The following is a 57671-nucleotide window of genomic DNA, read 5'->3' as shown; positions in this document are numbered from 1 at the left end:
TTTGAAGGAAGGCGAGTAAATGCGTGATATAAAGTTTAGAGCATGGGATAAAGTAAGCAAAACAATGTATACAGATGCAATTAATAATTGCGTGGATTCATTCGATTTGATTTTGAAATACCCACAAGTTTATGAGGTGATGGAGTATACGGGGCTAAAAGATAAGAATGGTGTAGAGATATATGAGGGAGATATTGTTGAAGGAGGATATTTAAATCCTTTAACAGGTAAATTTGTTAGTAAAAAATATGAAGTAGAATACAGAGACAGTGGTTTCTATGGGAAATTAATAGGACATAGCCCTTATGGTGACACGTGGTTACATTTTATAAAGGGTGAGATTATTGGAAATATATACAGGAATAAAGACTTACTGGAGGATAATCGAAATGTGTAGATACTGTGATTTTAGATTAAGAAGAGAACCTTTTGGCAAAAGAAAAATATTAAGAGGTGATTTTTTATTTGATGATAGAGATGATTGTGCTATTTGTATCTATATCGGCAAAATAGATTGTAGCAAATATGACAATAGATATAATGCTAAATTTTATATAAATTGTACAGTTCATGATGATTATAATAGTGATGGTTCAGTAGAAATTAAATATTGTCCCATGTGTGGAAGAAGGTTGGAGAAAATAAATGGATAAATATTTGTATGTGGAGTTTATAAATAATTGGGACTGTTATATTTGTCAGTATACAGGAGAAGATATACCAGTAACAAGGAGAATTGCGAAAATAAAGTTGACTGAAGAACAAATTAAACAATTAGAACCTAAAATTGTAGGTACAAGTAATAATAAAAATATATATGAGGATAGAAGATTAATATGTATTCAGGAAGAAGGAGATAAAGGTAATAATAAGAATTGAAAAACCTGATTCTACTGAGTATATGATATCTGATAAGGGTTTTAAAATACTTAAGGAAGATGAGAAAGGAAATATCAAGTTTTTTAGGAATCTTGATACCGGAAAAAATATAGCGTTTAAAAATTTATTAAGAGGAGAAATAAAATGAATAGATTTTTAGTAAAAGTCAAATCTGGAGAAGATAATAAATTAAGAATGTTTTGTAAGATAATATTTAAAAGTGATTTAATGAATTTATACATTGTAGAAACTAAAAATTCTATAGACTTTATGAGAAATTTATCTTGTATACAATCTATTACGTATGATTATAACGGGACGATAGAAGTTTGATTTTATATAAAATTAATAAATGAAAGGAATGATAAAATGAAATTCTTATATTTAATCAAAGTTGAGCCAAATGCAAATAATAATAAATTTTATAGAATGATTCAAACAAATGAAGATAATTTTGAAGCTCAATATGGAAGAATAGGAAATACTAATTTTCAAACTAGGACTTATTCATTATATCAATGGGATAAAAAATTTAAAGAAAAGATAAGGAAAGGATACGTGGATAAGACTGAATTAGTTGCAGAGCCAAAAGTAAAAGAAAAAGTAAAATATAAAGAAATTGAGGATTTAGATATTAGGTTAATAGTTCATAGATTACAGGCTATGGCAAGACAAGCTATAAAAGATAATTATACTATATCCTCTAATAAAGTAACACAAGTTATGATAGATGAAGCACAGAATTTAATTGATATTCTATTACAAGAAAATAATATTAATAAATTTAATAAATATTTAGTCGATTTATTTGAAGTGATTCCTAGAAAAATGAGTAAAGTTGCAAATTATTTAGCTAAAGATTCAAAAGACTTAGCAGGTATTTTACAAAGAGAACAAGATTTATTGGATGTTATGAAAGGGCAAGTAATTCAGAAAAGTATATCTAATACAGGTATTAATAAAGAAACTATAAATGATAAGACTATATTAGAAGTAATGGGATTAGAATTTACGAAAGTTACTGATCAAGATATAATTTTGATAAAAAAGCAATTAGGTTCAATTAGTGATAAGTTTTATCAAGCGTGGAAAGTTATTAATCTTAAAACACAAAAGCAATTTGACAATTTTATAGAAAAGAATAAAATTAAAAATAAAAAATTATTATGGCATGGCAGTAGGAATGAAAATTTTTGGAGTATATTAAATACAGGATTAGTATTAAGACCTAATGCAGCTATTACAGGCAAGATGTTTGGATATGGAATTTATTTCGCTCCAAAAGCAAGGAAATCATTTGGATATACTTCATACAATGGTTCTTATTGGGCAGGAGGTAATTCAAAAAGTGCTTTTATGGGATTATTTGATATAGCATATGGTAATCCATACAATGTATATGATTTTAATAGTAAATATTATGATTTGAATTATGATAAATTACAAAAACAATGTCCAGGAGCAAACTGTTTACATGCTCATTCAGATAAAGACATGTTAAGGAATGATGAAATTGTTGTTTATAGAGAAGATCAATTAACAATTAAATATTTAGTAGAATTAAGATAAAAATTAAAATACATAAAATAAATAATAAATATAAAGGGGAAATGATATTATGTCAAATAAAATTAATCAAGAAGAAGTAAAAGTTATTAATTATGAGAAAGTGTATCAACCATTTGTAACAATTTATAAGGATTCTGATGAAAAGAAAAGTGATGGATTTTATATTAAGTCTAAATCAGAAAAAATTATACATAGTGATAATAGAACAATAGTAATATTAAATGATGGTAGTAAAGGTATAGCAAAATGTAATCCTGATGACGAATATAATAAAACTAAAGGAATAAAAATAGCATATATTAGAGCAAAAATAAAATCTTTAAATAAAGAATTAAAAAATTTAGTAAAATAATAAAAGAATCAGAATCTAAAGTTATGGAGAAAAATATAAATGAGAATGTGTAGTAAATATAAACAATATATAATAGAGAAATATAAAGAATACAAAAAGTTATTTATAGTTGATTTATTTCTATATTTTGTTTGTATGATGCTTGTTCAAGGTAATGTGGTATTCCCGCATTATATTCTATATATAATGACCTCTGTAGTATTTGGGATAGTTATGAAGGAGCATATTAGAATTCTATTAATGTATAGAAAAGAATATAAGAAAGTGAGATGAAGTAAAAATGGGGAAGGTTTTAGATGATCCACAATCTTATTTTGACAATTTAAGTGATGAAGATTTTGAGGAATTATTAAATAAATTTGGTTTTAAATATACGAAAGTGAAACCAGGTGAAGGTGGAGTATTTATAAAAGGTAAAAAACTTAAAAATGAAGATTTTGAAATAACAAATAAAGATAAAAAATAGAATGAAGATCAAATAAGTATTTTATTTAATAAGGAGGATTCACTAGTATGGGTAAAGGAAAGCCAAGACATGATCCAAATAAGTCACAGAATCAATTGGGAAAAGTATGTTCATATTATGAATGTATTTGTGGAAGTCCTTGTTGTGAAAATTCTTTTGTAGCAGATGTTTCTATTTGTAAAGGAAATCCACATAATTGTGTCAAAATAAAATATAAAAAATTAGCTTGTAGAAGTAATAGACAAAAGAATAATAGTTAAAAAATATAAAATTAATAAAAGGAGAATATATATGAAAATATTAAAGAATATAAAAGTACCTACAGGGAATATACTTATTGTTCAAGGAGATAAAGGAAAACTAGAATGTTTGTCATTAGGTGATTATGGTAAAGATGTTAATTTAAAAGCTGATTTTATGGGATTGTCAAGAGAATTAAAAGAAGTACATCATACTAAATTAATGCCTTTATCAAAAAAATGGGTAGTAACCATATCAACTCAATATGGTTGCTCTATGAACTGTCGATTCTGCGATGTACCAAAAGTAGGTAAAGGTATTAACGCTACATATGATGATTTAAAAAATCAAGTTCTTAATAGTTTATTATTACATCCTGAAGTTACTACAACAAAAAGATTGAATATACATTATGCGAGAATGGGAGAACCCACATGGAATGAGAATGTACTTGAATTTACAAAGAGTGTAAGGGGAGAATTATATCCTCGTCTAAAATATAGCTTAATACATCCTGTGGTTTCAACAATGTTGCCTAAAAATAATAAGAATTTAATTAAATATCTTAGTGATTGGATGGAAATTAAAAACTATTCTTTTGACGGAGATGCAGGATTACAATTCTCAATAAATTCAACTTCTGATGAAGAAAGAGACTATATGTTTAGTCATAATTCATTAAGCTTAGATGAAATATCAAGGATAGGTAAAGATTTAGATTTCCCGAAGGGAAGGAAGATAACTTTAAATTTTGCTGTGGCAGGATATGAAATTAATGCTAAAAAATTAAGAGATTTATTCGATCCTAAAAAATTTATAATTAAATTGACTCCTATGCACAAAACTCATACTGCTTTAGAAAATGATATTAAAACCATAGGAGACTATACAGCATATTATCCATATGAGCAGCATGAGAAAGAATTAAAGGAAGTTGGGTTTGATGTATTAGTATTCATAGCAAGCGAATATGAAGATTTGGGTAGGATTACGTGTGGGAATGCTATATTGAGTGGTACAATGCCAGAATGTCCTTATACTGAAGTAAAATAATAAAAATTAAGGAGGGACAATAGTTGAAAATCGGAGTAACAGAACGTGGAGATGCTGGTTTGGATTTTTCTTGGGTAGACAAATTATTTCAAGCTAATATAATAATATCTAAGAATTTAAACAATAAACTAATAGACAATTTAATTAAATATAAGGATAAAATAATATTTCATATGACTTGTACTGGGTATGGAAGAACTATATTAGAGCCTAATGTACCTAGTTTAACATTTACTTGTGAGCAAATCGAAAAATTAATAAAAAAAGGATTCCCAGCAAGACAAATAGTTCTAAGAATAGATCCAATTATATCAACGAATAAGGGAATATTTAGGGTAGAAATTATATTAAATGTATTTAAAAATATAGGTATTAAAAGAGTGAGATTCTCATTTTTAGATTTATATCCTAATGTCCAAAGAAGGTTTTTATCAAAAGGGATAAAACCGCCTTACAACAGCTTTACTGCTCCATTACATATGAGAGAAGATGCTTTAAATATGTTGGACAAGTGGAAAGATGTTTATGAATTAGAAAGTTGTACTGAAGATACTCCATATCAATTAGGATGTATAAGTCAAAAGGATATTGATATCTTGGGTATAGATAAAAAATTAGAAATAGGCGGATATCAAAGAAAAGGATGTTTATGTGCTCAAGGAAAAACAGAGTTATTAAATAATAAGTTCAGGTGTCCACATCAATGTTTGTATTGTTATTGGAAAGATAAGTAGGAGGTACAATAATATGATCAATGTAGAAAAGTTTTTATCAAAAAATAATATAAATTATACATATGCATTAGTAAAATATAATAATAAAATAGAGCCAATATATTTTACTAAATACACTAATGAAGATAATAGTATTTGGTTTTTAGAATCACCCTGTGAATTAAATAAGATAATGAAAGTAAGTAAACCTATAGACAAATTTTGTAGGGAATATGTTGAGCAATGTATAGAATTAGGAAGTGATGAAAATGAAGAATATTTTATTAATCAATTCATTAAACCGATGATTATTAATGATTGGTTATATGAAATAGAAAATTTTCAATGTGAACCATTTTTGCCTATTGACGTAGATGATATTAAATTAATTTCTGAGAGAGAATGTTTGAAATATATGTTGAATATAAAAAGTCAATAAATTTAGATTTTTATATAAAATTAATAAAATTGAATGGAGGCTAAAAAATGGATGGAACGCAAATAGTAAATACGTTAGGTAAAGCAATAGATATGTTAGCAAAGAAAATGAGTATACCGGCAAATAAGTTATATGAAGTAATGCAGGGACAATTAAAATTTGATATATATAAAATGTCAGAACACTTAATCATTTTTATAGTACTGCTAATATTAGACATTGTATTAACTAGAAAAATTATTAAAAGTTTAAGGACAGAAGATGGATATTTTTATGAAGATCAAAAATTCGAAGATGGAATAATAACATCTTTTAGTTTTGTAGGGATAGTAATATTAGCAATTATATGTATAGTAGGAATTTTTATGGATATAAATACAATAGTCCAAATAAATGTAAGTCCAGGATATTATATATTTAAAGAATATATACAACCATTAATACAGTAATAAATGTTTGATTCATAAAAATAAATAAGAATAGAGGATGATAAAAATGAGAATTGAAAATGTAAAAGTATATGATTTAGAGGAAAGTATTAAAGCAGCTAAATATCCAATGTCTGTCAATACAAGTAAGTGTACTTCAGAAATAACAAAAATGACTAAAAAATTAGCTCAATCACCTAAAGGAGAGGCTCATGATCAATTTTTATCTGGGATACGAGTTGCTTTTGACTTAACTTGTACTAATAAGATGTGGGTGGAGTTGGAACGTTATCGATTTATAACATTTGTATCTAGTCAATCCACAATGCATAGAATAGCTAAATTTGATTTACATGCACAATTTAATCAATATGTTGATCCACGTATTATAGCTACAATGGAGGAATTAAAGGGGATATATAATAAGACTCATGATGCAGAGGATTATTTGAGACTTTTGTATTCTAATCCGGCAGGATTTGAACTTACTGCAAGACTTACTACTAATTATAGATGCTTGAAAGGTGTCTTCTGCCAAAGAAAAGATCATAGATTACCAGAGTGGCGAGAGTTCTGTCAGTGGATTAAGACTTTACCTTGTGCCACAGAATTAATTGTAGGAGAAAAATAATAATACAATTTCAAGTAGGACAATAAAAAAAATTGTCCTACTTCCTAAAAGGAGGATATAACTATGAGTGTGTATGTAACGGGCGATATTCATGGTAGTATAGATATTTCAAAATTAAATACTAAAAATTTTCTAGAACAAAAGAATCTATCTAAAAAAGATTATTTAATTATTTGCGGAGATTTCGGTCTTGTATGGAACAATTCTAAAGAAGAAATTTACTGGAGAAAATGGCTTAATGATAAGAATTGTACTGTTCTTTTCTGTGATGGTAATCATGAAGGATTTGACTTATTAAATAAATATCCTGTTGAAAATTGGCATGGTGGAAAGATACATAGAATAGAAGATAGTGTTATTCATTTAATGCGGGGTCAAGTATTTAATATAAATGGATATAAATTCTTTGTTATGGGTGGAGCTATGTCAGTAGATAAGATATTTAGAAAAGAATATATATCATGGTGGAAAGAAGAAATGCCTAGTTTTAATGAGATGAATGAAGGGTTAGATAATCTCAGAAAATATAATAATAAAGTGGATTATATTATTTCACATACTTGTAGTTTTAATACTTTAAAAATCATTAGTAGTTTATGGGGATTCACTCCAAAACCCGAAGATGCTTTAAATAAATTTTTCGATATAATTGAACAAGAAGTAGAATATAAACATTGGTATTTTGGGCATTTTCATGAGGATTGTATGATTAAGAGCAATCAGACTTTATTATATAATAAAATTAGAAAAATAATATAAAAGAGTGGTGTAGAGAAAATGAGTATATCAAAAAACTATTTATTGGAACAAATTAATAGAAGTCGAACAAGTATAGCAGATGAAAATAGATTATATGATTTAGATACTAATAATAATCATTTATGTGATGTTTGCCATAACAGAGGTCATTTATTTGTGCTTGATGAGTTGGAGGATTTTATTAAAAATAATAATTATAATAAAAAGACATTAAGAAATATGTTAAAGAAATTATATTTAGTTGCTGATAATTTATCAAAGGAAATAGAAGTTAAATATGAAAATGATATTGATAATAGCAGATTAGAATTATCTAAAAACAGGAAGGATTATATTGAATTATTCTTATATTATGGAATAGCATGCGAAGCTAATTGTTTTAAAGAAATCATAAATGGTAATTATTATGTGGATAAATCGGCGTATACCCCTACAGATTGGGAAGGCTGGATTAGCAATAAATAATGATTTAAAAATTAATAAAAATAGTTGACAAATTCGGTTCATAATATTATAATAAAATTAATAAAAGAAAAAGGGGAGATTATTATGGATCGAGTTTGTAAATTTTTAGAGTATTTAAAATTTAATTTGAATAGAGCCGATGGGACAATAAAACAATACAAAATAGATTTAAGTATGTTTATGGAATATATAAAAAGCATAAAAGATATTAATGAAATTAATGATGATGTAATAAAAAATATAACTGATACAGATTTAGATAATTTTGTAGTGTATTTAAATAAGGATAGAAAGATGTCTCCTAGTACTATAAGTAGAAAAGTAGTTGTATTAAAAGAATTTTTTAAATATTTATATAATAAGTGCAAGTTATTTGATAAAAATATTGCAAGTGATTTGCAGAAGCCCAAATGTCCTAAAAGATTATTGCAGCCATTAAAGATATCAGAGGATAAAAATTTATTATCAATTATTCAAAATGAATATAATAATAGTAGAGAAGGAATAAGAGATTATACTATTATAACTATATTTTTAAATTGTGGTATTAGAAAACAAGAATTATGTAATTTAAATATCCAGGATGTAGATCTAATAAATAATTCTTTAAGTGTTATTGGAAAAGGAGATAAACAGAGAATTATTTATTTTTCTGAAGATGTGGCGAATATTATAAAAAAGTATTTAGTTATACGTGAAAGATATTATGATCAATCAAAGATAAAAGATGAAGATGCATTATTTATTAGTAGAAAGAATAATAGGATATCAAAAGATGCAGTATATAAGATGGTAAAAAAATATATGAAGAAAGCCAATATAAATACGAATGTTTTCCATGTTCACTCATTAAGACATAGTTTTGCTGTTAATAGTTTAAGAGCAGGTACTAATCTTAGATTAATCCAAATGGCATTGGGGCATTCTTCTTTAAAAACAACAGAAAGATATTTAGATGTGTCAAATGAAGATATGAAGGAAGTTGCAAACAATATAAGTAGTATATATCGATAATTTTTAATAAATTAATAAAATTTCTCTATTTTTTGTAAAAAACATTAATAAAAGTATTGATTATTGGATATAATAGTTATATAATTAATATAAAAGATACGATAGGTATGTATTTTCGTATAAATAATAAGTAGAGGGTGAGAAATATGAAAGATAGAGAAGTGCGACAGCCTTTTGAAGAGAAGCTATCTGCATTAATAAAAAAATTTAATGCAGATACAGAGATAAAAGAAAAAATAATTAATGAATTGGAAAACAAAATAAGTAGAGGAGATATTGCTAGAATTTGGTCGGGTAATCTGCAACTTATACGTTTAAATGATTTAGAGTTATTATTATTCTCAGATGCTTTTTATAAAGCACTAAATGGATCAAAATTAGCAGAAGAAATAAATCCTCACAATATATTTACTGATAATGAGTTTAATGAAGCTTTGCATATATCGTTACCTCAAGAAACGAAAAAGAATTTTATGACATTTAATAATGTTATAAGAGTATATCAAGAAAAAATAGGGTGGATTTATCATATACCTATTGTTACTCCAGAACAAATTGTGGAAATGAGTAATAATAGAATAACTAATTATAATTTTAAAGCCCAAAGAGGAGCAATAAAGAAGAAAATATTTGGAGTAGAAGTTAAAATACCACAGATTTTTCCAGAAAAAGTTGATACTATTGCAGAAAATATAGTATCCGGTAAATATTTTCCTGTTGATACAATAGTAATTAATGTTTTGAAAAATGGATGTGAAAAATTAGTTTTTACTCCTACATTAAATGAAAATATAGGTAATTTAACTTTATATAAAGTAGAGGGTAGTTCTAATGATGAGATTGATGGTGCTAATAGAATTCAGGCTATAAACAAGGCTTATACTATGGCTAAAGAGCAGGGAAAAACCTTAGATATTAGATTTAAAATGGATATAATAAATGTTGATTTATTAACATCTAATGATTGTATTATACAGATTGATAGTCAAACTCCAATAGGAAATGAAAGAAGAGAATTTTTAGATACTTCTAAATTTACAAAGATAGCAAAAGATATTAATATTTATGAAAATGAAGAGACTAATATTTTATATCAAAGAATAGCTGAAGATACAAAAGATTATAACCTTTTTAATAAAATAAGTACAATTCAAGTGTTTTCTGAAGGGTTAGAAGATCATTATAATAAATTGTTAAAACAAAACAATCCTTCGTTATATACGAACATATTAGATTATATAGTAGATTTCTTTAATCAGTTTTTAGGTAATTATTTTGATTATGTACAGAACATTATAGATACAAGGAAAAAAACAGTATTCTTCGATATTAATATGTTTTATTTATATATTGACATATCAAAAAGGTTGTTTAGTTTATATCAGCAAGATGAAAAGGACTGGAGAAAAAAAGTAAAAGAAATAGCTAATTTTTTTGATTTTGATAAAAAAAATAAAGAATGGAAAGATATTAGGACTACTGGGAGATTAACTCCTACCGCAAAAAACATATTTAAAGAATACTGTGATAAAAAAATGAATAAGTTATTTGGAAAAGAGGTGAAGTAAGATGCAATTAAAGAAGCATTATGGTAAATTACAACAAGATGTTGAGCTGAAAGAACAATTTTTAGAGAACATGAAAAAAATAGATAAAAATTCAGACGGGTATATTTTGAATTCACGTTCAAATTTAAAGAAAATAGGAGAATATGAAAAGAGACTAAATAAAGATGTATATGATTTTAGTCTGGTAGAATTAAATGATATGCTATATGAAATGGAATTTGGTACATGGGGAGCAGCAAGAGAACTAACAAATACTTTAAAAAAATATTTGATTTATGCAAGAAGCAAAAATTTAGGAAATATGTCTTTAGATATCACAGATTTTTTTAGAAGTGATTTGTTAAAAAAATATGTGTCTAAAAACAAGTTAAAAGGAAAATTTATTAATGAAAAAGATTTAAAAAAAATTATAAATACTCCAGCAATTAATAATCCTAGAGATAAATTATTCCTTTGGCTATTACGATTAGGAATTAGAGGGAAAAGATTTAGTGAGTTAAGTATGTTGAAGAATACTGATGTTGATATAGAGGGTAGATTTATTACTACTAATCAAGAAATAGTAAAAAACTTACCTAATGAGGTTATTATTTTAATTAAACAAACAATAAATACCAATGAATATTATAATATAAATAAAGATAGACAAGGTCAAAGAATTGAGAAAGCTTTATTTTTAAAAAAAAATAATTATTTGTTTAGACCTGTAGATAGAATTGGACACGTATCGAAAAATATGACAGCAACAGATTTCACACAACTGTTTAATAAATTAAAAAAATATTTTGAGGAATATCCATATGTTACTGCAATGACAATATATACTAGTGGAATGTTGTGGAGTTTTCGTAAATATTTACAGCAATATGGATATACGAATGATGATTTAAATGATACTTATAAAACAAATAAAATATTTGAGGAATTTAGACAAAAACATTATCCTGATGCAACAGGATCATATTCTTATGATTTTGTTGCTTTATATAAAAACATCATGGATTAAAAGTATGCAACTACAAATGTAGTTGCTTGTTATCAAAAAAATATAAATAATAAAAATCAAAAGTTAGGTATATTTATGATATACTTGCTTAAAAATTCTTTACGTGGTAAAATAATGATATACAAAAATGGAACATCCGTTCGATAACTTTGTGAAAAAAGAATATAGATACTATATTTTAATCTATATTCTTTAAAAATATCTATCATTAACCAATAGATATTATATATCAAATTTGAAGGTAATTTGACCACATTCTTATGAGTTAGGGTAAGATAAATAGGGTAGGAAGTATCCGAATAAAGAGGTCTGTGGACATAGTAGGTTACGAGGTGGATGAAGCAGAAAAATCTAAGAGTGATCTTAGAAGCACGTGACTTTAGTCATGTGAACTTCACGATCAGTAAATATAATTATAAAGGGGAGCGTTATATATGGATGAAGAAGTATTTGAAAAAGAATTAAATAAATATAATAAGGATATGAATGTATTAATTAAATCTAAAAAATGGACAAATTTATCTGAAATTAAATTACAAGAACATTTGACTAATATTATTAAGTTACGTAACCCACCAGAAGAAAAATATTATCTTGATTCTAGTTATATATCTGATTTGCTTAATAAAAATAAATATATGGAAATCTATAATGAGTTGCAAAGGTTATTTAAGAGCTTTATCCCTTTTATTACAATAAGGCGATTTATACATAGTGCTGAAAATATAGGAATTAAACAAACTTGCGATTTAGTAAATAAATATAAAAGCATTGGATATCATTATAGTAAAACAATGGACTATATTATATAATAATTTTTCTATAAAACAAGGTGGTTAAAAGAAGAACGGCGGGAATCATCTAAGTCTTTAGCTTAGATGATGAATAGCGATAAAAATAAGGAAATTTAAATAATGAATAATTATAGAAGTAAAAATCATAGGAAATATAAAATAATTTATCATATTATATTTGTCGTAAAATATAGACAAAAATTATTGTATCTAGAATACCACAGGTTTTACCTGTGGTTCCGAAAAGCTTATAGCTATGAGTAGAAAAAAGAAAAACTCCAATATAAAATAGAAGTGGGTTTGCCAACCACAACTAAAATATATTGGAGGTGTGTCCGAAATGGACAATAATAGTTTAGCACACAGCAAATGGAATTGTAAATATCACATAGTTTTTGCACCAAAGTATAGAGGACAGATAATATATGGAAAGATAAAGTCAGATATAGGAGTAATACTAAGAAAATTGTGTGAACATAAGGATGTAGAAATTATTGAAGCAAATGCATGTAAGGATCATATACATATGCTTGTAAGTATACCGCCTAAATTAAGTGTATCACAGTTTATGGGATATCTTAAAGGTAAAAGTTCATTAATGATTTTTGATAGACATGCAAATTTAAAATATAGATATGGCAATAGGCAATTTTGGTGTAAAGGGTACTACGTTGATACTGTAGGAAGGAATAAAAAAATTATAGAAGAATATATAAAAAATCAAATACAAGAAGATTTAGCATACGAACAAATGAGTTTAAAAGAATATATTGACCCATTTACCTTAAGCTTAGCAGAAAGCCCACGTCTTTCAAGCGTGGGATGAATGCTTAAAGAATTTATAATAAAGGTTTTGAAGCGAGCCTTATACTATCGTTAATGGATACAGTGGTATCTTTGATAGTGAAAGTCTTATAGAAATAAATCAGTGATATTAGCTTTTGAGTTAATATAGAAATTTATGTATATAAGAACCCCTTGCCTTTAGGCTTGGGAGTTTCAGAATACTAGAAATGGAAGTAGATAAAGACCATACTCATTTTATGATTGATTCTGAACCTAAATCATCTCCTTTAATGATAGTTAGAGTTCTTAAACAGCAATCAACAAAAATGATATGAGATCAATATCCTAGAAGTATGAGGAACATTTCTGGCATGAAATTACTTTTTGGACGGATGGATATTTTTGTTCTAGTATTGGAGAAGTTAGTCAACAATCTTTAAAGAATTATATTGAAAATCAAGAATAAATTTATATATAAAATTAATAAAATGAATTAAAAAATAATATTAATAATAGTATAATTAAATTATAGAAAAGGAGGTGAATGTCTATGAATGTAATTTTAAATAGAGGTTATAAATATAAAATAAAACCAAATAAAAAGCAAAAACAATTTTTACTTAAATCTTTTGGTTGTGCTAGAAAAATATATAATTATTATGTTGATTCTTTATATAAACAATTAGAACAACAAGAATATGAAAATGGATTAATAAAAAATATAAAATATGATACTCCTGCAAATATAAAGAAACAATTTATATATATGAAAGAAATAGATTCTTTAGCTTTATGTAATGCTCAAATAGATTTTAAAAACGCTATTAAAAAATTTAATAAAGAATATGACAAAAAGTCTTATTCTAAAAGAAGTAAGAAAAGACAAAAGACGTTAGGAATAATACCTACATTTAAAGATTTGAAAGGTATGCCTAAATTTAAAAGTATAAAGAATAATGACTTTTCGTATAAAACAAATAATCAGAGTCGTGGTGGTAAATGGTCTGATATTCAATTAAAAGATAAATTATTATATATTCCTAAACTTAAAACCTCTATTAAAGTTGTAAAACATAGAGATTTACCTCAGAATTGTATTATTAAAAATGCAACTATTTCAATGGATTATAAAAGTATATTTTATGTAAGTTTATGTGTAGAATATACTAAAAATATAGAACAAAAGAAAAGCGAAAAAGTTCTAGGATTAGATTATTCACAGCATGATTTTTATGTAAGTAGTGAGGGTATGATAGCCAATTATCCTAAATACTATAGAATTATGCAGAATAAATTAAAACTAGAACAACAAAGACTTTCAAGAAAAATTCTTAAATCTAATAATTGGTATAAACAAAAGAAAGTAATATCTAAAATACAGACTAAGATAGTAAATCAAAGAAAAGATTGGTTGCATAAGGAATCTACTAGATTGTGTGATAAATTTGATGCAATAATATTTGAAGATATAGATTTAAGAGGAATGGGACAATGCTTACATCTTGGTAAAAATTTATCTGATAATGGATTTGGTATGTTTAGAATATATTGTAAATATAAATTAGAAGAAAGAGGGAAGCAATATATAAAGATAGATAAATGGTATCCAAGCAGTAAGAGATGTAATAATTGTGGATATATATATGATAAATTGCAATTATCAGAAAGAGAATGGACATGCCCAAGTTGTAGAAGTATAATTAAAAGAGATTATAATGCAGCATTAAATATAAAAGAGGTAGGGCAGACCTTGTTAGCTTGGTAATGAAATACTCGATAGAGTATAATCCCAAGAAGCCATGAAGTCTTTAGCTTCGTGGAGTGTCACGATATGTTTTCTTAGCTATCTTATTTTATAGAAAATATAATTAATAAAAATAATATTGACAAATTAAGAAAAAAGATCATATTAATAAAATAGCAATTTTAACGATTTTTTATGCTTGAAAATTAAAGTAAAAACAAGTATGAATGAGAATGGGAAAGATTAATTGATAATAAAATTTATAGGAGGAAATAAAAATGAGTAATTCGGTATTTTTTAATAATGAAGATATAGTTGAGAGCAGTGATTATAAAGATGCTGTTGATATAGGAGCATTTCTACAAAAAATAGAGAATTTATGCTCTTATGAACAAGATTATACTTATAACCAAGTTGTCGATTTAGAGAAAGCAGAAGAAATATTATGTGCAATAAGATTAATAATGAAAAAATAATTTGAAGCGAGGTAATAAATAAATGAGAGATTCCAAAAGAATTAAGCCTTTTTTACAAGAACTAGAAAAATATTGGATGAAATATCCAGATTTGAGATTTGGACAGATGATAATTAATTTTAGTAAAGAGATTTGTAAAGACGAAGTTTATAGGGATTCAGATGTTTTTAATATAGAAGATAATGATTATTTAATGTATATAAAGGATGCAATAGGAAGGGAGAAATAAGAAAAATGAAATTAGAGGTAAAACATACAAAAAGTTCGGAAGAATATTTAAAAAAAGTATTTACAAAATATAAAGAAGTAGATAAATATTGCAATTTGATTACTGTAAATGGTAGATGTGTTATTCATCTTTATGCAAAAGAAGATACTAGACATGACAATAGTAATGTCTTCACTGGTTATGGAGATGCATATAATTGTGAAGTATATGTTTTTGATGAGGAGAAAAAATTATATTATAAAACAAAATATCATGATCAAGTAGAAATAGATAGGGATGTAAATGCTTGTATTAGAATATTTAAGGATTTAAGTACAGTCATAATAATTCCTTTGCCTTGTAAAGTGTTATTGGGACAATCAATATTAGTTGTAAGTCAAAAAGATAGAAAATAGAAGAAAAATTAATAAATGAACTGTTTTAAGGTGATTGGAGGGGATATTGCAATGAAAAGAATAAAAATACATAATTGCACAGATTGTCCGTATTCTGAATTTTATACAAGTGGTGATCCTGATCTGAAACCAATTTTTAAAGATGATAATATAAGTTATCACAGTAAAATGAGAATAGTAAAGAAATTTGTTTGTACTCATCACGATCTAAAGGAGAATGAGAGAAATATTAATAGTGAGAATATACCAGACTGGTGTCCATTGGAGTCTGATAACTCATTTGATAATATGCTTGAAGCTGGTCAAGAATTTAAAAAGAAATTAGGATTAACAGATAAAGAGATTGATAAGTTATTAAAAATATTAAAGAGAGAAGAGGACAAACAATGAAAAAGAATGTAGACGAAAATGAACTAGTGCAATATTATGTTGTAAATAAAGATCTAAATATGTCAATTGGGAAAACTTCAGCTCAGGTCGCTCATGTAGCTACTATTATTGCTATAGAAGAAGGAACTAGTATAAAGCCGGAAATATATACAAAATTTGATGAATGGTATGCAGATAATCAAACTAAAATTATTTTAGGTGCTCATCAAAAGGATTTAGAGAAATTAGTTTCTGAAGGATTTTACTATATTAGGGATAATGGGAAAACTGAAATAGAACCAAATAGTTTGACTGTAGTAGGGTTAGGTGTAATGACCAGGAAAGAAGCAAAGTTATATATTAAGAGGTTTCAATTATTATAAAGAGAGTTTAAGGTGATATAAAATGTATTATGGGAATAAATCAATAAAAGAATTAGATGATTATTATAAGATAGATACAGAACCATTTATCAAATATCCATGGTGGAAACATAAGCAATGTGAAAAAATTCAATCTGCTTTTAACAATCATGGAATTATGTTGACACTAGCAGAGTGTAAAATGATGTATGAAATATATTCAGATGAGGCACTTTGTGCAGGTTGGGAAAATGGATTAGAAGATATGTCAAAAAAACAGATATTTAAATTATTACTACCTTGGTTAAAAAATATATTAAATGATAGAGAGGGAAGAATACATAGATTAGTCGAGCAATTAGAATTGAACGGATATTTGGAAGATTAATATAATCAATAAAACTACTCTTTTATCTTGATTGGAAGTAAAAAATGACAATATCAATACCATATATTTTATACTGTATAGTAACATTTTTTGCTGGTTATGGCATTGCTGCTCTTGTTGATGATATAAGATATAAATAATGGCGATAGAGGTGAATTATATGTATAAAGATAGTTATAATAGAATAAAGGCTATTAAAAATTCATTCAATGATTTGATAGATAATATAAAAGAAATAAAAGATCAATTAGAAGATGTATACATTAATACATATCGTGAAGTTAGAGAAGAAATTACACAAAAGCAAGAAGAGTATGTACATGAGTCAGAAGAAACTAAAAGAATCTATAATCAATTAGATTTTGATATATGTAGTAAATTAATAAAGAAAATACTACCATTAAGAGTGAGGTTATTCAATAAAATTCATTGTTGTGGAACAAACATAGAAAATGGGAATACAATACAAGTGGCTTTTTATTTTAATGATAAAAATGAATATATATATTATTATAGCTTTGCTCCATATCAAATACGATTATTTCTTCATATAAAATAAATAACTATTGAAAATTAATAAAAATAGATTTATAATAAAAGTAAGAGGTGATGATATGTTTAAAATAGGAGATAAGGTAAAAATAGATTTTGCATCTGATTATTTACTGAATGAAATAGACAAAGAAATCTTAAAAAATATGAAGAAATGGGATAAAGAATATAATGGCATACATAAAATAACAGATATATTTACATCTGGATTATGGACGGATCATGAGATGAAAAGATATGAGCTTGATTCATACTATATATTCTTTTCAAATGAAATTAATAAAATTGATAAAGAAAAGTAATCTCAAATATTTATATATATTATAAATTATGAGATAGAGGGATTAGGTTTAATCCCATTAGTTATAAGTAAAATTTAACTATAAATGACTTCATAAAGAGTCAATAAATTAAACTTTTTATCTTAAAATTGGAGGTTAGAAATTATTGAAAATTTTTGTTGTTAGTCATGTGGATTCCGACTTTGATTGTATAGAAAATACACTATGTACTACGAATTTTGATTTAGCTGTGCATCATGCATTTAACTATTGCAAAGAAAATAAACATACTATAATTAGCGGAATTGAAATATGGGAAGATGATAAATTACTTTTTGACTATGGGCATATGAATTATGATGTTATTAATAATATAGATATAAATAATGAAGAACTCAATTATGAAGATATAAAAAAGGATATAATTAAGCAACTTAAGAAGGGCAAAGGAGGTATTAAGTTGAATGGATAAATGTTGTAGAAATTGCAAATGGTATTTTGAAAGTCAATGTAATTGTCCTGATTTAATAAGTAATATTCTCTTAGAGAATAATTATAATGGTACTACATATGTTGAAGATGGTTTGTTGTCTAAGGCTATAGAAGAAGAAGTTAATTTTTCCGATATAAAGGACTTGATAGTAGATAAATTATATGAAGAAGGATATATAAAGAAAAATAGGAACATTAATAAGTTCGATATTGAAGATATAGAAAATGGGCTTATAGAAATAATAGATGAGGGATTAAGTAGGAGTATAATGAATTATTTCGACAATAGAATTAATAATAGTAGTGTTAATTTCAACAATATAGATGAATATCATTGTTGTTATTGGGAATAAAATTAATAAATTATAAAGGAGAATGATATATGGAGTTTAAAAAATATCAACACATAGAAAGATTTGGTACAGATGAAGTAGAGGATATAGAATTTGGTCATTGTTTTGTATTTTTTAAAATAGATGGCACAAATGGTCAAGTATATTTAAATGATGAAGGCAATATTGAAACTGGTAGTAGAAATAGGATATTGAGTATAGATAAAGATAATGCAGGTTTTTGTGATTATATATTACATAATAATAAAATAAAATCATATTTAGATAAACATCCTAGTCATAGATTATATGGAGAGTTTTTAGTTCCGCATAGTATTAGAACTTATAGAGATGATGCTTGGAGAAGATTCTATATATTTGATGTATGTATAGATAAAGAAGATGGTGGAATAGAATATATCCCTTATAATATATATAAACCATTGTTAGAAGAATTTGAATTAGATTACATACCTCCATTAGCAGAAGGAAACAACCTTACATATGATTCTTTAGTAAAATTATTGGACAAGACAGGTCAATTTTTAGTTAAAGATGGAGAGGGTAATGGTGAAGGAATAGTTATTAAAAATTATGATTTTTATAATAGATATGGTAGACAAACATGGGCAAAGATAGTATGTAATGAATTTAAAGAGAAATTTCATAAAGTAATGGGTGCAGATCAACTAACAGTAAAAGTATCTACCGAAGAGAAAATTTTAAATGATTTTTGTACAGCTGCTTTTATAGAAAAGGAATATGCAAAAATAGTAAATGAAAAAGATGGTTGGAAAAGTCAATATATACCTATGTTATTAGGTAGAGTTTATTCAGAATTAATAAAAGAAGAATCATGGAATATAATAAAAAAATACAAGCAACCAAAAATAAACTTTAAAACTTTAAATGCGTTAGTTACTCAAAAAATCAAACAAGTAAAATCAGAAATATTTGCTTAATATGGAGGTGTAAAATATTGAAGCCAAAATTTATTATGATGATTGGAATTGTAGCCTCCGGTAAATCAACTTATGCTAAGTTATTGGCATCAAAAGAAAATGCAATACTATTGTCTTCAGATCAATTAAGAGTTGAATTATACAATGATATTAATAATATAGAGCATAATAATGTCATATTTGAAACAATACATAAAAGGGCTAAAGAGTATTTAAGGCAAGGGAAAAATGTAATAATAGATGCAACTAATTTATCTTATAAAAGAAGGAAAGCATTTTTAGATGAATTGAAAAAGATAAATTGTATAAAAGAATGTTATTTAATGGCTACCCCTTATGAATTATGCTTACAACAAAACAAATTAAGAGATAGGCATGTTCCTGAAGATGTAATAAAAAATATGTATAAATCAATATATATTCCCCAGCTATATGAGGGATGGGATAATATACACATAATTTATAATACAAAAGATATGAAGTTTAACTTCTTTAAATTATTTAGTGATTTAGACTGCATAAACCAAGATAATCCACATCATACACTTACAATTGGACAGCATTGCAATAAGTGTAGAGACATATTAATAGATATTTTAAGAGGTAATAATATTAGTGCATATAGTAGAGAAGGAATTAATTTATTAATGGCTGCACAGTTGCATGATATAGGAAAACAATTTACTAAACAATTTAAAAATAGTAAAGGAGAAGATACAGATGTAGCACATTATTATAACCATCAGTTAGTATCAGCATATAATAGTCTTTTTTATTTTAAAGAATTAAAATATGAGCAAGAAGATATATTGAATATAGTTAAATACATAACTTTTCATATGCAGCCATATTTTATAAAAACAGAAAAATCAAAGAATAAATTTATCAAATTAGTAGGGCAAAATTTTTATGATAAATTAATGTTATTAAATCAAGCTGATAAAATAGCAAAATAAAATTAGTAAAAAGGGAGAAATGATATTATGGAACTTAGAGATTTAATAGGAAATCATATTTTAACAGGAGTAGATTATGGTACAGAAAAAATCTTAAATGATTTTGATGAAGAGTATGATGGGGCATATGTAATATTTAAATTGGATGGGATTGAATATTTAGCAAGTGAAGATCCAGAAGATGGATATAGAAGCTGCTGTAATGAATTAAAAATAGTAAAAAATAAAATCAAAAATATTTTTCAGCCAATAGAAGTGCTTTGTAAAATGCGAAGTGATGGCGATTGGGGAATAAATGATGTTTTAGAAATTTATGATGCAATAAATGGTAAATTAATATTAGCTATAGGGACAATGAACACTGATGATTATTATCCTTGGTTTGAGTATGAATACAATCCTGAGAATATGAGTATTAATCAAAAATAGAATAGAATTGTTCTTTTATGTGAAATTAATAAAAGTATAAAAATATTATTAGACAAAATTAATAAAAAAGTATATAATAATATTATAGAGGTGAGTAAATGTTTGAGAATGTAAAAACTGGATTTGTATATAATAAACTAATAAAATTGGGTTATTATATACAAGAATTTAATAAAGGTAAATATGGTGATTCAATATCTTATATTATTCCGAATATACAAGAAAGCATCAATACATATAGATCTTATTTTTCGGGTACTGAGGAATATAAACAATATGTTTTTTGTATAGGAAATATAACTTATGGTGTTGAACTAGATAAAAATTTTGTTTTTATAAAAGTAGAAGATATTGTAATATTCCATAATAGAGATAATCACACTGATAGTGGACATTTTGAAGATGTATATCGAGGTTGGAATCATACTACGCCCAAGGCTATGTTAAATAAAATAAAAGAGGATAGTAAGATCATTGACAAATATAATAAATTAATAAAAGGATATATGAAATCTCATAGTACAATAGAAAAGACTGAATGGATGCAAGAACAAGAAAAATTAAATGAGATATTTAAATAAGGGGATGAAACTTATGAAATTATTAGAAAAGAAAGTAAATCTGTTTGATTTAGATAACAAATATTATTTAGCTCATTGTATTAGTGCTGATGCTGGAATAGATAATAGAGCAATGGGATTAGGGATAGTTATTCAATTTAATAAAAAGTTTCATATGAAAGCTAAAATAAAGAAATATGCTGAATTAAATGATATTAAAGTTGGTAATGCGATATTAATAGATAGAGTATTTAATCTTATAACGAAATCTAAATATTATGGTAAGCCTACTTATGATTCTCTTAGAACATCTTTAGAAGCCATGAAAGAGCAAATACTAAATAATGATATACATTATTTAGCTGTACCAAAGCTTGGATGTGGATTAGATAAATTACAATGGGGTAGAGTAAGATCCATTATACAAGATGTTTTTACTGGATTAGATTTAGAAATTTTAGTATGTAAATTATAGATATATTTAGGAGGTATTATAATGAGCAATGAAGAAAATCGGAAGAAAACAATATATAAAAAAGACCAAATGGATGCAAGAACAAGAAGAATTAAATAAGATATTTAAATAAGGAGGCAAAAAAAATGGAATGTTTAACTGAAGTTAAAAAAAAAGTTTCTATAAAGGCAGGTGATGTTTTACTTTATTCTAAAACAAAAGCGTTTTTAATAATAGAAACTAATGATAAATTTATAGGTACACAAATTTTTAATAATAATGGCTATTATCATCTAGGCTTTAGCAATTATTATAATATCAGTGCAAATAAAGTCGCAGAAGATATAATACGAGAGAATGGTGATTATATAAGAGTTATTAACCTAAAAGATATGAAAGTAAGCTTTTAAAACAATAGTTTTATGTTAAATAAAATTAATAAAATCTTGTTTTTAAATTTATATTTAAAATAATTGTTTCTATTAAGAATATATTTGTATAGGAAGGAAAATTAATATGATAGAAAATATGACAATAAGACAGTTGTTGAATACAGATGTTATTGAAGAAGTCGACGAGGCAGTATATAAGTTGATAAAGCATATGAATGAACTAAACACGATCAAAGGTCGGAAATATTTTTTAGGGGAATTTGAAGATAAGGGGAATTTAGAACTTCCTCCTTTAAATTTAGAATAAAGAGGGAATTGGAATTTAGAAGGGAGAAATAGAACATGGAGTTAGATAAACATAAATTAATATGGTTATTATCTCAATATTCTTATATAGCATGTAAAAAAAATTGTCCAGATTTTAAAGAAACATTATTACAACATGAAGAGAAATTAGGATTCGCTTATGACTTAGAAAGTCCAGGATATATATTAGAGCAAACAAAATGGTATATAGACTGCATTATAAAGGGATATAAATTGAATATAAAAGAAAGTGAGGAATAAATAGTTTGACAATATTAAATTTCATATTAGGACTATATATAAAGATTAGTATATTTACTTTTATATTATTTATAATATCTTCAAGTTTGACAAAAATCGGATTTGGAGAAGTTGATGTATTTAAATCATTTAATGAGGTAAATAAACAATTAGAAGAAATGAATGATGAAAAGATTAAAAATTTTTGTAATAATATGTTAAACAGTTGTATAAATAATCCAATGAATATATTAATGTATGAATTAGTATTCGCCTTTACACCAATAGTACATATATTTTTCTTAATATATGAAATAAAAGATATAATAAATAAATTAACTTATAGAAAGGGAGATTAGCAATGAGTTTAGGGAATAAAGAAGTAGATGTAATATATGTTTTATATGAAGATAATACAGTTACAATTTTAGAAGTTATAGAGACAGATGATATCCAAGTATCTTTAAATAGAAAAAAGTTCTATGAGAAAATATATGATAATGTTGGATTATATTGTGGTGTAGATGTATATGAGAGAAACAAAAATTAGAAAGGGATTAAATAAATGGATGAAGTATATGTAATATATTTAGATGGTAAAATGTATAAAAATTCAAGTAAGAAAATAGTATATTTAACTAAAGGTAGAGCTAAATCGGTGGTAACATCAGAAAGTAAACATATGGCAGAAGAAGAGTATTGGGAAAATAATAATCATAAATATATGTTTGAGTTATCAAAGAAAGAACAAGACATATTAATAAATAAGCAGAAACAAAGATTTGAAATAAAAACTTTTGTACCCAAAGATAACAGTGAAACTTGCTATATGGGTGAAATGCCTAAAAAACCACGTCCTACTTTGAATGATGAAGATATTGAATATAATGATTTAGAACCATCAATATGGCATCCAAGAAGAATAGTTAACTTAAAAGGTAAAATATCAGAAATAAAAAGAGCTGATAATGTAATTTATAAAGAGAAAGAAGATGATGATTAAATGTTTATATATTTAGCCGGAGCCATGAGCTACTATGATTGTATACATCAATTTGAATTAGCTACAAGATGGAGAGATGAAGCAGTAAATAAATTAAAAGTTTGTGGATATAATGATAGAGATATTTTTAATCCATGTAAAAATTATAATATTAATAAGACTTTTGATTCCAGAGGAGTAGTTTATCAAAATATATTTTATCTATCAAAAGCATCATTAATAATCTTAAATATGAAAGATTTAGATAAAAGTCCAGGTACATTATTCGAAATATGTTATGCAATTTTATACCATATACCCGTAATAGCGTTTGGAGAAAGTAAACTATATGAACAGCCACATGTTCACGAAAGTATAACTATTAAATTTGCTACTATGGATGAAGTTTTAAAATACATAAAAAATATGTACACTGTAAAATAGGGAGGAAATAATATGAACATAAATATATATATAATAATAGGTAGTACATTTCCACTTAGTTTAGATAGTGAAATATTATTTAAAATATATTCATTTGAAAGTAAAGAAAATGTATTAAAAAAAGCATATAAATTATTAAAAGAAAAATATTGTAATTTTGATGATATAGATATAGAAGTTTATACACTTGCAGAATATATAAGAAATATAGAAGAATTAAAAATAAATAATATACAGAAGTGATATTTTAAAGTAACAAGAAAGGAGTATATATGGAAAGTAATATCTTTGTGCCTAAAAAGATTAATGTCGGTTTTCAAAATAGGGAAGATACATATACAAAAAAGTTAGCTTATGTTATTTATTTTGATGAGAAAGGCAAATTAAGAAAAAAAACATCTTGGGATAATTGGAGAGATAAAGAAATAGATAATATTATTTATGATAATGAACCGACAGAAGGATTTGTTTTAAACAAACATGTAGGAGGATACTGTTCTGGTTGGGAACATAGAAATAGTTATATAAGAGTTTATGATCCACGTAAGTTTGAGTTCGAAATAAGCGTAGAGAATCTATTATACATACTTGAAAATTGTAATAGTATTAAAGGTAAAGGTCTTGAGGGCAACTTCGTGTATGGATGGGATGGAAAAGATCTAGTTCTGATACCTACAGCATCACCTGATTATGTTGAAATATCAAAATACAATAAGATTATACATGCCAATACTCATATAAAGACAAAAGATTTAAAATTAGGGGCGACATACCGAACAAAACAGAATGAAGAATGGATTTATATGGGTAGATTTGATTACTATAAAGATACATATGAACGAATTCCTGATGGAATAGGATCGTACGGAATGACAAAATATAAAAACATTATAAAAAATATTAATAAAGGTAAATGTCATTATTTTGCTAGAGAATGTAGATATAGCTGGGTTGGTGATCTTCAATTTGAGACTTTAATATTAAAAAATTTGGGTAATAAATTCATTTTAGCAGTATCTACAGATTGTGTTGAAAACTATGCAGAATTATTTGATAAACTCGAACATCAATCATCATATTCTCCATATGATAAAGAAAAGGATGAATATATAAGATATACTTTTGAAGAATTTAATGAAAAATTAACTGATTATAAATGTTGGAGTTATTTCTTTGACTCTCAAAGGAAAGAAGTATATATACATAAACTATGTGATAATCCACTTCAATATGGCTGTTTAGATAGGAATTATTGTTGTAGTGAAATAAAAGGTACACTTGAAGAAATTTATAACGAAATAGAGCCAGCATATAAAAACGAATATTTAAAAAATGGGAAATTATATAGGAGGATAAATTAATATGGCAAATTTAAATGATTCAAAAATTATGAATTTAAAAGTGTTAATTGAAGGGAAGAAAAAGGAATTAAAAAAATTAAAGCAATTTTCACCAATTACTAACTGTTCTATAGAACTAGATAGGACAAGATATAATATCAATGTTTTGACCAAAGAACAACTTATAGCTTTAGTAGTAAAATTACAAGCCTATATGACTGCTGCAAAAGAATTGGAATTATTAGATGAATATGTGATAAGTGGATATAAGGTAGAGGAATGGATATCTGATATTAAAACAAAATTAGATGTTTTAACTCAGAAAGATGAAGAGAAGAAACTTAAATTCATGGAAAATAAATTAGATAAATTATTAAGTGAAGATAAGAAAACTGAATTAGAACTAAGTGAGATTGAAAATATATTAAAGAAAGAATGATATTAATAAATTAAACAAAGGAGAATATAAATATGACAGCTAATAAATTAAGAGAAAAGCAAAAATTAAATTTGATAAATCAAATATATGAAAGTGATTATTGTGAAAATACATACGAAGAATTACAAAAAATGACAAATACAGAACTACAAGAGTATTGGGAATGTATAGTAGATAGTATATCAAGTGAAGGTAGCTTAGGGTCGTTAGGTGTATGGGATGAAAATGGTAATTTAGAAGACGGATGGGATTGTTTTGATGACTAAATAAAACAGAAATTTTAATTACATATAAAATTAATAAATAGAAAGGATTGATAATATTAATACGATAGAAGAATTAGAAAATCAGATATACAACGAAGACTGTATAAAAGGTGCAAATATATTATATAAAGAAAATAAAGAATGTGTAGATTGTTTAATAACCGATCCTCCATATAATTTAAGTCGAAAAAACAATTTTAAAACTATGGGTAGAGCAGGAATTGATTTTGGTAAATGGGACAAAGAGTTTGATTTAACAAGTTGGATAAAACCTAATTTGTCTATATTGAAAAAAGGAGGTAATATAATAATATTTAATGATTGGAAAAATATGAGTTACATAAAAGATGAATTAGAAAAGAATAAATGTTTAATCAAAGAATTAATAATATGGCATAAGACAAATCCTATGCCTAGAAATAGAGACAGATTATATGTTACTTCGTGTGAATACGCTATATGGGCCACAAAAGGAAAAGGCTGGACTTACAATAGACAAAGAGATACGTATGAAAATGCTATATTTGAATATCCTATAGTTCATAGCAAAAGAAGAATACATCCAACACAAAAACCAATAGAGTTAATTCATGATTTAATAAAAATACATAGTAACGAACAAGATATAATATTTGATCCATTTATGGGTAGTGGAACAACAGCAATAGCTTGTTTAAATACCAACAGGAATTATATAGGATTTGAAAATAATAAAGAATATTATAAAAAAGCACAAGAGAGAATTAATACATATAAAAATAAAAAGGAAAGAAGGAATTAATTATTAGTAAAATTAAAAATGATAAATATTATACACCTCCCGATTTAGCAAGATATTGTATAGATAAAACTTATGAAATAATAGGACAAGATAATATATCGGAAGTAATTGAACCAAGTGCAGGGAATGGTAGTTTTAGTAAACAAATACCTAGTGTGTGTTGGGCTTATGATATAAAACCTGAAGATGATAGTATAATAAAACAAGATTTTTTAGCTCTAGATATAAATTATTTAGATGGAAGATTGATTATTGGTAATCCTCCATATGGTACAAGAAATATATTAGCTGTTAAATTTTATAAGAAATCAATACAGTTAGGAGATTACATAGCATTTATATTACCTATAAGTCAATTATATAATACTCAACAAATGTATGAATTTGATTTAATATATAGTGAAGATTTAGGTATAAAGGAATATAGCAATATAAAATTACATTGTTGTTTTAATATTTATAAAAGACCAGAAACAGGAGTATTTAATAAGAAACCTAATTATAAATTAAAAGATGTTGAAATAAAAGAATATAGAAGAAATGGAACTTATAAAAAACCAGAATATTATGATTTTGGAATGTGTACATGGGGAAATGGTACTTGTGGAAAAGAAGTAGAATATATAGGTCAATATGCTTTAGAATTATATATTATCATAAATAATCCTAAATATCATAAACAAATAATTGATTTATGTAAAAATACTGATTGGAAACATTTATGTTCATCAATATCTATGGCAAGATTACCAATGTGGAGAGTTTATAAATATATAAAAGAACAAATACCTGAAATAAAATAGAAGGAAGGAATTAACTATATCTAATATAGAAGAATTGAAAAATAAAATATTAAACGAAGATTTCTTACGAAATAATTTACCAGATGAAAGTATAGATTTAATAGTTACAGATCCTCCTTATCCTACAACAAAAAGAGGAACAAGTAAAAATACTACTACTGGAGGATTAGTTAGAAGCGAATTAGGCAAGGAAGGTAAAATTTTTAAACATAATAATATAAAACCAATAGAATATATTCCAGAATTTTATAGAATTTTAAAAGAAGGCTCACATTGTTATATAATGACTAATCATGTAAATTTACAAATAATATTAAATACTGCAATTAGTTGTGGTTTCCATTTTATAAAATCTCTAATATGGAATAAAGGGAATAAAATAATGGGGCAAGCATATATGAGTCAGTTTGAATATATTTTATTCTTTAGGAAAGGTAAATTTAAAAAAATAAATCATTGTGGTACATCTGATATATTAAATGTTCCTAATAAAAAGACCAAAGATAAATATGGTAAAAATATTCATGATACCGAAAAACCAGTAGAATTAATGAAAATATTAATAGATAATTCAAGTAATATTGATGATATTATACTAGATCCTTTTATTGGAGTAGGTAGCTCAGCTTTAGCTGCGAAAGAATTAAAAAGGAAATATATAGGGTATGAAATAGATCCACAATATTATGACATTACACAAGAAAGAATTAATACATATAAAATTAATAAATAAAAATTATTTGCAATTTGCAACTCTTTGTATTATAATAAAATTAATAAATATGAAGTAAGGAGGCGAAATAAATATGAAAGTACAAAGAGTATTGCAAATTCAAATTAATATAAATCATCTAATATATAATACAATATCTGATTTTTGTTTTAAATCTAAAAATGTATATAATTATGGTAACTATCTTATACGTCAAACTTTTATTATTACTTCTCATTTGTCTAACAATATATTAATAAATCAAGAGCAACAAGAATATCTTAATAATATTAATTCTAAAGTGGATGATTATAATAAGTTTAAATTGAATAATTTAAAAAAGAAACAAGCTAAGGGTAAATGTTTAAATAAAAAATATAAACCATTAGAATACTTTAATAAGAATCATAAATATATACCATATGATTTCTTAGATTATTTGATGAAGGATTCTGAACCATTTAGAGATTTAGGTAGTAATTCCTCGCAACAAACATTAAGAACTTTAGATAAAAATTGGAAATCTTTCTTTGAATTGATAAAAGAATGGAAAAATAATCCCAATAAATTATTAGGTAGACCTAAATTGCCTAAATATAAAAATATTAAAAACGGTAAATTTCCCCTATATCTATGCAATAATCAATTTAAAGTTAAAGGCGGATATCTATATTTTTCTTTTAAACCCTTAAAGCAATTTAATAATATATTCAAAATTAATATACCTAAGAATAGTAAATTAATTCAATTAAGATTCATTCCTAGAAATAATATCTATAATATGGAATTGGTTTATGAAAAGGATATACTAGATGAAGCAAATCAAAAACCTAGGAGAATAGTTGGGATTGATCTTGGAGTAAATAATTTTGCTACGCTTACTAATAATATAGGGATTAAACCTATTATTATAAACGGTAGAATTATTAAATCTATTAATCAATTTTATAATAAGAAATTAGCTTATTATAAATCTATATTAAAGAAAACTAATAAAAAGGACTGGTCAAATAAATTAGATAAATTAACTATTAAGAGAAATAATAAGATTAAATATTATATGCATTGTGCCAGTAAAAACATTATTGAGTATTGTATAGGTAATAATATAAATACAATAATTATAGGGAAGAATAATGAGTGGAAGCAGAATAGTAAGCTATATAAAACTGTTAATCAACATTTTGTACAACTTCCATATGAAATATTTATAAAAATGATACAGTATAAAGCAGAGGAAGTAGGAATTAAAGTAATATTGATTAATGAATCATATACGTCTGGTACATCATTTTTGGACAATGAATCACCTATAAAAGAGAATTATAATAAAAGCAGAAGAATAGTAAGAGGATTATTCAAAAGTAACAAAGGAATATTAATTAATTCAGATGTAAATGGTAGTTTACAAATAATAAAGAAAGCAGTCTCAAATGCCTTTAAGGGATATGAGATAGAGGGATTAGATTTAAACCCATTAGTTATTTGTGCTTAGTTATTCTAAATATAAATTTAACTATAAATGACTTTAGAAAAAGTCAATAAATTAGAAGTTTTAAATACATATAAAATTAATAAAATGGAAGGAGAAAAAATATGTTCGAGGAAGAATTAAAAGAACTCCGAAATCAGTATGAAGAATATAATACAAAAATTAATCATATGGAACAAAATTGTTATATTAAGAAATATAATACATATAAAAAAGAGAAAGAAATGATTTACAGCAAAATAAATAGGTTAAAGGAACATATGCAAGATAATTGCAAACATAATATATGGTACTATTTGTATAGCAGTACAGATGATTATGAAGGTAGAACTTATTTAACATGTAAATGCTTAGATTGTGACAAAATAGAAGAGAGTAGTTTAAGATATTTTAAACATATAATAAGAACAAAAATGAAATTTATAGATGTGCAAAAAGAATATAATAAATTAAAATTAGTAACAAAAAATGAATCTATTTTAATGGATTTATTAAAAGAAAAAATTAATAAATAGAAAGAAGGAATTAAATGCAATACGTAGGGAGTAAAAACAGAATATCGAAGGAAGTAGCTCCTATAATACAATCATACATAACTAAAAATACTAAAGGTTATTTAGAACCATTTACAGGCGGTGCTAATATGATTGATAAAATACAATGTGCTAATAAGATAGGTTGTGATATTCATGAAGAATTAATAGAATTATTAAAATATGCTCAACATAATGAGTTGCCTGAAACTGTTTCTGAAGATACATATAAAAAAGTGAAAAATAATAAAGACAAATATGAGAAGTGGTATGTTGGGTTAGTAGGATTCTGTGCAAGTTTTGGAGCTAAATATTTTGGTGGTTATGCTAGAAGGTATAATAAAGATGGTGTTTTATTTGATGTTCCAAGACAAGCGATTAATTCATTAAGAAAGCAAAGTAAAACAATAGAATTTAAAAACACTAAATTTATACATAGTAATTTTTTGGATTTACCTATAGATAAAATAAATAATTACGTAATCTATTGTGATCCACCATATAAGAATGCAACAAAATATAAGACAAAAGATTTTCCTTATGAAAAATTTTATCAATGGGTAAAAAAAATAAGTATACATAATGTAGTATTAATAAGTGAATACAATATGCCTGAAGAATTTACTTGCATTTGGAAAAAGAAACTAAAAACCTCTTTAGGTAGTGGTGTAAACAAAGATAGTAATAAAATAAGAGTAGAAAAGCTATTTACATATAAAGTTTAATAAATCAAATAAAACACCATCTTTATCTTAATAGTGAAATTAATAAAGACAGTAAATAAAATCTATTTTTTAAGGAAAGGAATGATACATATAGAAGACATAAAATTAATAAAAGGTAATTGTCTTATAGAAATGGATAAATTAATAAGTAAAAGTATTAAAGTAGATGCAATAATTACAGATGAACCCTATGGAACAACTCAATGTAAATGGGATGAAATAATACCTTTTGATGAAATGTGGGAAAGAATAAAATTATTAAGAAGAAATGAGCATACTCCAACTATATTATTTGGAAGTGAACCTTTTAGTAGTCGATTGAGATTAAGTAATCTTAAAGAATATAAATATGATTGGGTTTGGGACAAAGTACGAGGAGTGGGACATTTAAATGCTAAAAAAAGACCTATGATGAATACAGAGAATATATTAGTATTTTATAAGAAACAAGCAGTATATAATCCTCAAATGAGAGTAAGAAATGTATCTAGAATTAGTAAAAATAATGCTACTCAAAAAGTATATGGAAAAAGTAAAGATCATTTTATTGGAAATAAATTAGATAAAAAATATCCTATTAATCTAATAACATTTTCTAAATCATCTCAAAAAGATATGATATATCATCCAACACAAAAACCAATAGCATTAATGGAATATTTGATTAATACATATACAAATGACAGAGATTTGGTATTAGATTTTACAATGGGTTCAGGAACAACAGGAGTTGCTTGTAAAAATCTAAATAGAAGATTTATAGGAATAGAGAAAGAACAAAAATACTATAACATAGCTGTAAATAGGATTAGTAATATTAATAAATAAGTATATAAAAACTACATTTTATTTACTTCTTTAAAATGTAGTAAAATAAAGGTTTTTAATTTTAATTATTATCATAAAATCAAAGATTTACATTCGTTTTATATAAAATCATATATAATTCACTCTTAAATTGTAGTTAAGATAAAATGTAGTTTATATGTAAACTATAATTTAGGAGTGATAAAATAAATGGAAATATTAATAGAATTCGGAAAAGATATTGGAGTACCATACGGAAGAGATCAATATACTAGAATGGGGCATATAGGACTGTTGGGATATAATGGAATAGATTATGGATTAAATTCAAATGGAGCTATTTGGACAGCAAGTAGCACATATTTAACACTCTCTCCAAATTATATAGGTATTATAAATCCTTCAGATGGAGAATTTCATCATATGAATAATTCAGGATACAAATGGTATAAATGTGAGAACATTAATTGTTATACAATAAAAAATATTTTCTTTTATTCATCTACGACTTATAGTGTTGATGGAAAAGCTTATTATCAAGATTTTCCACATAATATAAAAATAACTTGTACAATAGGTACACAGTCTAAAATAATTTTAGACTCTTTAGATATGCCCACAAATTATAATCAAAAAAGCAAAATCATAAATATTGAATTTTCAAGTTTAAAATATCTTGTAAAGCAACAAGATAAATATTATATGATTAAAGATGAGAATTTAATAGAATTAGGCATACCAACAGATAATATACAATTAGAACAATGGTTTAATGATTATGGGGTAGATGATTTAAATCAATTATGTACTAAATATAGCACAGAAACAATTGTGTCTTCAGGTGAGACATTAGGAGATGGTAAGTTATTTACTTTTAATATTCTTAATAACATGGAAAATATTAATAATGTAAACTGAGATAAAATAAATAATAATTGACAAAATTAATAAAAGATGATAATATATAAATATAGAAAAATAAAATTAATAAAAGAGGGATTACATGAAAAAAGTAATATTAATATCTGGTAAAGCAGAAAATGGCAAATCTTATGCTGCTAATCAATTAAAAAAGTTATTAGAATCTTATGATCAAAAGACAGTAATAATGTTCTTCTCTAAATATATAAAAATGTATCTAAAAGATTACTTTGGATGGGATGGAGTAACAAAGGATCAGTGGGCTAGAGATAAATTTCAAGAATTGGGAACAGAAAAAATCAGACATAAACTAGGTATGCCTTTATTTCATGTACATAGGGTAACGGAAGATATAAAAATATTAAGTGATTATTTTGATTATTTTATTGTTGATGATGCTAGATTTCTTAATGAAATAGCTTATACAGAAGCTCAATTTCCTCACAAAACTGTAACAATACGTGTTACTAGACCTAATTATAAAAGTTCATTAACTATAGAACAACAACAGCATGAATCTGAGACTGATTTAGATGATTATAAAGGATTTGATTATTACATAGATAATAATGAGAGTATAGAAAATACATTAACAAAATTAATAAATGAAATTATACCACATGATAATTTAAAAGTAGGAGACGTAGTAAAAATAAAGCGTATTAATAATCAGGTTAAAGCTAAACATTTAAAAGTCTATGAAGGTGAGACAGGAATAATACTTAATTGGATACGAATGGATGATGAATCTCCTAAGAAATATAAGGTAGAATTTCGAAACAGAGAAACAGCTCGTTTCTTTGGAAATGAATTAGAATTTATTCATCATAAAATTCCTGTATCAATGGGAACTTTACCTATATTAACTAAGGAGCAAGGTAAAATATTGTTAGATGATTTAGAAAAAGCAACATTAAAACCTGGTATGTTTAAAGGCTGTGGTGAAGAATTAAAGAGAATTATTGAGGAACAAGGATTATAAGAGATAAAGGGGGGATAGCTTTGAAAGTATTTCTAGGTGGTACATGTGCGGATAGCAAATGGAGAGAAAAATTAATTCCAATGTTAAATGTCAATTATTTTAATCCTATAACACATAATTGGAATGAAGCAGCAAGACAAGAGGAGATCAAGCAGAGAAAAGAATGTGATCTAGTATTATATGTATTAAGTAGAGCATATAGTACATATTCAATAGCAGAAATTGAGTAAACAAGATCTAAAGCATTTAGATCAAGTGGGTAGAATGGTTGAAAGGAATGGTGGCAAATATTTTCAATCACTAAAAGAAGTTGCCGACTATATTAATAAAATTAGTATTAAAAATTTTAAAGTTGGAGATAGAGTTCAAGTTTTTCAATTAGTAGAGCCTTCTCGATATACTAACATTGGTGATACTGGAATAATAGTTAGAGTAGGTAATGTTTCAAATATAGAGTATCCTATATCGGTCGATTTGGATAATGGAAAAAAAGATTATGGATTTAAAGAAGAGGAATTAATACATTATGAATAAAATAAGGGGTGATTAATAATGGATAGTGATATATATAATTCTATAATAAAAGTCTTAGGTAATGAAATAGATTTTCATTCACATAAAGACAATCCAGATTGGTCTAAGGAAAAAAATGAAGGGTTTAAAGAGGGACTAAAATATTGTAGAAATTTAATAGAGGGAATGAATGTAATTGAAGTGATATCCTGTGAATAAAAAAATATTAAAAAAGAGGAAAGAAATTAAATTAAATAATAAAAAAAGTTTTTCAAAACAATCATTACTTTTTATGAAGAAATATCCACATTTATTTCCTATATGTAATTCCTATGGAATTAGTAAAAAAAAGATAGATCGAATTTTTAAGATTATGCATAATATAACATTAAAATCAGCGATAAATAATATTAATTTAGAATTAGCAATAAGAATGATTTTGGTTGCTATAAAAATGAATCATAAATTTAAAGAGGGAAGTATTGGTAAGTTTTATTATGATTTATTCAAAAAAGAAGGAATTAAAATTTAAGTTTTATTTAAAAAATTAATAAAAATGTAAGGAGGAATAAAGATATTGAAGAAGAACAAGATACTGTATTGGTCAATAATAATTGTATTTTCAATAGTAACTTTCTGTATCATTCCTTGGTTGTTTATGGGGAATATGAGTCCGTATTATTATGTAGGAACAATGTTAGGTATGTTTTATATGTTGGTTTTTTATTCAACTAATGATTTAAGGAGGAAGAATGAATGAGTCTGTATGAGATTGGGAAATGTAGTTATTGCGGAGAGAAAAATCAAATTTTACGACCATCACCTTTTATGGCTGATATAAATAATATGATGTGTGAATATTGTTGGAATGAGACACAGAAAGAATATGCAGCTTCAAATGGAGAATATATACCTGATTTTGATAGTGAGAAAGATGAATATAATAAGTTATTAAAGCAAATACAGGAAGAAAATGGATCAAAAGAGTACTTATATACTAATTTAAAAATATTTGAGTTTGAAGATAGTGAAACGCACTGGATTGTAGCAAGAAGTAAAGAAGACGCTATAAATTTTTATGAAAATGACTATATAGACCAAGATTCAGACATTTTAGAAGAAAGATACGAAGTAAGAGAAATATCTAAAGATACTAAAATATCAATAAATGTTGATGAGGATATAGATTTATTACATATAATAAACAGATATAGAAACCAAAATGAAAAAGTAGATCACGTAAACATATGGTTATATTTAAAATATTGGATAGTGGAACAAACATTACAGAATAAAAAAATTATAGTACCTAATTTACTCGCAAGTACTGTATATTAGTCAAAAATTATAAAGGAGGATTATATGGAAGAAAAAATAATAAATGTTGGATTATATGGTGGCAAGAGTTTATTTGGTGGTAGAGAAAAGCCATTAGAAGCTAGTATTATTAAGTGTGATAAATATGATAAATGCTCTTATTATAAGAATAATCAATGTTTTAATGTTAGATCCTTTGGGAGTGGCTATTGTAAACATGGTAAAATAGATAATGTTCAAGGTTATACAAGTAGAGCAAAGAAATATTATGATTTTAAAAATAAATGGCAAAATCATGAAAGCTATGGAAAGTTAAATTATCCATCAAACAAGCTAGGTATAATCGATAATGAGGTAGTATTACCCTATACATATATTGAAATAATTGAAAGTAAAGATGGTGAATTTGATATTAAAGTTCCCTATTTCAGTAGTTCAGTGTCATTTATCGAATATGGCAAATTTGATATAAAATTAATAAAAAGAATTTGTGATTTTCAACCACAAGCAATGATGGGAGGACAAATTACAGATTATCAGAAAAAGATTGTTCCTTTGTTCTTAGCTCATTTAAGAGAAATTTTACCTGAAAGGTTTAATGAGTTTAAAAATAAGTATCCAGATTATATTCAAGAAATTAATTATATTGGTAGAAAAGCTCTTTTGAAAACAATAAAACCTTCTACAGTGTATTATAAAAGCAGGAGTTATCCTGAATTTAATGAAGAATGGTATTGGGATGGTGAAATATTAATATATAAAAAAGGATATATTCCTAAGTTTAATATAATAAAAGGTTATGATATTGTAGAAATTAAAATAATACCTTCTGATAAGGCTGTAATAACAATATCAGATAATAATCAAGTAGCTAAAGATACAATCTTTGTTAATTAGTTAAGGGGGATGAGAAATTCATATGGATAATAAAGAAATATGTAATATAACTGGAATTGAATGTAGTCATTAATATTAGGAGAGATTAAGGAAGTGAAAAATTATTCTGCTGATGAAATTGGTTTGGAATGGGATAATAAATGTTTAATGACTTTAGATGATTTTTCAGGACAATTCTTTGATAAGGTGAGTGAAGGTATATGTAATGTCTTAAAAGTTTTCAAAAAGGAAGGTGAAAAATATTAATAAGGATGTAATGTTTTCATCAAAGGATATGACATATGAAACACCACAATGGTTATTTGATAAATTGGATTTAGTATTTCATTTTACTTTAGATGTATGTGCTGTCCAAGAGACAGCTAAATGTGATACATATTTTACACCAGAAATAGACGGTCTAAAGCAAAACTGGAAGGGAAGTTGTTGGATGAATCCTCCTTATGGAAGAGAGGTAGGTATATGGTTAAAAAAAGCATATAATGAATCAGTTAAGAATAATTCAACTATAGTATGTTTAATACCGGCACGTGTAGATACTAAGTATCAGCATGAAATTGTATTTAAATATGCTAAAGCAATATGTTTTATTAAAGGAAGACTTAAATTTGGACATAGTACTAATTCAGCACCTTTCCCAAGTCAAATCATAATATTTGGAAGGTCAGTAAATAATAAGCAATTTAATACACTTAATGAAATTGGATTTACAATTAAAATTAATAATTAACTTAAAAACTATGTTTTATCTTGTCTTTAATTTCCTTATAGAATATTGCTTTAATGACATAAAAAATATAAATATTTGTAATATTATTATATTTAACTGAATAAGAACATTAAATTTCCTCATATTTTCTATGAATATATGTTATAAAGATAAAACGTAGCTTATATAGAAAATATGAGGAGAGGATACAATGAGTTTTTATTTAAATCCAAATATAGGTGCTGATAATTATCATTCAATATTTTTAACAACATTAAATAAAATGAAAGTAAATAAAAATATTATTATTTATAAATTAGGGTTTCAACCTCGCAGTAGCGGAATATCAGTAAGTGCTAGAATATATGATTCATCTTCTATATTTGATAAGCCTGTAATATTGCTAAAAGATGTTGAATATTATATAGGAGAATATGGTACAAATATAAAAATGTATGACAGTTCTATTACTCAATTACAAGATGATAGAATCACTCTTGATTTCTTATCTGGGGGATGTTTCTCACCTGGAGATTCTTTTCCAATTTCAAAACAATCATATTATACCACGTTCTCAGGGTTAAAGGAAAATATAAGTTTTAATTATGATTTGGTAAATAAATATTTAATCAAGCAGCAAGGAAAATATTATGTAATAAAGGATGGGAGTCCAATAGAATTAGGGATACCAACAGATGATGTACAACTAGAGCAATGGTTTTATGACTATGGCATAGATGATATAAATGATTTATGTACTAAATATAATATTGAAAAATATACATCTTCAGGTGAGACATTAGGGAATGGTAAATTATTTACTTTTAATGTACCTAACAATATGAAAAATATTAATAATGTTAATTAGAAAATAAATAAGAGGGGAGAAGATAAATGGATAATATTACGATATTTAAATACATATCTAAAAGTAATTCTTGGAGAGATAAAAGAAAGAGGGGAAGTCATGCAAAAATTAATAACTAATCTATATTCTGCTTATGATCAATTAAATAAGAAGCTATTTAAAGATGAATTACCTGAGATTATAATCACTATCCAATCCAAACCTAAAACCAAGAACAGCATTATATATGGCTGGTGTACCAGAGATCCCATTTGGTGTTATAAGGATGAAAATAATAAAGAAGTATATAAATATGAAATTAATCTTGTGGCAGAACAATTGAATAGATCTTATGAAGATACAATATGTACGTTAATACATGAACAGGTACATCTATACAATAATTTTGTAAAACATGTTGAGGATTGCAGCAGTCGACAAAATCATAAATTACCATTTAAAGAGGTTGCTGAAAGGATAGGATTAATAGTAGAAAAGGGATATAGAACAGGATGGTCACAGACTACTTTATCACCTCCATTAAGACAGATTGTAGATAATTTAGATGTGGATAAATCAGCTTTCAGATTATATAGAACTACAAAAGAAAAACCTAAAAGAGAAGTACATAGAAAGCCTATTTATAAGTATCATTGTCCCAAATGTGGTAAAGAAATAAAATCAAATGAAGAATTTTTAAATGTATTGTGCCAAGATTGTAATCAATATTATGAAAGAATTAATAAATAGAAAATACAGTACATGGAGATAAAAGGAATATTTTATATGAAACTAATAAATATATAGAGGTGAATAAAATGGATCAAAAACAAGATATACAAAATGCAATTGAATTGTTAAGAAAAAATGGATATAAAATAATAAAGATAACAAAAGGAATGAACAAAGCTATGGATGAATGTATAGAAGCAGATGAAAGTGGATATCCCAAAGACTGTTGTGTATGTAGCTGTAATATTTGTCTAATGCAACAATAAGGAGGGAAAATAAATGAGTTATTGTAGACTACCAGAGTATATCTATCCAACAAAATATGGCATTAATTTTCTTTCTAGTAATGCAGAAGTATCAAATTATGAGATAGATATATTTTTATATAAGATATTTTTAACTAGAAGGAATGAATTTATAAAAAGGATTAAACATGGTAAAGAAATAGTTATGAAATGGCAGGATAATGAGATAAATGATCATAATTATAATGAATTAATAAAATTTCATAAAGAAATGGGTAGTTATTCAGATGATGAAATAGAAAAAAAGCTTGAATTTTGTAGACCTAATGAAAAGACAAAAAATGAAGCTAAAGAATATAAACAATGGTTATTAGATAAAGAAGATAATTTATTTAAAAAATTAATAAATGATAAGATAAAGAAGGAATAATTATGTTATATACAAGTTATATTGCCAAATTAAATAAATTACCATTATATATAACGAAAGTTATAATTAGTAGATTTCCTCCAAAATGGTTAGATATTAGTAAATATAACAAGCTGTATATTATGAAAGAATTAGCTCCATCACGAGAATTGTTATTGCAATATAAAAAAGACAATAATTGGGATAATTATATTAATAGATTTACATATGAAATGAATAATAGAATGGATATGAAGAAGAGAATTAATAGTCTATTAGGATTTTTGCAAAAAGGTAATGATGTAATTTTGATTTGCTTTGAAAAAGAGTATACACATTGTCATAGATACTTATTAGCTCAATATTTTATGAAACAGGGTATTCAGTGGAAAGAATATACAGATTAAAACAAAGAATTTAATAAAATTAATAAATAATTATTGACATTACAAGTTATATATGTTAATATAATATTAGTGATTAAAAGATGAAAGTGGTTTAAAAATATAAAATTAATAAATAACAAAGGAGACAGTTATGAAATATAAAGTGGGAGATAAAGTTAAGATACGAGAGGATTTAATAACTAATAAAGAATATGGCGATGATGTTTTTGCAGATGATATGGAAGGATATAAAGGTAGAATTGCTTATATTACAGATACGTGTTGTGAGTCTTATGAATTAGATGTAGATAATGGAAGCTGGCCTTGGACAGACGAGATGCTAGAATCTGTTAATAAAAATGTATCAGACGGACATATACAATACATATTAGATAGAGATAAAACGATAGTAACTCAATATTATACAGATGAGGATGGTCATAAAAAGTATCGTAAGGGTATAGCTAAGAGGAATCCTATAGATCCATATAATAGGGGTATAGGATTGATAATGGCTATTGCAGATGCTTATGGGATAGATAAGAATACAATACATATTGGTGAGTGTGAATGTAATAATAAGAATATTAATAATTTTATAGATAAGTTTATAAATGATAAGGTTGCTGTACACTGTGAAACGAGAGAAGAATCTGATAATTTTCTAAATTTTATATGTAAATATAGTGATAAGTTTACGCATATGATACCGATACGTCATTATTATGTATATAATAAATTTAAAAATAATACTTGCTATTTTTATGAGGGAGAAAAAGTATATTATGATACAAAAAGTAATTGTATAAATGGCAAATATGGAATTATTAAATATAAGGATTTAAAAAGATTTTATAAAGAAATATAATATTAATAAATGAAAAGGAGTGTTGTATTTGAAAAAGAATAAAAAAATACATATTGAAGAGGTCGAAAACAAAATAAAAGAAATTCTAGGGAAAACAGAAAGAGCTATGTCTACAGCAGAAATAAAGAGAGCAATTCCTGAAGCTAGTAGAACAATATTAAGAATTATGACAAGAAATAGAGCATTAAAACAATCTACTCATTATCTGCATAATAGTGAAAAGACATTTATTCATCCTAATACAAAAGAAATAGAGAATATAAAAGGGACAAGATATTTAAAATATTCTCTGAATTATTAATATAAAATAAATAAAGAAGGTACAAAAATGAATATAGTATTTTGGGTTTTAGTGTTAATAGGTTTGGCAATATTATATTTTATTTTATCATTTGTTTTTGGCTTTATTGGAAACATATTTATAAAATTATATAATAAATTTAATAAAAATATAGGGAAAGATGAGGAGAATGATAATGAAAAGTAAAAAATTGGGTGCTATAATAGCAGGAGTTGTAGTTGTAGGTGTTTTATTTGGAGGAATTAAATCAATACATAGAATTCCAGCAGGCTATGTTGGGGTAATATATAACATGAGCAACGGTGTTGAAGATGTTACTTTGAGCCAGGGATGGCATTTAGTAGCTCCTACAAAACATGTAACAAAATATTCAGTGTCAATGGAACAAGCTTTTTTAGCAAAAGGTATAGATACTGATGGAGATAAAGATGAGGACAAAGATAATAGTTTTAGTATTCCAACTTCAGATGGGAAAACAGTAAATGTAGATTTAGAATTTAGTTATCATTTTGATGCAAATAAATTGCCAAAAACTTTCACACAATTTAAAGGGCAAGATGGCAAAACAATAGAAAATACTTTTATAAAATCTAAAATGAAATCATGGTCACAGGAAGTATCTGCTGATTATTCTGTTATAGATATATATGGTTCTGAAAGAGCAAAATTAAATAGAGCGGTACTAGATCATACTAAAAAGAATTTTGAACCTTATGGAATAATAATAGATAGTGTAAATTTCAGTAGAATTAGCTTAGATACTCAAACAGCTAAAGCAATACAAAATAGAATAAATGCACAACAAGATTTGGAAACTGCAAAGGTTGCAAAACAGAAAGCTGAAGTAGAAGCTCAAAAAGCTGTAATAGAGGCTCAAGGTAAAGCTAAAGTAACTGAGGTTGGTGCTAAGGCTGAAGCTGATGCTAATAAATTAAAGCAATCCACATTAAATAATACAATTGTTCAGTATGAAGCAGTAAAGAAATGGGACGGGGCTTTACCTAAAGTATCTGGTTCTTCTGCAAATATATTAGATGTTAGTAGTTTGACTAAGTAAAATTAATAAAAGTATACTACATATGGTATATAAATAATAATATTATACAATATGTAGTATATAAAAGAAGATAAAATTGTCATTTTAATAAAAAATAATCAATTAAAAAGGAGTTAGATAAAATAAAAAAGAACATAATAAATACGGGTTTTAAATAACAATTGAAGAAAAGGTAACAATGTATGGAGTAGCTAATCATCAGAAATTTGATAAAAATGATATAAATAAACAACTTAGTATTGCTAGAAAAATAAAAAAATAAAAGGAGATATGTTAATGATGTGTGAAGTATTAAAAGATAAAGGATATGAGCAAGGTATTATAAATAAGAACTTTATAAAAGATTTCGTAAATGGGCAGATTGCAGTACAATGTAAGAACGAGGAAGAAACAACAAAGTTCATGGAATATCTTAATATTTGTGATATAGTTGATGTTGATACTTTAAATATAGAACAAATATTTAAAAGATATAATATTAATAATTTTGGGGAAGATATATTCGTAGCACATACCTTTGATAGATATATAGGATTTTTCAATAAAGCATCTTTAGAAGATGAAATATTAGATTATAAAATTATTCAGTATGATGATATAATATCAAGAATAAATTGATATTAGCTTTGATTTAAAATTAATAAAAAGATAGAGAGTAATATCTCTATCTAACAATAAAGGCTGACTCTTCAAAGGTTAATAACCTTTATATAGTTTTGCTATTACTATATTAAGCCTAAAGACGAGAATAAAGTGATTCTTTTAATACAAATACATATTAATGAGAAAATATAATAAGAATAATACACTCGTCAGCCTTGTTAGGTTGGAAAGATCTATACATAACCTAATAGTTTCAAGGCGTATAGAAATATGTCATATTAGAAAATGGCTTGAATACAGTGGTTGAGAATCAACATATGATATATTAGAATTTATTAACGTAATTCAAGCTAATTACATTATTTTTCGTTGAGAATCAACATATGATATATTAGAATAAATTGGCAGGTAAGCGTAGAGAGTTTACACTGGAAGTTGAGAATCAACATATGATATATTAGAATAACTGTAATCTATGTAATCCTATTTCATTAATTTTAGTTGAGAATCAACATATGATATATTAGAATGTCCTCAAAAGCACATTTGTGTTGAACTCAAAATGAGTTGAGAATCAACATATGATATTAAAATAAGATATATTAAAAGAATAAATAAAGGTGTAAAGAAATGAAGAAAAAATCAGGAATGACAAAATGTATAACAGTAATATTAAATAAATGTTTTGATATAGATACAGATAGAATAAAAGATAAAAATAAACCTAGGTTTCACTTAAATATGAATAAAGCCAAAGAGATTATAAAAGAAGCTAGTATAGCTAGTTGTCATGCTTGTAATATATCTAGTTCAATGTGGAAAGAATATTATTTTAGAAATAGAGAAGAAGCAGAAAATGCCTATAATAATATGGATAAAAGTACTTTAGATGATAAAATTGAAATAGAATTTAATAAACGTAAAAAAAAGATTAAAGACAAATCTAAATTAGAAAATGAAAAGTATGTATTTAAAATAAAAGAGAATATAAGAAAAGATATTAGAAGATATTTTATAAAAAATTATGAAAAAACTTTAGGAGAAGAAAAAGAGCAAAAGAGTAGATATGGTAATTGGTATTCTGAATTAATACAAAATAAAACAAAAATAATAATGAAAGATTATAACACTGGAAATGTAGGAACTTTGGATCGACAAATTGTTCAAGGAGATTGGAAAAGAGATAAGGAAAAAATATTAAATTATGAGGGACAATCTCCTGAATATAAAAAAGATATGCCAGTTTGTATAAAAAATAGTAATTATAAATTGTCAAATAACAATGGATATTTTATAGAGATAGGATTTTTTAGTCGATCAGGATATGAGAAATATAATTTAAAAAGTGGAACTAAAAGTCATCTTAAATTTCAAATGGATAAATTAGATAGCAATAAAAAAGCTACTATTAATAAAATAATTAATAAAGAATATAAGCAAGAGGTAGTTCAATTGTCTGTAATTAAAAAAGATAAAATAAAATTAATAATATCTTATACTTTTGAACCAAAAAAACAATATTTAGATTATAATAGAATTTTAGGAATTGATATAGGAATTGTAAATACTGCTGTTTTTCAAATCTATGATAAAAATTACAAACAATATGATTGGTTAAATTATAAGGATTATATTATTAATGGACAAGAGGTAATTAAATTTAGACAACGAGTAGAAGCTAGAAGGAAGCAAATGCAGATATCAAATAAATGGTGTGGAGGAGGTAAAATAGGACATGGAACAAAAACTAGAATGAGAGCTGTCTGGAATATAGGAAATAAAATTAATAAATTTCAAGATACATATAATCATAAGATTAGTAGATATATTATTGATTTTGCAATAAAAAACAATTGTGGAACAATACAAATGGAAGATTTAAGTGGATTTAGCGAATCTGCAAAAGAGAAATTTCTTAAAAATTGGTCTTATTATGATTTACAACAAAAAATAAAATACAAAGCAGAGCAGGAAGGTATAGTAGTTATTTTTATTAATCCAATGTATACTTCTCAACGTTGTAATGAATGTGGTTTTATAGATCAAAAGAATAGAAATTGTAAAGAAAACCAAGCAAAATTTGAATGTGTAAATTGTGGTAGTGGTAAAAACAAACGAGTAAATGCTGATATTAACGCAGCGAGAAATATTGCTTTGCCAGATATAGAAAAAATTATATTAGAACAATTAGAAATACAGAGTAATATAAATGATGAATATAAAAATATGTATAATACATATAAAAGAAAATTAAAAGAAAGTAGAGATAAGGTAGCATAATTATATAACAAAGGTTGATTTCCCACCCTAGAATCGGAGAAGTATTACCCGAAATATACATATATTAGAGTTTAATAGGTAATAACACTCGATAAACCTCCTAATTATATTATGATTGGAAAAAGTTTATTACTTCGGCAAGAACACTCGTGACTTCAGTCATGTGAGGTTCAGGCAGAAGCTGATATTTAGCGAGGTGCATAAAAATATATATTTTGATAAATGACTTAAATGCTGTAGTTAAGAGATAACAAAGTATATATTGAAACATTTGTTTAGCAGTAGTATCCTGTACGTTTTTAATGTTAAGAGATAACAAAGTAGGATTTAAGTAAAAGTCAATAAATGTTGGTTTTTATCTTAACATAATTAATAAAATAGAAGGGACTGATATATTGAAATTTAAGAAAGGGATCAAAAAACCCATTAAATTCTCGCATTCTCCGCCTAAGACAACAATTATATAAAATAAATAATAAAAATAAATTATTAAAGGAGTAATGTGTTAATGGGTTTAATATCAAAAGCTGTGAGAGAAAAAGTAAAGGTAAAAGTATTGTTGATGTCACCTTCTGGAGCTGGAAAAACATATAGTGCTTTAAGACTTGCAAAGGGTATGGGTGGAAAAACTTTATTAATTGACACAGAAGCCAGAAGAGGACTTTATTATGCTGATGAATTTGATTATGATTACATAGAACTTAAAGAGGTAGTTCCTAAAGATGAAGATTATGATGAATATAAAAAGATACTCCCTAAAATTAATGAACCTTTTGCCCCTGAAAATTATATTGCATTGATAAAATATGCTGTAGATAATGACTATGATAATTTAATAATTGATAGTTTAACACATGAGTGGAATGCAAAGGGTGGAATACTTAATGCAAAAGATAAGATGCCTGGATATAATGATTATACTAAATGGAAGACATTAACACCAAGGCATAACGATTTTATTTATGAAATACTACATTCACCTATAAATGTGATTGCTACAGTAAGAGGCAAAGATGAATATGTATTGGAGGAAAATTCAAAAGGTAAGCAAGTTCCTAGAAAAGTTGGGTTGGGTGCTGTACAAAGGGATGGCATGGAATATGAATATACTGTGACATTGATGCTTGATCAAGAAACGCATAATTTTAGTGCAGAAAAAGATAATACTCATTTGTTTGAGGGTAGAAATGGACTTTTAACAGAAGATGATGGTAGAAATTTGATTTTATGGGCTAATAAAGGTAAGCAAGTAACTAAGAAAGTAAAAAGTGAAGTAAAGCCATCTGCCACTACAACAGAGTCTACAAAAGATTTAGGAGAAATTATAAAAGAAATAGATACTATAGCAAAAGACATGATACCAGATAAGAAAGATCCAAATTATAAAACAGTTCAAGATAAATTAGTTGTATCAATAAAAAAACATCATAAAAATGCAAATTATAATTCAATAAAAGATATAAGAGTAGCAGAAGCAGTATTAAATGAACTTAAAAATATAAAATAAATAATATTAATAAAAATTTGGTTGGCAGTCATCCATAAAACTGTCTTACATAAAGGAGATAATAAATGAATAAAACACAACTAATTGGAAGATTAACAAGAGATCCAGAATTAAAATATGCACCAGGTAGTGGTACAGCAATAGCAACTTTTTCTTTAGCAGTAAATAGAACATTTAAAAAAGAAGGTCAACCAGATGCGGATTTTCTAAATATTGTATCATTTGGTAAACAGGGTGAAAATGTTAGTAAATATTTACATAAAGGTAGTTTAGTGGGTGTTTCAGGTAGAATTCAAACTGGTAGTTATGAAGCTAAAGATGGATCAAAAAGATATACTACCGAGATTATTTCAGATGAAGTTCAATTTTTGGATAGTAAGGGTAGTGATGACAATCAATCTCCCAGCAAACCACCCTCAGATGACGAAATACCAATCGATGACGGAGATATCCCATTTTAAAAATAATAAAGGGAGAGCGAGTAGAAATACTTGTTCTTCCAAATTGTACATTAAATACAAAGCAGATTTAGAAAGAAAAAAGATGAATAATATAAAAATAGATAATACTGGGGTTAAATTTAAGTATAAATTAGAAAAGAAAAGTTTAATTGATCGTATAAGAAAGAAGTGATGTGTTTGATAAATTTACCTTTTGATACAGCATGTGAATCTGGAATTATTGCCACATTACTGAAATCTCCAGAATTTATATTACATAGTGAGGGGCTTAAACCAGGATATTTTTATCATAAGGAAAATGGGTGTATATATTGGGCTATATCTGAATTATTTAAAGCAGGTATTGATAAGATAGACTCATTTAACTTAACAACTCAACTTAATTCAAATAAAGGTGTGAAAAATATTATTGATAATTTATCTATACCTTCTATACAAGAATTTATAGATTTATCTAATAATATTGCAAGAGATACATTAGAAGAATACCAATTATTAGTAGATAGAGTTATTAGTTTATCTTATAAAAGAGATTTATATAAAACATTGGTAAATTATCAAAATATATGTCTTGATGAAAAGAAAGATGATTTGGACAAAATAAATAATAAATTAAATGAAGATTTAAGTAAACTAGAAGAACAATATATAGTTATGGAAAGTATACCATTGTTAGGTGATAAAATTGATGATATTTGGGAAGATATTGAAAAGAAGCAAACGAAAGAAGAGGAATATGGTTTACCATCAAAATTTAAAAAATTAAATGATTATTGTCCCTTTGAAGAAGGAGAATTGATTATTGTTGCTGCACCAAGAAAGACAGGTAAAAGTATGTACATGCTTAATGAGGCAAGACATAAAATAGATAATGATGTACCAACCGCATATTTGGATACTGAAATGAGTACAAAGGCATTTACTTTAAGATTATTAGCTAATTTAACTGGAATACCTATATCTAAAATAAAGCGTGGTAATTACTCTTCAACAGATGCCGAACTAATTAAACAATCATTGGATTATATTAAAAGCAAACCTTTTGTACATATATATAAACCTAGTTGGACGGAGTCTCAAATTTATTCTATTTGTAAAATTTTGCAATACAAAATGAGTTTAAAATTTGTAATATACGATTATTTAAAAGGTAGTAGTAATACAAGTTCTGAACAATATAATGAATTAGGTAATAAGACAAATTTTTTAAAGAATAATATAGCAGGGGGATTAAATCTTTCTGTCTGTGCAGGAGCACAGTTAAATAGGAAAAGTGAAATGGGAGATAGTTATAAAATAGAACAATATGCCTCTACTATATTAAATCTTAGACCTAAGACAAACGATGAAGTGGTTCAAGATGGTGCTGAATGTGGTAATTATGCTTTAATTGTTAAACTTAATAGAAATGGTGAACAAATGGATTCGGATTCGAATGAATATATAGATTTATCATTCAAAGGTAATACAGCCACATTTGTACAAGCAAAACAACATGAAATAAGAACACCTTTTGATAATAATTAAAGGAGTAGATAGTTTTGGATATTTCTCAAGTAAAAACTAAATTATTAGATAATCCTGACTTGTTAGTATATTTACTTGAGAAGTTAGGATGCGAAAAAATTATTGATAAATATAGAGATCAGATAAGATGTGCATTACCAAATGGAGAAAATCCAACAAGTATAAGAGTAAAATTAGACGATAACATTTCATGTGCGGTGTTCTCAAGAAGTAATTTTAAAGGGGGTGATATATTTTCTTTAATTCAATATATAAAAAATATATCTTTTAAGGAATCTCTTGAATGGGTAAGTCAAATATTAAATATTGGAGATATTGATTATATTCCTCAAAAACATAGTCAGACATATGATTTTTTTAGATTATTTAAAAATAGAAAAGTAAGTGTATTAAGCGAACATAACATATTATCAAAAAATATATTAGATAAATATCCAAAGTATATTTGTCAAGATTGGATAGACGAAGGAATAAACAAGAAGACTCAAGAGAAATATGATATTCATTATGATAGAAAATCATTAGATGGTACTGCAAGAATTGTATATCCTATTAGAAATGATATTGGTGAGATAATAAATATTAAAGGTAGAACTTGTGATCCTGATTATAAGATACATGGTATAAGGAAATATACATATTATTATCCAGTAGGAAAGTTTGATATTTTGTTTGGTCTATATTTCAATTACTCTACTATTATAAAAGAGAATAAATTAATAATAGTAGAAGCCGAAAAGTCAGTGATGAAATTTGATAGTTTGGGTATTTATAATGTTATTGCAATATGTACGCATAGTTTATCTACATACCAATTAAAGAAAATATTATCACTTCATTGTAAAAGTGTAATTTTAGCACTAGATAAAGATGTAACTTATGAAGAAATAAAGGAGATAAGTAATAAATTAAAAATATTTTTAAATGTATATATTATTAAAGATAAAAATAATTTATTAAATGAAAAAGATAGTCCTATAGATAAAGGAATAGGAATATGGAACAAATTATATACCGAAAAAATATTAATAAAATAAAAAAAGAAAGGATGATTGAATGCCAAAAATTCCAGGATTTATATTACAGGAAATGACATGGAGTTTTTCAAGGCTTAATTCATGGTATCAGTGTAAATGGCAATGGTATTTACAATACATTAAAAAGGCTAAAAGTGAGCAAAATGCTTTTGCTGAATATGGTACATTGATGCATGAAACATTAGAGAAATTTGCAAAAGGGGATCTTCTTGATTTTATGTTGGCGGATTATTTTGAAGATAATTTTAATGATGTTATAATACATGATTTTCCGCCTAATAAATACGTTAATTTAAGAGAATCTTACTTTAATAAAGGATTAAGCTATCTACAAAATTTTGAAGGATTTAATAAATATAAAAAAATAGTTGGAGTTGAAAAAGAAGTTGAATTTAAAATAAATGATTATAGTTTTATAGGGTACATAGATTTATTAGTTAGAGATAAAGATAATCATTTACAAGTAATAGATCATAAAAGTCATAATTTGAAGCCTAGAAGTAATCGTAAAAAAGCAACTAAGGGAGATTTAGAATTAGACAATTATTTAAAGCAATTATATTTATATAGTATTCCTCTGTTACCTGAATATGGTGAATTACCTACATATTTAAATTTCAATGTATTTAGAGATCAATTATGGATACGTGAACTATTTAAAAAAGAGAAATTTGAAGAAGCAAAACAATGGGCATTAGATACAATAGAAGAAATAAAAGATGCAGAAATATTCCCTGCATCTTATGATGATTTTTTCTGTAATCAACTTTGTAATTTTAGGAAAATATGTGGAGTTAAATTCGCAAGAGATAGAGATAAAATAAATAAAAGAAGGAGATGATTACTTGTCGGGAAATTATACAATATTTCATTGTCATTCACAATTAAGTTTACAAGATAGTAAAACTGATTATAAAGAATATATTGATTTATGCAAAAAAAACGGTATGAAGTCCATAGCTATTAGTGAACATGGTAATGTCTTTAGATGGGTAAAAAAGAAGCAATATTGTGATTCTCAAGGTGTTAAATTCATTCTTGCTTGTGAAGTATATCTTACAGAGCAATTAGAACCTAAAGTTAGAGATAATTATCATACTGTTTTAATAGCAAAAAATGAACAGGGGATGCATGAGCTATTATCTTTAATATCAATGTCATCAGATGAACAACATATGTATTATAAACCACGAATCACTTTTGATGAATTTTTAAATATATCAGATAATGTAATATCCACATCAGCCTGTTTAGCTAGTCCTTTACATAATTTAAATGAAGACAATAAATATTTCTCTAAACTATGTCAGAAATATACTTTTTTAGAAATACAACCTCATGATCATCCCGAACAAAGAGCTTATAATATGTTCTTATATGAACTAAGTAAAAAATATAATAAACCATTAATTTTAGGAACTGATACTCATTCTTCCAATCAATATAAAGCTGAATGTAGAGAAATAGAAAAAATAGCAAAAAAAATGGCTTATGCAGATGAAGATAAGTTTGATTTGACTTTTAAAACATATGATGATTTGTTGAAAATGTATGCCAATCAACATGGTAAAGAAAATATGTTGCCCTATGATATATATATAAGTGCAATCGAGAACACAAATTTAATTGATAAAATGACAGATGATATAGAATTAGAAACCTCTTTTAAATATCCTAATATTTATCCTGATGAAGAAAATTATCTCGACAAGGAAGTAGAAAAATCTTATAAAGATAAAGTCTCATTAGATATTATTAATGGTAATAATCCTAAATATATAAAAAATATAGAAGAAGAAAGTAGAGTGTTTAAAAAAATAGGGCAATGTTCTTTTATGTTGTCTATGTCTGATATAATGAGATTTTGTAAAAATAATAACATTCCTACAGGGCCGGCAAGAGGTTCTGTAGCTGGATCGACTATAGCATATTTATTAGATATTATTGATTTAGATCCAGTGCAATGGGATACAGTATTTTCTCGTTTTGCTAATGAAGATAGAGTTAGTTTAGGAGATATCGATATCGATATAGCTCCAGATAGTAGAGATAAAGTTTTTGATTATGTAATTCATAGATTTGGTAAGGAAAAAACTTGTAGAGTCTTAACATTAGGTACTGTGGCGGATAAAGGGGCTATTGATGAAATTGCTAGAGCATTAATTCAAAAAGAAGATGTCTCGGACGAGATAAAAAAGAAATATAGTATTGCTAATACGAAAATTATTAAAGAAAGATATACAAATATTTTAACTCCGTATATTAAAGTATATAATTTAATAATGAACAAAGATAAAAAGACATTAGATTTTTCACGACATGCAAATTATATAGAGGATATTAAATCTATTGATTACGAAGAAAAAGATTTAGAGAAGTTTAATCAATTATATAAAGAATATATTAAATTAAGAAAAGATTATGTAGAACTATTTTATTATTTTGATGGTATACGTAATACAACTGTATCTCATGGAATTCATGCAGCAGGGATTATTGCAAGTCCGATTACATTAGCAGATAGTATAGGATTACTATATGACAATGGCAATTGGGTATCTCAATTAGATATGGAAGAATTACATGATCTTAATTTTGTAAAATATGATTTGCTTGGTCTAAAAAATGTACAAATTATATATGATACATATAAATTGGCTAACAAACCATATCCTCGTAGTTATCAAGTGGATTGGAATGATCAAGAAGTATATAAAGATATGATTACAAGTCCAATTGGTATCTTCCAATTTGAAGGTGATTATGCTTTTAGTCTATTAAAAACTTTTGAACCACATAAATTAAATGATATGAGTTTGATTAATGCTGCATTACGCCCAGGAGGTAAAAGTTATAGGAATAAATTAATTGAACATGAAATTAATCATAATCCAACTAAGGAAATAGATGAATTATTAAAAGATAACTATGGATATTTAGTTTATCAAGAAGATGTATTAAAATTTTTACAAAAAATATGTGGGTTATCTGGTTCTCAAGCAGATTTGGTTCGTAGACATATTGCTGATAAAGATTTTGATAAATTAGAAAAAGATTTGCCTAAAGTTTTAGATGGTTATTGTAGACATTCTGATAAACCTGAAAAAGAAGCCAAAGAAGAAGCAAAACAATTTATTCAAATTTTAATAGATTCAGCTAGTTATATGTTTGGTTATAATCATAGTACAGGTTATAGTATGATTGGATATAGGGAAGCGTATTTAAGACATTATGAACCACTGGAATTTGTTTGTGCATATTTAAATAATGCAGGAAATAATCAAAAAGATTTAGCTGATGGTACTACATTAGCAAGATTAAAAAATATTAATATTTATCCTCCAAAATTTCGATATTCTAAAGACACTTATTATCCTGATAAAAAAACTAATAGTATATACAAAGGTATTGCAAGTATAAAATATTGTAATGCTGAAATAGCTGAACAAATGTACTTGCTAAGAGATAAACATTATGATACTTTTATAGATTTATTAGTTGATTTAACAGAAAATACTTCTATAAATATAAAGCAGCTAAACATATTAATAATGCTAAATTTCTTTTCAGAATTTGGTGGTAATGCTAAATTAGTTAAAATTTTTAATGAATTTACTAAAGGCAAAAATAAGTACAAGAAAACATATGTAGAAAAAACCAAAATAAAACGTATTGACTTATTAAAAGATTACGAGAACTCTATACCTGATGAAAAAGTTGATTTAAAAACACAAATAGATATCGAAAATGAGAATTTGGGTTATGTACAAGTACAATTTCCTGAGTTACCAAAAAGTTATCTTTATATATTAGATGGTAAGTTTGGTAAATATAGTCCTAAAATAGAGGCTTATTGTTTGGCTACAGGAGTAACTAAAACATTGAAATTATATAAAAAACAATTTGATAAAAATCCATTTGATAAAGGAACTATAATTAATATTTCGAAATATCAACAAAGAAGAAAAGCGATTTGTGTAGGAAAAGATGATAAAGGGAACCCTAAATTTGAACAATCTAATGAAAAAGAATGGTGGATAACTAAATATAATATAGTTAATGATATAGATGAAATAATTAATAAATTATAGTTGACAAATTAATAAGAAGAACTGAACAATATTGTGTATTATGTGATGAAAACAATGCATTAAGATATGCAATAAAACAAGATAAAGTTAGTCAGAAGAGTAATTAATAAAAATCCTTCTTTTCTATGTACAATATTCTCTTATATGATATAATATTATAATATAAATAGTTGCATAGAAAAGGGGATTTAACATGTCAATTCGTGTTGGTATTATAGATGCAGATCTTATTTCTAGAAATAGGCATAGATTTCCAAATCTTGCCTGTATGAAAATATCAGGCTATCATAAAGGTAAAGGAGATAAAGTAACTCTTATTACAAAGTCTTAGCAGAAAGCCCACGTCTTTTAAGCGTGGGATGAATGCTTATACTGCTTGAAAAGTATTTGATTTCTTATTATATTTATGCTAAAATAAAATTAATAAATAAATTAGAGAAAGGAAGTGAATATTCAATGAGTAAATCTAAAACCTCTAGTTATATCGTAACCTTGCAACTGCATACTCAATTGTATCAAGAGTATATATTAAATAAAAGATTTAATATAGCTAGGCAAATATATAATTGTTGTTTAAATGAATTATACAAAAGATATAATTTGATGAGAGAATCTAAACAATATCAATATATTTGTAAATTGCCTAAATCCACTAACAGGAATAAATTATTTAAAGATTTAAATGTAAAATTTGGGATAACTGAATATTCACTTCATGATTATATTAAACCAATGCAAAAATACTTTAAAAAGAATATAGATAGTTTTACAGCTCAAAAAATTGCAACTAGAGCATATAATACTTTCCAAAAATTATTATTTCATAAAGCTAAAAAAGTCAAATTTAAAAAGTACGGAGGATTAAATTCAGTTGAAGGTAAATCTAATAGAACGGGTATTATGTATAGAGATGGATATATTATATGGAACGGATTAAGAATACCAATTATAATAAAAAAGAATGATATATATGCACAAAAAGCAATCCAAGATAGAATTAAATTCTGTAGAATCAAACGTGAAATAATTAAAGGTAAATATCATTATTATGCTCAATTAGTATTAGAAGGTATACCGCCTAAGAAAATAAATAACGAAACAGGAGAGATTATAGGAGGTATCGGACAAGGTAATGTAGGAATTGATATTGGGACTCAAACTATTGCCTATTCTAGTCAATATGATGTAGGATTAAAGGAACTATCACCTGAAACTAATGGAATAGATAAACAGCTAAGGTTATTACAACGTAAAATGGATAGAAGTAAAAGAGTTATGAATCCTAATAAATATAATACTAATGGTACTATTAATACTAAAAATAAAGACAAATGGATATTCAGCAATCATTATATAAAGATAAGAAATATAAGAAAAGAACTATATAGAAAACAGAGAGAAATAAGGAAACAATCACATTATAAATTAATAAATTACCTATTAAGTCTAGGTGATACATTCTACGTAGAAGATATGAATTATAAAGGATTGCAATCTAAGAGTAAGAAAGCTATTAAAAATAAAAATGGTAAATTCAATAAGAAGAAAAGATTTGGTAAGAGTTTAGGTAATAAAGCTCCAAGTATGTTTCTAACTATATTGAATCAAAAACTAAGATATAATAATAACGAATTAAATAAAATTAACACAGTAAAAGTAAAGGCAAGTCAATATAATCATATGACGGGAGAATATAAAAAGAAAAAATTAAGTGAACGTTGGAATTATTTTAATATAGATGGAGAAGAGATAAAAATACAAAGAGATTTATATAGTAGTTTTCTAATAATGAATGTAAAAGATAATTTAAAAGAAATAGATCAAGATAAATGCTTTAAGACATTTAATAATTTTAAAAAGATGCATGATATTGTAATTAATGAATTAGGATATATAAAGAATAAAGATAATAAAAGAATAATAAGTAGTATGGGAATATAATATAAAAATAATATACAAAAGGTTTAGAGACAAGCCTTATACTATCGTTAATGGATACTGTGGTATCTTTGGTAGTGAAAGTCTTATAGAAATATATATAGTGTTTATATATGTAGGTATGAGTAATTAGAGATAATGTAAAACTTATATTGAAAATATAGGAGAGATATATAAAGTATATAAGAACCCCACTCCTTCAGGCGTGGGAGTTTCAGTATGAGTAAAAGTGGTAACATTTCAAAAAGAAAAATATTAGAAGAATATCATAAAGGACATTTGATAGAAAATCAAAAAGAAGTTATTAAATTATTCAATGTTCAAGAATAATTGCTATATAAAGAACAACAACAACTATATATTAATAACAAATAATAGTTGTTGTTCTTTATACATAATTAATAAAAATAAGTTTGACAATTATAATAATATATGCTAATATATAAATATAGAACGAAGATAAAAATAATTAATGTATTTAATAAAATTAATAAAAAGAAAGGAAAATTAAAAATGGCAGAAGAACTAGTAAATGATCTATGGAATAATTTGAACGAATTATCTAATAGAGAAAAATATGAATACATAACTGCTTTAGCAGAATCTATAAAAGATCAAGGGGGTACTACTTTTGCTAGTAATATGTTGGATGCTTTAAATGATGTTTGTAGTGAAAATAGTATATGTCCTGAATGTGGATGTGAAACAAATTTAAAAAAAACACAATTTGTACATAGTGAATTAGATGATAATAATATAGAAAATATATATTATTTATATTGTGGAAATTGTGGTTGGGATAGTCGTAATGAATAAAATTAATAAATAAAGTAATATAAAGAATACAGAAAGGAAGATTTTTTGATTGGACAGAAATTTAAAAACATAATAATAGGAATAGTAATTGCAAGTCAAGTAATAGTATATATTCCAACAAATACATATCACAAATTTGTGGAAAAGCATAAGCATAAAAAAATAATCAATAAAAACAAATTACATTCTGATCTAGCTAAACAAAAGTTTAATTTATTGAAACAACAATTTGCAGAAATAAAAACTATAAGCGAATATGAGAAAGAGCAAAAGCTATATCAAGAAAAGCAACATCAGATTGAAGCGACAAAACGAAACGACACTTTATCAAGAGGGAACGATAGTAATTATATAACTGTAAGATTAAGTTATTATACAAACTCTTATTCTGATTGTGGTAAGACTGATGCAATTTCGGCTAATGGTAAAAATCTTAATGATGGAGGTAATTATGTTGCTGCTCCTAATAGTATACCATTTAATACAAAGTTGTTGATTGATGGAAAAATATATACTGTAGCAGATCGTGGAGGAGCTATAGGATATAAAAATGGCGTGATGATGTTAGATGTTTTTGTCCCTGGAGCAACACAAGAACAATTAATAAAAATGGGGGTAAAATATACCATAGCTAAAATAATCAAATAGAAAGAAAGTTTTATTTTAAAATTAATAAAAGAGGTGAACTAAATGTATACATTAAATGATGATGTTATTGTAGAACAGTATAATGAAAAGAGTAGTAAATTACCTTAAGCTTAGCAGAAAGCCCACGTTTTTCAAGCGTGGGATGAATGCTTAAAGAATTTATAATAAAGGTTT

88 protein-coding genes, 1 pseudogene and 1 CRISPR repeat array (1 of these 90 running past the window's edge) are annotated in these 57671 nt (G+C 25.6%); all 89 genes and pseudogenes read left to right on the top strand.

Features of this window, described 5'->3' with window-relative positions; genetic code table 11:
- On the top strand, positions 1-19 hold the 3' portion of the coding sequence (locus ACFHWD_RS03440; RefSeq protein WP_378060389.1) for a YopX family protein. It extends 470 nt beyond the left edge of the window; 19 of the gene's 489 nt are visible here — the last part of the coding sequence; its start codon lies beyond the left edge, outside the window; the stop codon is at positions 17-19.
- On the top strand, positions 20-397 hold the full coding sequence (locus tag ACFHWD_RS03435) for a YopX family protein (RefSeq protein WP_378060387.1): 378 nt from the start codon (positions 20-22) through the stop codon (positions 395-397).
- The gene (locus ACFHWD_RS03430; RefSeq protein WP_378060385.1) at positions 390-653 is read left to right on the top strand and encodes a hypothetical protein; all 264 of its coding nucleotides are present in this window, start codon (positions 390-392) and stop codon (positions 651-653) included. The genes ACFHWD_RS03435 and ACFHWD_RS03430 overlap by 8 nt, the downstream gene beginning before the upstream one ends.
- On the top strand, positions 646-879 hold the full coding sequence (locus ACFHWD_RS03425) for a hypothetical protein (protein WP_378060383.1): 234 nt from the start codon (positions 646-648) through the stop codon (positions 877-879). Before ACFHWD_RS03430 ends, ACFHWD_RS03425 begins: the two co-directional genes overlap by 8 nt.
- Before the next feature lie 144 nt (positions 880-1023).
- Positions 1024-1212, top strand: a complete 189-nt coding sequence (locus tag ACFHWD_RS03420) for a hypothetical protein (RefSeq protein WP_378060381.1) — start codon at positions 1024-1026, stop codon at positions 1210-1212.
- A 36-nt stretch (positions 1213-1248) separates the two neighbouring features.
- Complete coding sequence (locus ACFHWD_RS03415; RefSeq protein ID WP_378060379.1) at positions 1249-2448, top strand: WGR domain-containing protein; 1200 nt, start codon at positions 1249-1251, stop codon at positions 2446-2448.
- 49 nt (positions 2449-2497) lie between these two features.
- A complete protein-coding gene (locus ACFHWD_RS03410; protein WP_378060377.1) occupies positions 2498-2800 on the top strand; it encodes a hypothetical protein in 303 nt (100 codons plus the stop codon).
- Positions 2801-2839: 39 nt separating this feature from the next.
- Positions 2840-3073, top strand: a complete 234-nt coding sequence (locus ACFHWD_RS03405) for a hypothetical protein (RefSeq protein ID WP_378060375.1) — start codon at positions 2840-2842, stop codon at positions 3071-3073.
- Positions 3074-3080: 7 nt separating this feature from the next.
- Positions 3081-3266, top strand: coding sequence for a hypothetical protein (locus tag ACFHWD_RS03400; RefSeq protein WP_378060373.1), 186 nt, complete (start codon positions 3081-3083; stop codon positions 3264-3266).
- Positions 3267-3313: 47 nt separating this feature from the next.
- Complete coding sequence (locus tag ACFHWD_RS03395; protein ID WP_378060371.1) at positions 3314-3526, top strand: hypothetical protein; 213 nt, start codon at positions 3314-3316, stop codon at positions 3524-3526.
- Positions 3527-3557: 31 nt separating this feature from the next.
- Positions 3558-4559: a Fe-S-oxidoreductase gene (locus ACFHWD_RS03390; protein ID WP_378060369.1), complete on the top strand. Its 1002-nt coding sequence runs from the start codon at positions 3558-3560 to the stop codon at positions 4557-4559.
- A 23-nt stretch (positions 4560-4582) separates the two neighbouring features.
- Positions 4583-5293, top strand: coding sequence for a DUF1848 family protein (locus ACFHWD_RS03385; RefSeq protein WP_378060367.1), 711 nt, complete (start codon positions 4583-4585; stop codon positions 5291-5293).
- 13 nt (positions 5294-5306) lie between these two features.
- The gene (locus ACFHWD_RS03380) at positions 5307-5711 is read left to right on the top strand and encodes a hypothetical protein (RefSeq protein ID WP_378060365.1); all 405 of its coding nucleotides are present in this window, start codon (positions 5307-5309) and stop codon (positions 5709-5711) included.
- Positions 5712-5758: 47 nt separating this feature from the next.
- Positions 5759-6160 carry a hypothetical protein gene (locus ACFHWD_RS03375; protein WP_378060363.1) on the top strand — a complete coding sequence of 134 codons (402 nt, stop codon included), beginning with the start codon at positions 5759-5761 and terminating at the stop codon, positions 6158-6160.
- Between the two features lie 46 nt (positions 6161-6206).
- Positions 6207-6770: a hypothetical protein gene (locus tag ACFHWD_RS03370; protein WP_378060361.1), complete on the top strand. Its 564-nt coding sequence runs from the start codon at positions 6207-6209 to the stop codon at positions 6768-6770.
- Between the two features lie 63 nt (positions 6771-6833).
- Positions 6834-7529: a metallophosphoesterase gene (locus ACFHWD_RS03365; RefSeq protein WP_378060359.1), complete on the top strand. Its 696-nt coding sequence runs from the start codon at positions 6834-6836 to the stop codon at positions 7527-7529.
- Positions 7530-7547: 18 nt separating this feature from the next.
- Positions 7548-7994, top strand: a complete 447-nt coding sequence (locus ACFHWD_RS03360) for a hypothetical protein (protein WP_378060357.1) — start codon at positions 7548-7550, stop codon at positions 7992-7994.
- Between the two features lie 84 nt (positions 7995-8078).
- Positions 8079-9008, top strand: coding sequence for a tyrosine-type recombinase/integrase (locus ACFHWD_RS03355; RefSeq protein WP_378060355.1), 930 nt, complete (start codon positions 8079-8081; stop codon positions 9006-9008).
- Positions 9009-9154: 146 nt separating this feature from the next.
- A complete protein-coding gene (locus ACFHWD_RS03350) occupies positions 9155-10576 on the top strand; it encodes a hypothetical protein (RefSeq protein WP_378060353.1) in 1422 nt (473 codons plus the stop codon).
- A 1-nt stretch (position 10577) separates the two neighbouring features.
- Positions 10578-11582: a hypothetical protein gene (locus tag ACFHWD_RS03345; RefSeq protein WP_378060351.1), complete on the top strand. Its 1005-nt coding sequence runs from the start codon at positions 10578-10580 to the stop codon at positions 11580-11582.
- Between the two features lie 434 nt (positions 11583-12016).
- Entirely contained in the window at positions 12017-12394 is a 378-nt protein-coding gene (locus tag ACFHWD_RS03340; protein WP_378060349.1) for a hypothetical protein, read from the top strand.
- Positions 12395-12716: 322 nt separating this feature from the next.
- Entirely contained in the window at positions 12717-13202 is a 486-nt protein-coding gene (tnpA, locus tag ACFHWD_RS03335; protein ID WP_378060347.1) for an IS200/IS605 family transposase, read from the top strand.
- 178 nt (positions 13203-13380) lie between these two features.
- Positions 13381-13497: a transposase gene (locus ACFHWD_RS03330; protein ID WP_378060791.1), complete on the top strand. Its 117-nt coding sequence runs from the start codon at positions 13381-13383 to the stop codon at positions 13495-13497.
- Between the two features lie 35 nt (positions 13498-13532).
- Positions 13533-13628: pseudogene (locus tag ACFHWD_RS03325) on the top strand (transposase); the annotation flags it as partial.
- A gap of 84 nt (positions 13629-13712) precedes the next feature.
- Positions 13713-14927, top strand: coding sequence for an RNA-guided endonuclease InsQ/TnpB family protein (locus ACFHWD_RS03320; RefSeq protein ID WP_378060345.1), 1215 nt, complete (start codon positions 13713-13715; stop codon positions 14925-14927).
- 257 nt (positions 14928-15184) lie between these two features.
- Complete coding sequence (locus ACFHWD_RS03315; RefSeq protein ID WP_378060343.1) at positions 15185-15382, top strand: hypothetical protein; 198 nt, start codon at positions 15185-15187, stop codon at positions 15380-15382.
- 22 nt (positions 15383-15404) lie between these two features.
- Positions 15405-15611 carry a hypothetical protein gene (locus ACFHWD_RS03310; protein ID WP_378060341.1) on the top strand — a complete coding sequence of 69 codons (207 nt, stop codon included), beginning with the start codon at positions 15405-15407 and terminating at the stop codon, positions 15609-15611.
- A gap of 5 nt (positions 15612-15616) precedes the next feature.
- Entirely contained in the window at positions 15617-16006 is a 390-nt protein-coding gene (locus ACFHWD_RS03305) for a hypothetical protein (protein WP_378060339.1), read from the top strand.
- Between the two features lie 51 nt (positions 16007-16057).
- On the top strand, positions 16058-16396 hold the full coding sequence (locus ACFHWD_RS03300) for a hypothetical protein (RefSeq protein ID WP_378060337.1): 339 nt from the start codon (positions 16058-16060) through the stop codon (positions 16394-16396).
- Positions 16393-16758 (top strand): aminoacyl-tRNA hydrolase, encoded by a 366-nt coding sequence (locus ACFHWD_RS03295; protein WP_378060335.1) that lies wholly within the window; start codon positions 16393-16395, stop codon positions 16756-16758. Before ACFHWD_RS03300 ends, ACFHWD_RS03295 begins: the two co-directional genes overlap by 4 nt.
- A gap of 22 nt (positions 16759-16780) precedes the next feature.
- Positions 16781-17125 carry a hypothetical protein gene (locus tag ACFHWD_RS03290; protein WP_378060333.1) on the top strand — a complete coding sequence of 115 codons (345 nt, stop codon included), beginning with the start codon at positions 16781-16783 and terminating at the stop codon, positions 17123-17125.
- Positions 17126-17285: 160 nt separating this feature from the next.
- Positions 17286-17684, top strand: a complete 399-nt coding sequence (locus ACFHWD_RS03285) for a hypothetical protein (protein ID WP_378060331.1) — start codon at positions 17286-17288, stop codon at positions 17682-17684.
- A 55-nt stretch (positions 17685-17739) separates the two neighbouring features.
- Positions 17740-17979, top strand: a complete 240-nt coding sequence (locus ACFHWD_RS03280) for a hypothetical protein (protein ID WP_378060329.1) — start codon at positions 17740-17742, stop codon at positions 17977-17979.
- Between the two features lie 145 nt (positions 17980-18124).
- Positions 18125-18430, top strand: a complete 306-nt coding sequence (locus ACFHWD_RS03275) for a hypothetical protein (protein WP_378060327.1) — start codon at positions 18125-18127, stop codon at positions 18428-18430.
- On the top strand, positions 18423-18803 hold the full coding sequence (locus tag ACFHWD_RS03270; RefSeq protein WP_378060325.1) for a hypothetical protein: 381 nt from the start codon (positions 18423-18425) through the stop codon (positions 18801-18803). Before ACFHWD_RS03275 ends, ACFHWD_RS03270 begins: the two co-directional genes overlap by 8 nt.
- 29 nt (positions 18804-18832) lie before the next feature.
- Positions 18833-19744: an RNA ligase family protein gene (locus tag ACFHWD_RS03265; RefSeq protein ID WP_378060323.1), complete on the top strand. Its 912-nt coding sequence runs from the start codon at positions 18833-18835 to the stop codon at positions 19742-19744.
- 17 nt (positions 19745-19761) lie between these two features.
- On the top strand, positions 19762-20700 hold the full coding sequence (locus ACFHWD_RS03260; protein WP_378060322.1) for an AAA family ATPase: 939 nt from the start codon (positions 19762-19764) through the stop codon (positions 20698-20700).
- A gap of 27 nt (positions 20701-20727) precedes the next feature.
- Positions 20728-21129 (top strand): hypothetical protein, encoded by a 402-nt coding sequence (locus tag ACFHWD_RS03255; RefSeq protein WP_378060320.1) that lies wholly within the window; start codon positions 20728-20730, stop codon positions 21127-21129.
- A 98-nt stretch (positions 21130-21227) separates the two neighbouring features.
- Positions 21228-21710 carry a hypothetical protein gene (locus tag ACFHWD_RS03250; protein ID WP_378060318.1) on the top strand — a complete coding sequence of 161 codons (483 nt, stop codon included), beginning with the start codon at positions 21228-21230 and terminating at the stop codon, positions 21708-21710.
- A 13-nt stretch (positions 21711-21723) separates the two neighbouring features.
- On the top strand, positions 21724-22164 hold the full coding sequence (locus ACFHWD_RS03245; protein ID WP_378060316.1) for a macro domain-containing protein: 441 nt from the start codon (positions 21724-21726) through the stop codon (positions 22162-22164).
- A 125-nt stretch (positions 22165-22289) separates the two neighbouring features.
- Positions 22290-22553, top strand: coding sequence for a hypothetical protein (locus tag ACFHWD_RS03240; RefSeq protein ID WP_378060314.1), 264 nt, complete (start codon positions 22290-22292; stop codon positions 22551-22553).
- A 106-nt stretch (positions 22554-22659) separates the two neighbouring features.
- A complete protein-coding gene (locus ACFHWD_RS03235; RefSeq protein WP_378060312.1) occupies positions 22660-22842 on the top strand; it encodes a hypothetical protein in 183 nt (60 codons plus the stop codon).
- 35 nt (positions 22843-22877) lie between these two features.
- The gene (locus tag ACFHWD_RS03230; protein WP_378060310.1) at positions 22878-23102 is read left to right on the top strand and encodes a hypothetical protein; all 225 of its coding nucleotides are present in this window, start codon (positions 22878-22880) and stop codon (positions 23100-23102) included.
- 5 nt (positions 23103-23107) lie between these two features.
- Positions 23108-23440: a hypothetical protein gene (locus ACFHWD_RS03225; RefSeq protein WP_378060308.1), complete on the top strand. Its 333-nt coding sequence runs from the start codon at positions 23108-23110 to the stop codon at positions 23438-23440.
- Positions 23441-23442: 2 nt separating this feature from the next.
- Complete coding sequence (locus ACFHWD_RS03220; protein WP_378060306.1) at positions 23443-23631, top strand: hypothetical protein; 189 nt, start codon at positions 23443-23445, stop codon at positions 23629-23631.
- 15 nt (positions 23632-23646) lie between these two features.
- Positions 23647-24084 carry a hypothetical protein gene (locus ACFHWD_RS03215; RefSeq protein WP_378060304.1) on the top strand — a complete coding sequence of 146 codons (438 nt, stop codon included), beginning with the start codon at positions 23647-23649 and terminating at the stop codon, positions 24082-24084.
- Positions 24085-24507, top strand: coding sequence for a hypothetical protein (locus ACFHWD_RS03210; protein WP_378060302.1), 423 nt, complete (start codon positions 24085-24087; stop codon positions 24505-24507).
- 12 nt (positions 24508-24519) lie between these two features.
- Entirely contained in the window at positions 24520-24750 is a 231-nt protein-coding gene (locus ACFHWD_RS03205; RefSeq protein WP_378060300.1) for a hypothetical protein, read from the top strand.
- 29 nt (positions 24751-24779) lie between these two features.
- Positions 24780-25868, top strand: coding sequence for a hypothetical protein (locus ACFHWD_RS03200; protein ID WP_378060298.1), 1089 nt, complete (start codon positions 24780-24782; stop codon positions 25866-25868).
- Position 25869: 1 nt separating this feature from the next.
- On the top strand, positions 25870-26286 hold the full coding sequence (locus ACFHWD_RS03195; RefSeq protein WP_378060296.1) for a hypothetical protein: 417 nt from the start codon (positions 25870-25872) through the stop codon (positions 26284-26286).
- 32 nt (positions 26287-26318) lie between these two features.
- Positions 26319-26552, top strand: coding sequence for a hypothetical protein (locus ACFHWD_RS03190; protein WP_378060293.1), 234 nt, complete (start codon positions 26319-26321; stop codon positions 26550-26552).
- A 37-nt stretch (positions 26553-26589) separates the two neighbouring features.
- A complete protein-coding gene (locus tag ACFHWD_RS03185) occupies positions 26590-27333 on the top strand; it encodes a DNA-methyltransferase (RefSeq protein ID WP_378060789.1) in 744 nt (247 codons plus the stop codon).
- A 155-nt stretch (positions 27334-27488) separates the two neighbouring features.
- Positions 27489-28136, top strand: coding sequence for a hypothetical protein (locus ACFHWD_RS03180; protein WP_378060291.1), 648 nt, complete (start codon positions 27489-27491; stop codon positions 28134-28136).
- A gap of 34 nt (positions 28137-28170) precedes the next feature.
- Positions 28171-28869: a DNA-methyltransferase gene (locus ACFHWD_RS03175; RefSeq protein WP_378060289.1), complete on the top strand. Its 699-nt coding sequence runs from the start codon at positions 28171-28173 to the stop codon at positions 28867-28869.
- A gap of 73 nt (positions 28870-28942) precedes the next feature.
- Complete coding sequence (locus tag ACFHWD_RS03170) at positions 28943-30343, top strand: RNA-guided endonuclease InsQ/TnpB family protein (protein ID WP_378060287.1); 1401 nt, start codon at positions 28943-28945, stop codon at positions 30341-30343.
- Between the two features lie 101 nt (positions 30344-30444).
- Complete coding sequence (locus ACFHWD_RS03165) at positions 30445-30855, top strand: hypothetical protein (protein ID WP_378060285.1); 411 nt, start codon at positions 30445-30447, stop codon at positions 30853-30855.
- A gap of 14 nt (positions 30856-30869) precedes the next feature.
- Positions 30870-31598, top strand: a complete 729-nt coding sequence (locus tag ACFHWD_RS03160) for a DNA adenine methylase (RefSeq protein ID WP_378060283.1) — start codon at positions 30870-30872, stop codon at positions 31596-31598.
- 132 nt (positions 31599-31730) lie between these two features.
- On the top strand, positions 31731-32426 hold the full coding sequence (locus ACFHWD_RS03155) for a DNA-methyltransferase (protein WP_378060281.1): 696 nt from the start codon (positions 31731-31733) through the stop codon (positions 32424-32426).
- Between the two features lie 189 nt (positions 32427-32615).
- Positions 32616-33323 carry a hypothetical protein gene (locus ACFHWD_RS03150; protein ID WP_378060279.1) on the top strand — a complete coding sequence of 236 codons (708 nt, stop codon included), beginning with the start codon at positions 32616-32618 and terminating at the stop codon, positions 33321-33323.
- Between the two features lie 85 nt (positions 33324-33408).
- Positions 33409-34308: a hypothetical protein gene (locus ACFHWD_RS03145; protein WP_378060277.1), complete on the top strand. Its 900-nt coding sequence runs from the start codon at positions 33409-33411 to the stop codon at positions 34306-34308.
- Positions 34309-34328: 20 nt separating this feature from the next.
- On the top strand, positions 34329-34538 hold the full coding sequence (locus ACFHWD_RS03140) for a nucleoside 2-deoxyribosyltransferase domain-containing protein (RefSeq protein WP_378060275.1): 210 nt from the start codon (positions 34329-34331) through the stop codon (positions 34536-34538).
- Positions 34531-34842, top strand: a complete 312-nt coding sequence (locus ACFHWD_RS03135; protein WP_378060273.1) for a hypothetical protein — start codon at positions 34531-34533, stop codon at positions 34840-34842. Before ACFHWD_RS03140 ends, ACFHWD_RS03135 begins: the two co-directional genes overlap by 8 nt.
- A gap of 18 nt (positions 34843-34860) precedes the next feature.
- Positions 34861-35040, top strand: coding sequence for a hypothetical protein (locus ACFHWD_RS03130; RefSeq protein WP_378060271.1), 180 nt, complete (start codon positions 34861-34863; stop codon positions 35038-35040).
- Complete coding sequence (locus ACFHWD_RS03125) at positions 35033-35353, top strand: hypothetical protein (RefSeq protein WP_378060269.1); 321 nt, start codon at positions 35033-35035, stop codon at positions 35351-35353. Before ACFHWD_RS03130 ends, ACFHWD_RS03125 begins: the two co-directional genes overlap by 8 nt.
- 224 nt (positions 35354-35577) lie before the next feature.
- On the top strand, positions 35578-36159 hold the full coding sequence (locus tag ACFHWD_RS03120; RefSeq protein ID WP_378060267.1) for a hypothetical protein: 582 nt from the start codon (positions 35578-35580) through the stop codon (positions 36157-36159).
- A 24-nt stretch (positions 36160-36183) separates the two neighbouring features.
- Positions 36184-37035 (top strand): hypothetical protein, encoded by an 852-nt coding sequence (locus ACFHWD_RS03115; protein ID WP_378060265.1) that lies wholly within the window; start codon positions 36184-36186, stop codon positions 37033-37035.
- Between the two features lie 93 nt (positions 37036-37128).
- Positions 37129-37281, top strand: coding sequence for a hypothetical protein (locus ACFHWD_RS03110; RefSeq protein ID WP_378060263.1), 153 nt, complete (start codon positions 37129-37131; stop codon positions 37279-37281).
- Entirely contained in the window at positions 37268-37765 is a 498-nt protein-coding gene (locus tag ACFHWD_RS03105; RefSeq protein ID WP_378060261.1) for a DNA N-6-adenine-methyltransferase, read from the top strand. The genes ACFHWD_RS03110 and ACFHWD_RS03105 overlap by 14 nt, the downstream gene beginning before the upstream one ends.
- 190 nt (positions 37766-37955) lie before the next feature.
- Positions 37956-38612, top strand: coding sequence for a hypothetical protein (locus ACFHWD_RS03100; protein WP_378060259.1), 657 nt, complete (start codon positions 37956-37958; stop codon positions 38610-38612).
- Between the two features lie 99 nt (positions 38613-38711).
- Entirely contained in the window at positions 38712-39341 is a 630-nt protein-coding gene (locus ACFHWD_RS03095) for a SprT-like domain-containing protein (RefSeq protein WP_378060257.1), read from the top strand.
- A 68-nt stretch (positions 39342-39409) separates the two neighbouring features.
- Positions 39410-39589: a hypothetical protein gene (locus tag ACFHWD_RS03090; RefSeq protein ID WP_378060255.1), complete on the top strand. Its 180-nt coding sequence runs from the start codon at positions 39410-39412 to the stop codon at positions 39587-39589.
- Positions 39590-39602: 13 nt separating this feature from the next.
- Positions 39603-39998, top strand: a complete 396-nt coding sequence (locus ACFHWD_RS03085) for a hypothetical protein (protein WP_378060253.1) — start codon at positions 39603-39605, stop codon at positions 39996-39998.
- A gap of 2 nt (positions 39999-40000) precedes the next feature.
- Complete coding sequence (locus tag ACFHWD_RS03080; protein WP_378060251.1) at positions 40001-40384, top strand: DUF488 domain-containing protein; 384 nt, start codon at positions 40001-40003, stop codon at positions 40382-40384.
- 130 nt (positions 40385-40514) lie between these two features.
- On the top strand, positions 40515-41231 hold the full coding sequence (locus tag ACFHWD_RS03075; RefSeq protein WP_378060249.1) for a hypothetical protein: 717 nt from the start codon (positions 40515-40517) through the stop codon (positions 41229-41231).
- A gap of 28 nt (positions 41232-41259) precedes the next feature.
- Positions 41260-41532, top strand: coding sequence for a hypothetical protein (locus ACFHWD_RS03070; RefSeq protein WP_378060247.1), 273 nt, complete (start codon positions 41260-41262; stop codon positions 41530-41532).
- A gap of 27 nt (positions 41533-41559) precedes the next feature.
- Positions 41560-41718, top strand: coding sequence for a hypothetical protein (locus ACFHWD_RS03065; protein WP_378060245.1), 159 nt, complete (start codon positions 41560-41562; stop codon positions 41716-41718).
- Positions 41708-42589, top strand: a complete 882-nt coding sequence (locus ACFHWD_RS03060) for a prohibitin family protein (RefSeq protein ID WP_378060243.1) — start codon at positions 41708-41710, stop codon at positions 42587-42589. Before ACFHWD_RS03065 ends, ACFHWD_RS03060 begins: the two co-directional genes overlap by 11 nt.
- Before the next feature lie 276 nt (positions 42590-42865).
- Complete coding sequence (locus tag ACFHWD_RS03055) at positions 42866-43207, top strand: hypothetical protein (protein ID WP_378060241.1); 342 nt, start codon at positions 42866-42868, stop codon at positions 43205-43207.
- Between the two features lie 287 nt (positions 43208-43494).
- Positions 43495-43788: direct repeats of the CRISPR family, unit length 30 nt; unit sequence GTTGAGAATCAACATATGATATATTAGAAT.
- Positions 43789-43822: 34 nt separating this feature from the next.
- Entirely contained in the window at positions 43823-45472 is a 1650-nt protein-coding gene (locus tag ACFHWD_RS03050; protein WP_378060239.1) for an RNA-guided endonuclease TnpB family protein, read from the top strand.
- A gap of 508 nt (positions 45473-45980) precedes the next feature.
- On the top strand, positions 45981-46979 hold the full coding sequence (locus tag ACFHWD_RS03045) for an AAA family ATPase (protein ID WP_378060237.1): 999 nt from the start codon (positions 45981-45983) through the stop codon (positions 46977-46979).
- A 65-nt stretch (positions 46980-47044) separates the two neighbouring features.
- Positions 47045-47440: a single-stranded DNA-binding protein gene (locus tag ACFHWD_RS03040; RefSeq protein WP_378060235.1), complete on the top strand. Its 396-nt coding sequence runs from the start codon at positions 47045-47047 to the stop codon at positions 47438-47440.
- Between the two features lie 177 nt (positions 47441-47617).
- Positions 47618-48967: a DnaB-like helicase C-terminal domain-containing protein gene (locus tag ACFHWD_RS03035; RefSeq protein WP_378060232.1), complete on the top strand. Its 1350-nt coding sequence runs from the start codon at positions 47618-47620 to the stop codon at positions 48965-48967.
- Positions 48968-48981: 14 nt separating this feature from the next.
- Entirely contained in the window at positions 48982-50004 is a 1023-nt protein-coding gene (locus tag ACFHWD_RS03030) for a toprim domain-containing protein (protein ID WP_378060230.1), read from the top strand.
- A gap of 19 nt (positions 50005-50023) precedes the next feature.
- Positions 50024-50845, top strand: coding sequence for a RecB family exonuclease (locus tag ACFHWD_RS03025; protein ID WP_378060228.1), 822 nt, complete (start codon positions 50024-50026; stop codon positions 50843-50845).
- A 4-nt stretch (positions 50846-50849) separates the two neighbouring features.
- Positions 50850-54095 (top strand): DNA polymerase III subunit alpha, encoded by a 3246-nt coding sequence (gene dnaE, locus ACFHWD_RS03020; RefSeq protein ID WP_378060226.1) that lies wholly within the window; start codon positions 50850-50852, stop codon positions 54093-54095.
- Positions 54096-54288: 193 nt separating this feature from the next.
- On the top strand, positions 54289-54426 hold the full coding sequence (locus ACFHWD_RS03015) for a hypothetical protein (protein WP_378060224.1): 138 nt from the start codon (positions 54289-54291) through the stop codon (positions 54424-54426).
- Between the two features lie 125 nt (positions 54427-54551).
- Entirely contained in the window at positions 54552-56036 is a 1485-nt protein-coding gene (locus ACFHWD_RS03010) for an RNA-guided endonuclease TnpB family protein (RefSeq protein WP_378060222.1), read from the top strand.
- Between the two features lie 510 nt (positions 56037-56546).
- Positions 56547-56849, top strand: a complete 303-nt coding sequence (locus tag ACFHWD_RS03005) for a hypothetical protein (RefSeq protein WP_378060220.1) — start codon at positions 56547-56549, stop codon at positions 56847-56849.
- 45 nt (positions 56850-56894) lie between these two features.
- Positions 56895-57497, top strand: coding sequence for a hypothetical protein (locus ACFHWD_RS03000; RefSeq protein ID WP_378060218.1), 603 nt, complete (start codon positions 56895-56897; stop codon positions 57495-57497).
- Positions 57498-57671 lie beyond the last annotated feature (174 nt).

This window comes from Clostridium sp. MT-14 (assembly GCF_042436595.1).
Classification (GTDB): Bacteria; Bacillota; Clostridia; order Clostridiales; family Clostridiaceae; genus Clostridium_B; species Clostridium_B aromativorans.
Note: the sequence above shows the minus strand (reverse complement) of the source record. Positions and strands in the feature narration are given on the sequence as shown.

Coding starts and splice junctions, on each gene's coding strand:
- ACFHWD_RS03435 (WP_378060387.1), top strand. CDS start 20: ATGCGTGATATAAAGTTTAGAGCATGGGATAAAGTAAGCAAAACAATG.
- ACFHWD_RS03430 (WP_378060385.1), top strand. CDS start 390: ATGTGTAGATACTGTGATTTTAGATTAAGAAGAGAACCTTTTGGCAAA.
- ACFHWD_RS03425 (WP_378060383.1), top strand. CDS start 646: ATGGATAAATATTTGTATGTGGAGTTTATAAATAATTGGGACTGTTAT.
- ACFHWD_RS03420 (WP_378060381.1), top strand. CDS start 1,024: ATGAATAGATTTTTAGTAAAAGTCAAATCTGGAGAAGATAATAAATTA.
- ACFHWD_RS03415 (WP_378060379.1), top strand. CDS start 1,249: ATGAAATTCTTATATTTAATCAAAGTTGAGCCAAATGCAAATAATAAT.
- ACFHWD_RS03410 (WP_378060377.1), top strand. CDS start 2,498: ATGTCAAATAAAATTAATCAAGAAGAAGTAAAAGTTATTAATTATGAG.
- ACFHWD_RS03405 (WP_378060375.1), top strand. CDS start 2,840: ATGAGAATGTGTAGTAAATATAAACAATATATAATAGAGAAATATAAA.
- ACFHWD_RS03400 (WP_378060373.1), top strand. CDS start 3,081: ATGGGGAAGGTTTTAGATGATCCACAATCTTATTTTGACAATTTAAGT.
- ACFHWD_RS03395 (WP_378060371.1), top strand. CDS start 3,314: ATGGGTAAAGGAAAGCCAAGACATGATCCAAATAAGTCACAGAATCAA.
- ACFHWD_RS03390 (WP_378060369.1), top strand. CDS start 3,558: ATGAAAATATTAAAGAATATAAAAGTACCTACAGGGAATATACTTATT.
- ACFHWD_RS03380 (WP_378060365.1), top strand. CDS start 5,307: ATGATCAATGTAGAAAAGTTTTTATCAAAAAATAATATAAATTATACA.
- ACFHWD_RS03375 (WP_378060363.1), top strand. CDS start 5,759: ATGGATGGAACGCAAATAGTAAATACGTTAGGTAAAGCAATAGATATG.
- ACFHWD_RS03370 (WP_378060361.1), top strand. CDS start 6,207: ATGAGAATTGAAAATGTAAAAGTATATGATTTAGAGGAAAGTATTAAA.
- ACFHWD_RS03365 (WP_378060359.1), top strand. CDS start 6,834: ATGAGTGTGTATGTAACGGGCGATATTCATGGTAGTATAGATATTTCA.
- ACFHWD_RS03360 (WP_378060357.1), top strand. CDS start 7,548: ATGAGTATATCAAAAAACTATTTATTGGAACAAATTAATAGAAGTCGA.
- ACFHWD_RS03355 (WP_378060355.1), top strand. CDS start 8,079: ATGGATCGAGTTTGTAAATTTTTAGAGTATTTAAAATTTAATTTGAAT.
- ACFHWD_RS03350 (WP_378060353.1), top strand. CDS start 9,155: ATGAAAGATAGAGAAGTGCGACAGCCTTTTGAAGAGAAGCTATCTGCA.
- ACFHWD_RS03345 (WP_378060351.1), top strand. CDS start 10,578: ATGCAATTAAAGAAGCATTATGGTAAATTACAACAAGATGTTGAGCTG.
- ACFHWD_RS03340 (WP_378060349.1), top strand. CDS start 12,017: ATGGATGAAGAAGTATTTGAAAAAGAATTAAATAAATATAATAAGGAT.
- tnpA (WP_378060347.1), top strand. CDS start 12,717: ATGGACAATAATAGTTTAGCACACAGCAAATGGAATTGTAAATATCAC.
- ACFHWD_RS03320 (WP_378060345.1), top strand. CDS start 13,713: ATGAATGTAATTTTAAATAGAGGTTATAAATATAAAATAAAACCAAAT.
- ACFHWD_RS03315 (WP_378060343.1), top strand. CDS start 15,185: ATGAGTAATTCGGTATTTTTTAATAATGAAGATATAGTTGAGAGCAGT.
- ACFHWD_RS03310 (WP_378060341.1), top strand. CDS start 15,405: ATGAGAGATTCCAAAAGAATTAAGCCTTTTTTACAAGAACTAGAAAAA.
- ACFHWD_RS03305 (WP_378060339.1), top strand. CDS start 15,617: ATGAAATTAGAGGTAAAACATACAAAAAGTTCGGAAGAATATTTAAAA.
- ACFHWD_RS03300 (WP_378060337.1), top strand. CDS start 16,058: ATGAAAAGAATAAAAATACATAATTGCACAGATTGTCCGTATTCTGAA.
- ACFHWD_RS03295 (WP_378060335.1), top strand. CDS start 16,393: ATGAAAAAGAATGTAGACGAAAATGAACTAGTGCAATATTATGTTGTA.
- ACFHWD_RS03290 (WP_378060333.1), top strand. CDS start 16,781: ATGTATTATGGGAATAAATCAATAAAAGAATTAGATGATTATTATAAG.
- ACFHWD_RS03285 (WP_378060331.1), top strand. CDS start 17,286: ATGTATAAAGATAGTTATAATAGAATAAAGGCTATTAAAAATTCATTC.
- ACFHWD_RS03280 (WP_378060329.1), top strand. CDS start 17,740: ATGTTTAAAATAGGAGATAAGGTAAAAATAGATTTTGCATCTGATTAT.
- ACFHWD_RS03270 (WP_378060325.1), top strand. CDS start 18,423: ATGGATAAATGTTGTAGAAATTGCAAATGGTATTTTGAAAGTCAATGT.
- ACFHWD_RS03265 (WP_378060323.1), top strand. CDS start 18,833: ATGGAGTTTAAAAAATATCAACACATAGAAAGATTTGGTACAGATGAA.
- ACFHWD_RS03255 (WP_378060320.1), top strand. CDS start 20,728: ATGGAACTTAGAGATTTAATAGGAAATCATATTTTAACAGGAGTAGAT.
- ACFHWD_RS03250 (WP_378060318.1), top strand. CDS start 21,228: ATGTTTGAGAATGTAAAAACTGGATTTGTATATAATAAACTAATAAAA.
- ACFHWD_RS03245 (WP_378060316.1), top strand. CDS start 21,724: ATGAAATTATTAGAAAAGAAAGTAAATCTGTTTGATTTAGATAACAAA.
- ACFHWD_RS03240 (WP_378060314.1), top strand. CDS start 22,290: ATGGAATGTTTAACTGAAGTTAAAAAAAAAGTTTCTATAAAGGCAGGT.
- ACFHWD_RS03235 (WP_378060312.1), top strand. CDS start 22,660: ATGATAGAAAATATGACAATAAGACAGTTGTTGAATACAGATGTTATT.
- ACFHWD_RS03230 (WP_378060310.1), top strand. CDS start 22,878: ATGGAGTTAGATAAACATAAATTAATATGGTTATTATCTCAATATTCT.
- ACFHWD_RS03220 (WP_378060306.1), top strand. CDS start 23,443: ATGAGTTTAGGGAATAAAGAAGTAGATGTAATATATGTTTTATATGAA.
- ACFHWD_RS03215 (WP_378060304.1), top strand. CDS start 23,647: ATGGATGAAGTATATGTAATATATTTAGATGGTAAAATGTATAAAAAT.
- ACFHWD_RS03210 (WP_378060302.1), top strand. CDS start 24,085: ATGTTTATATATTTAGCCGGAGCCATGAGCTACTATGATTGTATACAT.
- ACFHWD_RS03205 (WP_378060300.1), top strand. CDS start 24,520: ATGAACATAAATATATATATAATAATAGGTAGTACATTTCCACTTAGT.
- ACFHWD_RS03200 (WP_378060298.1), top strand. CDS start 24,780: ATGGAAAGTAATATCTTTGTGCCTAAAAAGATTAATGTCGGTTTTCAA.
- ACFHWD_RS03195 (WP_378060296.1), top strand. CDS start 25,870: ATGGCAAATTTAAATGATTCAAAAATTATGAATTTAAAAGTGTTAATT.
- ACFHWD_RS03190 (WP_378060293.1), top strand. CDS start 26,319: ATGACAGCTAATAAATTAAGAGAAAAGCAAAAATTAAATTTGATAAAT.
- ACFHWD_RS03170 (WP_378060287.1), top strand. CDS start 28,943: ATGAAAGTACAAAGAGTATTGCAAATTCAAATTAATATAAATCATCTA.
- ACFHWD_RS03165 (WP_378060285.1), top strand. CDS start 30,445: ATGTTCGAGGAAGAATTAAAAGAACTCCGAAATCAGTATGAAGAATAT.
- ACFHWD_RS03160 (WP_378060283.1), top strand. CDS start 30,870: ATGCAATACGTAGGGAGTAAAAACAGAATATCGAAGGAAGTAGCTCCT.
- ACFHWD_RS03155 (WP_378060281.1), top strand. CDS start 31,731: ATGGATAAATTAATAAGTAAAAGTATTAAAGTAGATGCAATAATTACA.
- ACFHWD_RS03150 (WP_378060279.1), top strand. CDS start 32,616: ATGGAAATATTAATAGAATTCGGAAAAGATATTGGAGTACCATACGGA.
- ACFHWD_RS03145 (WP_378060277.1), top strand. CDS start 33,409: ATGAAAAAAGTAATATTAATATCTGGTAAAGCAGAAAATGGCAAATCT.
- ACFHWD_RS03130 (WP_378060271.1), top strand. CDS start 34,861: ATGGATAGTGATATATATAATTCTATAATAAAAGTCTTAGGTAATGAA.
- ACFHWD_RS03120 (WP_378060267.1), top strand. CDS start 35,578: ATGAGTCTGTATGAGATTGGGAAATGTAGTTATTGCGGAGAGAAAAAT.
- ACFHWD_RS03115 (WP_378060265.1), top strand. CDS start 36,184: ATGGAAGAAAAAATAATAAATGTTGGATTATATGGTGGCAAGAGTTTA.
- ACFHWD_RS03100 (WP_378060259.1), top strand. CDS start 37,956: ATGAGTTTTTATTTAAATCCAAATATAGGTGCTGATAATTATCATTCA.
- ACFHWD_RS03095 (WP_378060257.1), top strand. CDS start 38,712: ATGCAAAAATTAATAACTAATCTATATTCTGCTTATGATCAATTAAAT.
- ACFHWD_RS03090 (WP_378060255.1), top strand. CDS start 39,410: ATGGATCAAAAACAAGATATACAAAATGCAATTGAATTGTTAAGAAAA.
- ACFHWD_RS03085 (WP_378060253.1), top strand. CDS start 39,603: ATGAGTTATTGTAGACTACCAGAGTATATCTATCCAACAAAATATGGC.
- ACFHWD_RS03080 (WP_378060251.1), top strand. CDS start 40,001: ATGTTATATACAAGTTATATTGCCAAATTAAATAAATTACCATTATAT.
- ACFHWD_RS03075 (WP_378060249.1), top strand. CDS start 40,515: ATGAAATATAAAGTGGGAGATAAAGTTAAGATACGAGAGGATTTAATA.
- ACFHWD_RS03065 (WP_378060245.1), top strand. CDS start 41,560: ATGAATATAGTATTTTGGGTTTTAGTGTTAATAGGTTTGGCAATATTA.
- ACFHWD_RS03060 (WP_378060243.1), top strand. CDS start 41,708: ATGAAAAGTAAAAAATTGGGTGCTATAATAGCAGGAGTTGTAGTTGTA.
- ACFHWD_RS03055 (WP_378060241.1), top strand. CDS start 42,866: ATGATGTGTGAAGTATTAAAAGATAAAGGATATGAGCAAGGTATTATA.
- ACFHWD_RS03050 (WP_378060239.1), top strand. CDS start 43,823: ATGAAGAAAAAATCAGGAATGACAAAATGTATAACAGTAATATTAAAT.
- ACFHWD_RS03045 (WP_378060237.1), top strand. CDS start 45,981: ATGGGTTTAATATCAAAAGCTGTGAGAGAAAAAGTAAAGGTAAAAGTA.
- ACFHWD_RS03040 (WP_378060235.1), top strand. CDS start 47,045: ATGAATAAAACACAACTAATTGGAAGATTAACAAGAGATCCAGAATTA.
- ACFHWD_RS03025 (WP_378060228.1), top strand. CDS start 50,024: ATGCCAAAAATTCCAGGATTTATATTACAGGAAATGACATGGAGTTTT.
- ACFHWD_RS03015 (WP_378060224.1), top strand. CDS start 54,289: ATGTCAATTCGTGTTGGTATTATAGATGCAGATCTTATTTCTAGAAAT.
- ACFHWD_RS03010 (WP_378060222.1), top strand. CDS start 54,552: ATGAGTAAATCTAAAACCTCTAGTTATATCGTAACCTTGCAACTGCAT.
- ACFHWD_RS03005 (WP_378060220.1), top strand. CDS start 56,547: ATGGCAGAAGAACTAGTAAATGATCTATGGAATAATTTGAACGAATTA.